The organism is Wenyingzhuangia sp. IMCC45533 (genome assembly GCF_054111225.1).
Genome location: NZ_CM134197.1, coordinates 1,615,687 through 1,673,357, shown reverse-complemented (window position 1 = coordinate 1,673,357; position 57,671 = coordinate 1,615,687). Strand labels below are relative to the sequence as shown.

Genomic DNA, 57,671 nt, shown 5'->3' with positions numbered 1-57,671 from the left:
CCAATCAACTCAATTAATTACTTAAGCAGCTCCTTTGGATTGAGTAACTTAGATGCTGACTTTGTATTGAGAAACAACATTGTAGCTGCTAAAGAGGTAGCAGCTGTTGTTGCCGAACAAAAAAAATCTTACGGAAAGTATATTGCCGCAGCTGCCATTGTTATTGGTGGATTCTTGATTGGAGGAAATATTTATGTTAACAATTTAGCCAATCAGCAAGAAATTGCCGCACAGCAAGAAATCACTCAGCAAATTCAACAAGCATCTTTCAATATTTTAAATCCGTTACCTGCTATCACCTTAAAGGTAGAAAAAGAGGTTGTTGAAGAGGTTACTGAAATTATTGAAGAAGAAATTACTTATAAATACCATATTATAGCTGGAGCTTTTAAAGAGGCAGACAATGCTGTCAAAAAAGTAAATATGCTAACCAATAAAGGCTATGATGCTAAAATCATGGGCTTAAACAAATGGGGGTTAACTCAGGTAAGTTATGCCTCTTTTAATGATAAAAGAGAGGCCATCAACAAGCTAAATGCTATCCGTAAAAAAGATAACAAACATGCTTGGCTGTATATCAACGAATAAACATTAAAAGTTTATCTTTAACCGTAGAGACTTTTACTGTTAACATTATGAATTCCAAAACTTCATCTGCATCTCTAGCCATTGCTACAGATATTATTTTACCCAGTGATACCAATGCTTTAAACGGACTGTTTGGTGGAGAATTACTAGCAAGGGTGGATAGAATTTGCTGTATCGCAGCTCAGAGACATTCAAACTCTATATGTGTAACTGTTTCTGTTAATAACGTTTCTTTCGAGAAGGTGATCCCGCTGGGCAGTATGATGACTATTGAGGCTAAAGTTTCAAGGTCGTTCTCCTCTTCTATGGAGGTTATTGCTGACGTTTATCTAGAGGATTTAAACTCTGGAGAACGCACTAAAGTTAACGAGGCTATTTATACTTTTGTTGCTGTAGACAATAACGGAAAACCTAAAAAAGTTCCTCAAATAATTGCTGAAACCGAGTTAGAAAAAAGACGTTTTGCTAATGCATTACGAAGAAGACAATTGAGCTTGGTTGTTGCAGGTAAATTAAAACCCAACGACGCTACCGAATTAAAAGCATTGTTTAACTAAGTTGTTGCCTTAGAACTTATTTTGTCTAACGCACTTGCTATTTTAGCAATAACCTCATCAACTCCTTTTAATTGGTGTCTTTCTTTTAAATATACAGGATCGTTGTAACTCACTGAGACCTGTCCTTTACCGTCTTCTGTTACTAATATTTTTTGCGGTAAATCCAAACCTGCTAATTGATTAGCCTGCATCAATAGAGTTCCCAATTTGGGGTTACCAAACATAATAATTCTAGTAGCTTGTAAAGATAAGTAGTTCTTCTCAGCATTCTTTTGATGGTCAAGTTCCAATAAGATTTTTAGATTACTATTATTCTCAATTAATGATTTTAACTGATGGTAAGTTTCCTCAAAATTATGTATACTCTCTTTGGTGATGATTCCGTTTGTCTTCATATCAAATATTAGTTGTTGATAGATAGGACGAAATAAAATAGAATCCTTGCTAAAAGCTTAGACTAATTTACATTCTAGCCAACCAATAAGTTGGATTTTGTCTTTGGGTATCTTTCCAAATCTGGAACTTTAGAGTAGTTTTCCCAGTTAATTTGTCTTTAAAAACAGTCCCTAAAGATTGCTTTAATACCACCTCTTGTCCTTTAGTAACATACACTTTATCTAAGTTGTTATAAAGAGAAATATAGTTACCGTGCTGTACATAAACAGCGTGTCGACCGCTTACCGATTGTATTGCCAAAACTTTTCCTTTAAAAACTGCCCTAGCTGATGCGTTGTTCTTAGTAGTAATGTGTATTCCTTTACTATCAATCTTTATTCCTCCGAGAGTTGGATGCGGAATTACTCCGTATTTTCTAGTCACCACACCTTCGTAAACAGGCCAAGGTAGTTTTCCTCTATTTTGCTCAAATCTATTGGCGAGCGCTTTTCCTTCCGGCGTTAAAACAAAACCAGAACTTTTGACGTTTGCATCCACTTTTTTAGTGGTTTTTTTCGACTTATTTGCTGCGGCAATGGCTTCTCTTACTACGCGCTCTATCTCTTTTTCTATTTCCCTTTCTTCCTTTTGTTTTTTCTTTATCTGAGAAATATAAGTTCTTTCTTTAGATTTTATTTTTTTTACTAAATCTTCTTGCCCCTTCTTTTCTTGCTCTATTTTTAAAGCCTCTTGCTTGTTTTTTCTAACTAGTGATTCTTTTTGCCTTTTTTGAATTTCCAGCTTTCTTTTTAAATCTGCTACTTTTTCAGCTTTAACTACAATGGAATCTCCTTGTTTTTTTCTAAAGTTGGCATACTGTTTCATATATCTAAAACGTTTGTATGCTTGAAAAAAATCGTTGGAAGACAAGAGAAACATCAATTTATTTTGTTCAGATTTACTCTTGTAAGACTTCAAAATCATTTGAGCGTAATCCTCTTTTAATGCCTCTAGCTCTTTATTTAACTCATCTAATTTAGCTTGATTTTTAGCCACTAATACTTCTAAGTAGTTAGCTTCTTCGCTAATGGCCGCAATCAAGTCCGAACGAACTTGAATCTTTTTATTCAGGTCTTCTAAAGTCTGTAATACATCCTTGCTTTGCTTTTGCGTACTGAAAAGGAGCTCATTTACTCTAACAATCTCTCTTTGTAATTGAGCCCTTTTTTTTTCTAGTTCTTTTTGCTTTGCACTTTGACTAAAACAAAAAGATGTAAATAAGATAACACTAAGAAAAAGATAAATCTTTTTACTCATTTGTTTTTTCTTTAGCCTTAGTGGTTTTTAGCACAATTTCTTTGTCGCAATCCTCAGGAATTTCAAACGGGAATCGCAAATCTTCGTCAAATTTAACAGAAGTATATGATAGAGATATTAACGAAGATTTTTCGTTATTTAAACCACGGATTTCAAAATCTTTTGGAAACACAAAGCTATCTACTTCCTTATATTCTTTATAGAAAGCTGCTAAAAAGTTTTTGCCAGAATAATTGGTGATGGATTGAGATTTTACTTTGTAAGTAGTTGGGTAAAGCTCTACTCTAGTTTCGTAATCGCTAAAATTAGAATTTTTAAAGTAGTAATCAGACTCGCCTCTAAACATTCTGTAGCTTCCGTTTTTTAAATTAATCGCCAAATCACCCGTGAACAAACTCTCTAAAATTTCATAAGAAAAATTTAAACCTGTCAACTCTTTAAGCAACTCAAAAGAACCCTCAAAATAAGTTTTATCAATTTTATTGTAATAGTGCACACTATCTTTTTCAACCAATAACTTAGCTACGGGAATTCCTAAGAAGTCAGCACTCATCCAAAGTTTTTGTCCTTTGGCTATTCTAATTTTTAATCCTAATTTTTGCGATGTATCTCCTATCTTGTAAGATAGTTTAGAATTTACTTTAACTGTATTAAACTTTGCGTTGGCAAATGAATTTGCATCGTATAGCTTAATTAACTTAGACTTTTTTATTTTAGGAATATCTACCTGTTGCGTTAGCGAATTGCTTGATCCGCATGAAGCCAACACAAAAAGAAACAACAATGCTAAATATCTAAACTGCATACTTTTATTTTTTTTGCAATATACAATTTATTAGTTTCTAAATAAAGGATCAAACTCCTTTGGGAATTGCGTTGATTAAGTCTTTGGTATAATCCTTTTCTGGCTTGTGATAGATGACATCAGCATCCCCAATTTCCTCTATTTTACCTTGATTTAATACAATTAATTGGTCAGACATAAACTTAACAACCGATAGATCATGTGAGATAAAAATATAAGTAAAACCAAACTCCTTTTTTAAATCATTTAACAAATTTAGTACTTGCGCTTGTACGGAAACATCTAAAGCGGATACGGACTCATCGCATATAATTAGTTGAGGCTGTAAGGCCAAAGCCCTTGCAATTCCTATTCTCTGTCTTTGTCCTCCAGAAAATTCATGAGGATATCTGTCATAAAATTCCGAGGACAGTCCTACTTTATTTAAAAGATTTTCAATGTATCTTTTTCTTTCTCGATCATTGTTAAGAATACCGTGGAATTTCATAGGCTCTAAAATAGCTTTCCCTACCCTTAGCGTAGGATTTAGCGAAGAATAGGGATCTTGGAAGATTAACTGAATTTCTCTTCTGTATTTTTTTCGTTGAGAATTTGATAAAGCATTTAAATCTACTCCGTTATAAAACACGTGTCCCTCGGTTGCTTTTTCTAGCCCCAGTATGGTTCTTCCTATAGTGGATTTTCCGCTACCAGACTCTCCAACCAATCCAATAGTTTCTCCTTTAAAAACGTTAAAACTAACCCCATCAACCGCTTTAGTTACTTTGGCTTTTTGAAACCAATTATTTTTGGATACGTAGTGCGTTTTTAAGTTTTTTACCTCTAGTAGAGGAGGTTTGGCATATATTTTTTGGTGAAATTCTTTGCGCTCAGCATCAGTAAAAACAACTTCTCTAAAATCACTTTTTAAATAGCTAGTTACTGAAGGCAACTCTTTTAATCTTACATTTAGCTTTGGTTTGGCATTAATCAAAGCCTTTGTATAAACTTCTTTAGGATTTAAAAAAACATCCCTTACAAGACCTTGTTCCACAATTCTACCTCTTTGCATTACAATAACGCTGCTGGCTATTTCTCCTATCAAAGCCAAATCGTGAGTAATAAAAACAACGCTCATTTGCGTTTCTTTTTGCAACTCTTTTAAAAGTAAAATAATATCATTTTGCACTCGAACATCTAAAGCAGTTGTGGGTTCATCTGCAATTAAAATTTTAGGTTTACAGGCAATAGCCATGGCAATCATAACTCTTTGTTTTTGCCCTCCAGACAGCTCATGAGGATATTGATTAACCATTTCATCAGCTCTAGGTAATTTTACCTTTTTAAAAAGATTTAACACCTCTTTGTCTATTTGTGTATTGGATAGATGCGTGTGCAGCGCTAACACCTCAGCCACTTGTTCCCCACAAGTTATGCTCGGATTTAACGAAGTCATTGGTTCTTGAAAAATCATACTAATTTCTTTTCCAACTACCTGCCTTAGTGCTTTTTGCTCTAGAGTTAGTAAATTTTTACCTTCATAATTGACTACTCCATCAATCACCGTATTTTTTTTGGATAGCAAGCCCATCATTGCCATAGAGGTTACTGATTTTCCACTTCCAGATTCCCCAACAATTCCTAGAATTTCATTTGATCTTATTTCAAAACTAATTTGATGAACCACTTGGTTCATTTCCATTTGATTTTTAAATGAAATACTTAAATCTTTTACTTGTAAAACTGACTCCATATGAGTAAATATACCAAATGAATTAGGTAAAGACATCATTCCTTTTCTAAAAATTGGTTTTTACCAATAGAGGAATAAAATCATCAGTATTGATACCTGATTTAGAGGTGTCAATTTCTTTTTTATTTTTCTACTATCTTTGCTCTTCCAAAAATCAATAATGAAAAAAAGCATATTTCATTTCCTTATCAGTCTGTCGTTTATGGTTTTAGTGTTGCCTTGTACTGCACAAGCACCATTACAGTTAGCCATGGCTACAAAGAAAACAAGCATCTACAAGTATCGAAAATACAATCACGTAAAAGAATTGTACGGTAGAATTTCAGCTCCTGTAATTCAAATGTGTATAGAATATAAGATTCCCCCTGCGGCTGTTCTAAGTATTATTTCTCTGGAGTCTGGCTGGGGACAGGGTTATATTGGGAGAATTACTGGTAATTTTTTAAGCTTGAATGCTGTGGGTACGGAAGCTGAACTTCCTGCGTTAAGAATGCCCAAATCCATTAAAACTAAGAATGTTATTTTAGGAAAAAAAGCGTTAGCCAAAACTCTTAAAACCGATATTATATGGGAAATTAGACCTGCATCACTCAAAAAAGATTACAGACCTAGCCCTATGGCTGGAACTATTGAAAATTTGGACTATTTTATAGATCATCCTTACGAGCTAACCAAAGCCAACTTAGAAAACGTAAGAGATTTTGCAACGCGCTTTATATCTTACACTTCAAGAATAAGAGCTTACAATCAGGCTCGAGAATTATTGGACAACAAAATAGCAACTCATGGTATCAATATTTTGTTTGATGAAAATTTGAACATACAGTTTATCAACACCATTGGCGGAAAACCCAACTCGTTTAACTATCGAAAAACATGGTCCAAAAAAGCCATTAATATTTTAAAGAACGTAGGGGCTGTGGAACTTTCTAAAGATTTATACCTCTACCACAAGACTTTTAAAGAAGCTTGGTAGTATTTATAAGCTAGTATCAATATAAACCTGTATTTTTACGCAAAATATTTTTGTGTGAATTACTTATCTATAGAAAACGTTTCTAAAGCCTTTGGCGAGCGTGTATTGTTTGAAAATTTATCTTTTGGAATTAACAAAGATCAAAAGATTGCTTTTGTTGCCAAAAACGGAACGGGTAAAACTCGTTTGCTAGAAATTATTGCAGGTAACGACACCCCCGATACAGGACAAGTTGTTAGGCGGAAAGAGTTACACGTTGCCTACCTTTCTCAAGAAGATGCATTTGATGAAAATCAAACCATTGAAGAAGTAATTTTTGCTTCGGACAGCAAGGTTTTGCAAGTAGTTAAGGAATACGAAAAAGCTATTGAAAATCCAGAAAACTCAGATGCTTATCAATTGGCATTTGATATGATGGATCAGTACAACGCTTGGGATTTTGAAACACAGTACAAACAAATACTCTCTAAACTTAAGCTAGATAATTTACAACTAAAAGTAAAAGGATTATCTGGAGGCCAGAGAAAACGTTTGGCTTTAGCTACTGTGCTTATTAGCAAACCCGATTTGTTGATTTTAGATGAACCTACCAACCATTTAGATTTAGAAATGATTGAATGGCTAGAATCCTTTTTTGCTAAAGAAAAAATTACATTGTTTATGGTGACACACGATCGCTACTTTTTGGAACGTGTGTGTAACGAAATTATAGAAATGGACAATGGCCAATTGTATAGTTACAAGGGAAACTACTCTTATTATTTAGAAAAAAAAGAAGAGCGTATGGCTTTGGAACAAACCGTACAGGCCAAAGCAAAAAACTTGTTTAAAAAGGAATTGGATTGGATGCGTAGACAGCCCAAAGCACGAACTACCAAATCTAAATCTAGACAAGACGATTTTTACGTTATCAAAGAAAAAGCCCAAAATAGACGAAAAGAACACAAAGTTCAGTTAGAAATAAACATGGAGCGTTTGGGTAATAAAATTGTTGAATTACACAGTATTTCCAAAGCTTGGGAAGAAATGGTGATGTTAGACAAATTTGAATACAATTTTAAACGAGGAGAAAGAATTGGAATTATTGGAAAAAACGGAACTGGTAAATCATCTTTCTTAAACGTTTTAACAGGTAATACCGAGGTAGATGCTGGTAAAGTAATTGTAGGAGAAACGGTTAAGTTTGGATATTATCATCAGTCAGGTATAAAAATTAAAGAAGGTCAAAAAGTAATAGAAGTTATTAAGGAATTTGGGGAATTTATCCCTCTTGCCAAAGGACACAAAATATCTGCTAGTCAGCTTTTAGAGCGATTTTTGTTTGATAAAAAGAAGCAATATGATTTTGTAGAGAAATTAAGTGGTGGGGAACGTAAACGTTTGTATTTGTGTACAGTTCTAATACAAAATCCCAACTTTTTAATTTTAGATGAACCTACGAACGATTTAGACATTGTAACCTTAAATGTCTTAGAAAGCTTTTTATTGGATTACCCAGGGAACTTGGTAGTGGTTTCTCACGATCGCTATTTTATGGATAAAATTGTAGATTCTCTTTTTGTGTTTAGAGGTAGTGGATTGATTGAAAACTTCCCTGGAAATTATTCTGATTTTAGAGCGTATGAGAACTCGGATGCTGGTGAAGAACAAACTATAGTACCCACAAAAATAGAAGCTCCAAAGGAAAAGCAAAAAACAGGAGTTAAGTTGAGTTATAGTGAAAATAAAGAGTATGTTAACCTAGAAAGCGATATTGCCAAGTTAAACAGAAAAAAAGAAGCCATTGAAACTGAATTTGCCGAAGGCAAAATAGAAGGTGATGATATCGATAAAAAATCAAATGAACTCCAAAAAATTATAGATGATATTGAATATAAAGAGATGCGTTGGTTTGAGCTGAGTGAAAAACTGGAGGGGTAAAACCCAAAAGAAAGCGTTCATGAGAAGATTTCTCATGAACGCTTTTTTTTACTGATTTTTATGATGATTTAACTCACATCTATCACACTTTCTATTTGAGGTGCATGTTTTTTAACGGTGGCCTCTACTCCATTTTTTAACGTCATTTGATTCACATTACACCCTACGCAAGCTCCTTCTAACTTTACCTTAACAATATTATCCTCTATAGAAATTAAAGAAATATTACCACCATCCGACAATAAAAAAGGACGGATTTCTTCTAAAGCATTTTCTACATTTTGTTGTAACTCTTCTGGGTTCATCATCGTATTATTTAATCAAATTCTAATATAAATATTATTATTTTGTTGAACAACCACTCATGGTTGTTATTTTAACAACTTCTGTTGGAGGCAAATCATTGTTACGTTTTAGTAACTCCCCCGCCATATTTTTCGTAATCTCTTTAAAAGCAATTTCTTGCGGTGTTCCTTCTTGCAATGCTACAGGATGCCCAACATCACCAGCTTCTCTAATACTTTGCACCAATGGTACTTCACCCAAAAATGCAGTTTCAATATCCTCTGCTAAATGCTTGGCTCCATTCTCACCAAAAATGTAGTACTTGTTATTTGGTAATTCTGCAGGCGTAAAATAACTCATATTCTCAATAATTCCCAATACTGGTACTTTGATGTTTTTCTGCTGAAACATGGCTACCCCTTTTTTGGCATCGGCCAAAGCAATGTTTTGTGGAGTACTTACTACAACAGCTCCTGTAATTGGCAAAGCTTGTACAATTGATAAATGAATGTCACCTGTTCCTGGAGGTAAGTCAATCAATAAAAAATCTAATTCTCCCCAATCTGCATCAAAAATCATCTGGTTTAAAGCTTTGGATGCCATAGGTCCCCTCCAAATAACAGCCTCGTTAGGATTAGTAAAAAAACCTAAAGACAATAATTTGACACCGTAATTCTCAACAGGTTTCATTTTAGAACGTCCGTCAACATCTACAGAAATAGGCTTTGCCTTAGCAACATCAAACATAATGTGCATGGAAGGTCCGTATACGTCTGCATCTAAAACTCCTACTTTAAAGCCCATTTTTTGTAAAGTAACCGCCATATTAGCCGTTACTGTAGATTTACCTACTCCTCCCTTACCAGAAGCAATGGCTATGATGTTTTGAATTCCAGGTATCTTTTCTCCCTTAATTAAATTCGGATTGGCTTTAGGTTCTTCTTTAACTTTAGTTTCTACTGTTAAGTTTACTTTCACCTTAGCTTGAGGATATTTCGCAACTATTGCTCTTTCAATTTCAGACTCTGTTTTCTTTTTTGCTTGCAAAGTAGGGTTGCTAATTTTAACATCGACAATAATCTCGTCACCAAAAACAACAACGTTAGAAATATTTTTATTTTCCATCAAACTTTTTCCCTCTCCTGGAGCAGTAATTGTTTCTAAAACTGATTGTATATCTGATTTTGTAATGGCCATTTTACTCTAATTTTTGGTTTGTAAAGATACGCTATTTAGTCCTATTTATAATAAGATACTCATCTATTGTCTTATGTAAAATAAAAACTTACAAATACCCCATGCCATTCATATATTCTTATTACATTTCTAAGATATTTTTTAATTGATGAGTTTATGGATGTAGATGCTTTGGTAAAAAAGTTCCAAGAAGAAAAAGATGTTACTGCTTATGAAAAACTTTACACAATGTATTATAAAAGTATGTTGGGGGTGATAGATAGCATTATTAATGATGAAGATCTATCAAAAGATATTTTGCAAGAAGTTTTTTTAAAAGTTTGGAATCATATTGAAAGTTACAACGTAAAACGAGGAAGATTTTTTACTTGGCTTTTAAACATTTCTAGAAACGCAGCAATAGATAGAACAAGATCTAAAGAATATAAAACACAGAAAAGAAACCAAAGCATAGATATATTCGTAAATATATCGAATTTGGAAGATGATGAGTGCGATGACGAACAAATAAAACTTATTCAGCAAATTCAAAAACTGTCTGATAAATGTAAAAAAATGATAGACTTACTTTTTTACAAAGGCTATACTCAAAGGGAAACATCAGAAGAACTTGAACTACCTTTAGGTACCGTAAAAACCAGAAGTAGAAGCTGTTTGAATAAATTAAAAACAAGTATCATTAATTAAGGCTATGATAGATATAGAAGAATATATAAATTCTGGAATTTTAGAACTTTACGTTGCTGGAACTCTAAATAGAGAGGACAGTTACGAAGTGTATGCAAATATTCAAAAATACCCAGAACTAAAAGAATACGTTAATAACATAGAACAAACCGTTATAAACATTGCGGAGCTTAGTACTGGAAACAACGTACAAATAAGACCTTTTGAAAATTTGATGAGTCTTATCAATAAAAGACCTCGTAAGTTAGCTGTAATTAATTGGTATCAACATATAGGTTGGGCTGCGTGTATTCTATTAACTTTCGGTATCATCAATATTTATTTAAATAAAAATCAGTTAAAAAATAGCCTGACTAAACAAATTGCTGCTAACGAAGTTTTAGACCACCAAAGGGCAACCTTGCAAAGTGATTTAATTGATAAAAAGTTTCAGTTAAATCGTCAGAACGATGTCATCGCTTTTATTGCTCTTGAAAAAACTGAAAAAATAAATTTGGCTGGACAAAAAATAGCTCCTAACAGTTTTGCAAACATTTATTGGAACCAAGAAAAAAATGAAATGTATGTGGATTTAGAGGGATTACCTCCTGCTCCAGAAGGTAAAGTTTATCAACTTTGGTCTTTAACATTAAATCCTTTAAGCCCAACAAGTTTAGGTACTTTAGATGATTACAACAACGGAAAACGTTTTGTAAAAGTCGGTAACCAAAATAAATCCGAGGCATTTGGAATTACGTTAGAGCCTAAAGGAGGAAGTAAATCTCCGACACTAGAACAATTGTACACACTAGGATTAACAAAAAATTCTTAAATGCCGTTAGTTCTGTAAAGACTATAGTTTAGTGAGAATCTTGACATAAAGAATTCTATTTTTTGATGTAAAATTTGATTTTCTAGATATAATTTTCTTGTGAAAATTACTTTTAAATAAAAAACGCTACCCAACAAGGTAGCGTTTTTACATGAAGCTGGGCCGTTTCCCCAAACGACCCAACTTCTCTAAACAAATTGTAACATAAAAACTATGTATCAACCTTAAAACTATCCCTAAACACTGTATTTACGAAATAATTAAAGGTGTGGTTTTATTTTTTTGAAACAAATCTTAAAGTAATCAGCAAATACTAATCAGTTGTTTAGTGTTTGCTCGATTTAAGAAAGATGTATTTACACGAACATAACTAAATGAGTATATTTAATGTGAGCTCGACTTGAAAGAAACATTTTTGTTCAAAGTAGTTTACACAAGATTTTTATGCTACAAATTGACAGTATCCAATATTTTGTGTAAACAAAAATTCTACGGGGTTTAACTTTTTTAAAGTTGAACCCTTTTTTCAAATATAGTTAAGAACTGGTTAAGAATTAGTCCCCAATTGTGAATTGGCTGGGTCCATTTCTTAGTAATTTGCATCAAAGATAAATAAACTGATTTTTTCAAGGCATCGTCTGTTGGGAAGCTCATTTTGTTTTTAGTGTATTTTCTAATTTTGCCATTAAGATTTTCAATTAGATTGGTAGTGTAAATTATTTTTCTGATTTCTAAAGGGAAATCAAAGAACACGGTAAGTTCCTCCCAATTGTTACGCCAAGATTGTACTGCATAAGGATATTTATCATTCCATTTTTCAGCAAACTGGTCTAATTCGGCTTTAGCCATTTCTTTATTAGGAGCATTGTAAATATGCTTCATATCTCCTGTAAAAGCTTTTTTGTCTTTCCAAACCACATAACGTGCACTATTACGAATTTGATGAACCACACAGATTTGAGTATCTGCTGTTGGAAACACATTTTTAATGGATTGTGTAAATCCGTTGAGATTATCGGTAACAGTTACCAAAATATCTTCAACCCCTCTAGCCTTTAAATCAGTAAGTACTCCTTGCCAAAAAGCGGCAGATTCATTCATTCCTAACCACATTCCTAATAGTTCTTTGTGGCCTTCTCTGTTGAGCCCTACGGCTAAGTAAATAGTTTTGTTAACAACCTTTCCTCCTTGACGAACTTTAAATACAATTCCATCCATCCAAACTACGCAATAAACAGACTCTAAAGGCTTGTTTTGCCATTCTAATACTTCTTGATTGATTCTGTCTGTGATGATAGATATAGATGATGTGGAGAGCTTATAGCCATAAATTTGATAAAGTTCATCTTCAATATCAGAAACACTCATACCTTTTGCATAAAGCGAGATTACGATATTTTCTATAGACAGTGAAGTGCTTTTGTGTTTAGGAACCACAACAGGTTCAAAATCACTATTGCGATCACGTGGAACTTTAATCTCGCTTTGACCGAGGCGGTTCTTTACTTTTTTTGTAGTGCTACCATTGCGAGCATTAGTGTTGCTGCGTTTACCATTTTTGGGATAGCCTAAATGAGCATCCATCTCTCCTTGAAGCATAGCTTCTAAAGCGGCACTGTGTAATTCATTCAATAAATTACTTAAATCGTCTTCTGTTTTTAGGCCTTTTAATAGACCACTTTGTAAAAATTGATTTTTTAAATCATCCATAATAAAACTGTGTGTTATAAAATTAATCAAAAAATTAGGCGGGGTTTTAAAACCCCGCCTAATTTCTGTTTACACAGTTTTTTGGACACTACCTACAAATTACATTTTTGTTTCAAAGATTGACTTTCTCGATACAGTTTTCTATCGAAAACTACTCGAAATAAAAACTTTAAAACTTTGCGCTAAGTATATCGAACTTACGTTATTTAGTGTTGTCGACTATTGTTTGGAGTTTAATAGACTTTCTTCATACAAATTCCTGTTGAAAATTACCCGAAATGACAATTTAAAACCTAATATCAATCATATCAGATTCATCCTATTTACTCAAACTTATCTATGACCGTTTGTTGTCCTCAATAGAAAGGTCGTCAACTTCTATTTTCAGATTTTAAAGGTTGTGCTTGGGTAAAATTTGCGTAGGATTCCAGAAAAGTTCTTTGAAGTTTACCACTTTGTTTTCTTTAACCTCTACTCCTTCACTTTCTAAGAGCTGCTGCATTAGATTGGTTCCTTCAAAATGATGTTTACCGCTTAAAAGCCCTACTCTATTAACCACTCTGTGTGCAGGTATGGACAAATCTCCATGAGCCGCATTCATTGCCCAACCAACAACTCTTGCAGAGGATTTGACTCCTAGATATTGAGCAATAGCTCCGTAAGTAGAGACTCGTCCGGATGGAATTAGTTTGGCTACTTGATGTACTTTCTTAAAAAAATCTTGCTTTTCTGTTTCCAAAATTAATGTTCTAAATAATGATGAAAATAAGAAACGCATCAGATATCTGATGCGTTTTATATTAAAATTTTAATCTAAACTTGGTGTAAGTAATTGCTTTGCCTTTTTCTAAATACTGACTTTCGTAATAGGTTTGAACTTTCATTACTTCATCTGGAGCTCCTTCTTGTCTATACACATCGTGATTTGCATACAAAACTTCGTGACCCTGTCCATGTAGCAACCCTAAAGTATATCCATGCATAAACTCACTGTCCGTTTTTAAATGCATGATACCTTCTGAGTTAAGTACCTTGTGATATCTCTTTAAAAAGGCATCACCAGTCATTCTATGCTTGGTGCGCTTGTATTTAATTTGTGGGTCTGGGAATGTAATCCAAATTTCACTTACTTCATTTTCAGCAAAAATAAAATCTACCAACTCTATTTGAGTTCTTATGAAAGCTACATTGGGCATCTCATCTTCGATAGCTGTTTTAGCACCACGCCAAAAACGAGCTCCTTTGATATCAATACCTATGTAATTGATACTTGGATTTCTTTTTGCCAAAGCAACGGTATATTCTCCTTTTCCACATCCCAATTCCAATACAATAGGATGGTCATTTTTAAAGAATTCGTTCCACTTACCTTGGTACTTAAATCCAGATACTACTTCTTCTCTTGTAGGCTGTATTACATTATCAAACGTTTCGTTTTCGTTAAAACGTTTTAATTTGTTCTTGCTCCCCAATACAATGTCTTATTTTGGTAAATCTTCGGTTCCTTGGTCTTTAAACTTTTTGGACTCTTTCATCCAATAAGCAAAATACAACAAACCTACAATTACAAACAAAAAGTTGATAGCATTTGATAGCCACCAAGAACCACTAAAACGAAGTGCTTTAAAAGGAAGGAACAAACCGTTTGTAAATAAATTGTCTATAGCATGAAATATTTCAGTCATAATACTTAATTTTTATTAGCGTTGCAAAAGTAATCAGTTTAAAAATCTGACACAAGTAATTAGTTTAATTTCTACCTTTTTCGTTTGGATATAAGCTCGGTAAAGAATCACTCTGCCAAAACTTTTTAGTATCTATATCCATTATAGTTAACGAATTGGTAAAAGCAGCTCCAGTATCGACATTCCAAACTCCAGAGGCATTCATTGGCTCATCTCTATCAATTCTAGATAGCGGTGTATGCCCAATATAAATTTCTTTATAATTTTTTAATCTTTCTGGATAAAATTCGTCTTCTTTAGATAAATTTCTTGAGGCCAATGCTAATTCCCATAAAGACCGATCCCAGTAAAACATCTTAGAAAAATGTTCGTGGTCTACTCCTCTAATATTGGTATAACCAGCGTGTAGGAACAACCTATTGTTGGTATCCAAATAGTAATTCTCTAAATTTTCTAAAAAATGCGTATGTATTCGTATAAAATTAAAAGGTCTGTCTTTGTAGGAATCTAGGGTTGCCTGCCCTCCGTGTTGTAACCAATTGGGATTGTCTTTGGAATGTTTTAACCAGTCACAAAATAATTGATCGTGATTTCCTCTTAAAAAAACACAATTGTGAGAGGATTTTAATGTTATCAATTTATTAATCACCTCAAAGGACTGGCTCCAACCATCTACATAGTCACCCAAAAAAATTAAAGTGTCTTCTGTAGTTACATTAGCTCTTTCCAAAACTTGTTCTAAAGCTCTGAATCCTCCATGAATATCTCCTACAACTAATGTTCTACCCATAAAAATAATTTTAAGCAAATGTAATTAAATTGATTAAAAAACAAGTTTTCATTTTGAGCTTTGGCAGTATTCAAAGTAACTCTAAAGAACTTATGAGAATGTTTCTAAACAAAACAACACCCAAAATAAATAATTATTTTGAGTGTTGTTTTTATAAATTAAATTCTCCTTCTATTTGCTCTGAATTTGAATCACTACCCTTCTGTTCCTTTGTCTCCCTATTTCTGTTTCGTTGGTGGCTATTGGTCTTTCCTCCCCATAACTAATAATTTTTAATCTAGTTTTACTAATACCATTTTCAATCAAATAATCAGAAACAGTTTGTGCTCTAAGCTGCCCTATAGCAATGTTAAACTCATCAGTCCCGATACTATCAGCATTTCCTTCTATTCTAAATTGGAGATTGGGATTTGTTTTCATCATCGTTGCAATTCTCATTAGCTTAGATTTTGCGTTAGAGGTCAATTGATAACTATCATAATCAAAAAGAATCGTGTTATCAATTCCTGTTTCTCTTCTTTCTTGAGTTGATTTTTTGGCAGCTTCTCCAGTCTCTGGGCAACCTTTATTTTCTTTAAGCCCTTTTTGGTTAATGCACTTATCATCTTTGTCCAAAATACCATCTCCATCTGTGTCTGGGCAACCTTTATTCGTTATAGAACCTACTTCGTTAGGACACTTGTCAAGACTGTCCTTGACACCATCTCCATCTATATCTGGACAACCTTTGTTGGCAACCGTACCTGCTCGATTTGGACACTCGTCCACAGCATCTTTAACGCCGTCTCCATCCGCATCTGGACAGCCTTTAGTGTCCATAGTTCCAGCAACAGTAGGACAATCGTCTTTGCTATCTTCAATTCCATCACTATCTGTATCCGGACATCCGCTAAATTCAGATAAACCGAACACCTCTGGACATAAATCTTCTTTATCTACAACGCCATCTTTGTCTTTATCCCTTGCTCCGAATTTAAAAATTACTGATATTGAATGTTGAAAGTGTGTATCACTTGGGTGATTGTTTACCTCAGTAAATCCATATTTGAATCCCGATTCAAAATTAACACCTACCTTTTCATTCATCCACAAGTTAAAACCCGCTACAGGATTCACGTGTGAACTATTTTCTCCATCTAACCAAAACATTCCCCCATTAACTCCAATGTAAGGGTTAAAAAAACCTGTTTTCCCAATTAGAGAATTAATATCATATTTTAATCCCAAGTCTACGGACTGGTATTCAATTCTTTCAATATCGCCTACAGGAACTTTTTCTATAGAATTTAGGCTTCCTCCTAAACTGGCTATTAACCCATAATTTAAATATCTCGACAACGAAATTTTAGTGGGGAGCGGAATCATATTCCAATCGCTTGTTCCTAAAAAATCTTTAAAATCATTATCTCCCCCTAAAATATCTACGATATTGACTCCTGTTGTTAATGCCCAAGGGGTGGTTTTATTTTGTGCAAAATGTATTTGAGTTATTAAAAAAGCAAATACGATTGTTATTTTTTTTAACATAATTTATAATTGAATTCTTATAAAAATTTATACTTCGCTAAAAACTCTAAAGAGTAGTTTTCGTTGGACTGAATAAACTGAGATGTTGTAAAGTCGTACCCAATACCAAAAGAAAGTTTTTCTGTAGCGTCAAACATTGTGTAAAATCCTACGTTTTCTTCTATTCTCCAGTTAATTCCAGCATGTATTTTTTCTATAATTTGATAGTTCATAGCAACGTTATAAGAAGTTGGAGCTCCTTGTACGGTTCTTATGATAAACTCTGGAGTTACTACAACATCTGGAGTTAATTTAATTGAATAACCTGCCCCAAAATAGTAGTGAGCTTTGGTAGTTACTGCCGATGGTGCTCCCCCTTCTCTAACAAATTTATCGGATCTTAAAAAATTGGGAGTAGACAAATTCACGTACCAGTTATCGTGTTTTAAATAAAACCCTGCACCAAAAATGGGAGCAACGTAACTTTCGTTTCTCTCAAAAAACGGATCTGAAACACCATCTTGACCTGCTTTGGTTAAATCTATATTGGTGAAATTTGCTCCTGGCTTTACTCCAAAAAACAAACTCGTGGAGTTGCTTATTTTAAGCTTATACGATACATCAACAGCTACATTAGTTTGTCCTAAAATAAAAATTTGATCATTGTTTACCGTAACTCCTAACCCTAAGTTATTCTTTAACGGTGTACTAAAAAAAGCTGTTTGAGTTTCTGGTGCCCCTTCTAAGCCCAACCATTGACTTTTATGCATAATTTGTACCTCGGCAACATCGGAAGCACCTGCATACGCAGGGTTAATAATGTTCATATTAAACCGATACATGTTAAAGTTAGGATCTTGTTGACTAAATACTGATACCGTGTTTAACAACAGTACTAATGCAATTAATTGTAGTATATTTTTCATAGTTGATTGTATACAATATTTTTGAAAATGATAACATCCCCAGTAGAATTACTGAGGATTTTGATTAGTTTAATAGTTAATGTATAACCATCCTTCAATTGTTCTTGTTCCACTCGGTAGCTCAACGGTTATTTTATACCTATATGGCCCCACTGGTAGTCTACCAGAACTAGAAATTTGATTAGAAACTCCTGACCAAGGATTTATATTGTTGTCATAGTTCTTCTTTTTGTACACCAAATTACCTGAACGATTGTAAACTTCAACACTGTTAGCTATGGAGCCTTTGATCTCCATAATCTGCCAAGTGTCGTTGATACCGTCTCCTGATGGAGAAAATCCGTATTGTCTTTCTTTTTCTAAGATGGTAAACGTTCCATTTGTGAAATTTATAGTGTAATTATTACTATTTAAAGTTCCTTGATTTATTTGATAGTTCCCAGCAATAAATCCTTCTTCTCTTTCCAACTCTCCATCTAACAACTCACCGGGCACCAATCCAGTTGCCGTGTAATCTCCATCTGAGAAAACATATTCAGAATCTTGAAATGATACAGTAATATCGTTTGCTATTACATTAATATTTTTTGGAAGAATTTCTAAAGTTCCCGAAATCCCTACAATTTCGTAGTTGTTATCTGTTTCATCACTTATGGTAATTACTTCGTTTCCTACTCCCGTATTTGTTGTTGCTGTGGTGCTCGCTATTGGTGTGCTGTCTAAATCTGACTCCGTATCTGCATTTACAAAACCTCGATAAGTAATTGTAAAACTTGGATTTGCTTCTCCAAAAATTTTAGACTTGTCATCTGCTGTAGCTGTAAGCGTTGCTTTAGTGACATCTAGGCTACCTGATATTTCCACCAAATTATAGTTATCGTCAATTTCCTCGCTTAACATAATGTTATATGTTCCCACAGGACTTGTAATCGTTGTTGTGGTACTTACTGATGGTTGAGTATCTAAATCAGCTACTGTATCTCCGTTGACAAAGCCAGCGTAATCAATATCCAATACTGGATTGCTGTCTCCATACACTTTGGTTTTATCTTTGGCTGTTACCGTAAGAATGGCTTTGGTTACCACTAAGTCTCCAGCCACCGTTACCAAATCATAATTGTTATCAATTTCATCACTTACAACAATACTATAAGTTCCTACAGGACTTGCTGCGGTTGCAGTAGTACTCGCTAGTGGTAAAGTATCTAAATTTAACTCAGTATCTCCGTTCACAAAACCTGTATAACTAATATCTAAAGTAGGGTTGTTTGCTCCGTAACTCTTAGTCTTGTCGTTAGCAGTTACGGTTAAGGTAGCTTTGGTTACTGTTAAATTCCCGGCTACTGTTACTATGTTGTAGTTGTTATCTGTTTCATCGCTTACCACAATATTATAAACTCCTACAGGGCTTAAAATAGTTGCTGCGCTACTTGCTGTAGGTTTAGTATCTAAATCTGAATCCGTATCTGTATTTACAAAACCTCGATAGTTGATTGTAAAACTTGGATTCACCTCTCCATAAACTTTAGACATATCATCTGCTGTGACTGTAAGGGTCGCTTTAGTAATAGTTAAGCTACCTAATACTTCCAATAAATTATAATTGTTATCCATTTCCTCGCTCAATGCAATATTATAAGTTCCCACAGGACTTGTTACCGTTGCTGTGGTACTAGCTGTTGGTTGAGTGTCTAGAACAGCTTCCGTATCTCCATTTACAAAGCCTGCGTAATCAATTTCCAATACCGGATTGCTATCTCCATATACTTTGGTTTTGTCTTTGGCTGTTACCATTAAATCAGCTTTATTAATTGTTAGCGTAATATCACTAGTTCCTCCTGTATAAATGCCATTAGCTACTTGAGTGGCTCTTATGGTTATCGCAGAAGCATTTCCGATATTAACTGTTTGATTATTAGACCCCGACAAAGTTGTTCCCTCATTGGCTCCAATAATGCTATAAGTTATATTCCCTGTAGAATTGGAAGTTGCTGACAAACTAAAATCAGCTTCTCCATATGTTTTAGAAATATTATCGAAAGTGATGGTTGGTGCTATCAAAGCCAAAGTGCTAAAGTTTTTAACGGTTCCATAAGAAGTTCCCGAACCATTGATAGCATAACTGTTATACGAATAGTCAGTATTTGCAGACAGTCCCGAGATGGTACTGTTAAAAATACCAGTTCCATCTCCTATTTGCACTTTAACTACGTTTGCTCCTCCTATTTCTGGGTTTGAATTATCGGTTGTCACAGCATAAACAATTCCTCTTTCTGTTACAGTAGTACCTCCTTGGTTGGTTACAATTCCTCCTAAGGTTGATGAGAATTGCTGTGTGTTAATGGCATCTGAAGTTGTTACCGTTGGTACTGTTCCATCGATATCTAAATTCTTATTAGCACTTAATGATCCTACCGAACTTCCTATTGGCACTATTAAACTTGCGTTCCCTCCAATTCTATCGTTAATAGTTCCTCCATTTAACGATAAAGCATTGGTACTTAACAAATCCAAATCAGTACTTCTATCTCCTGCTTGGACATTATAAACAAATCTCAGTCTAGTTGATGATAGGCTGTTAGCGTAATTTGCTGTTCTATCTACCGTCCCTGTTTCTAAAGTTAATTGAGGGGTTCCCGTTACAGTTACAGCATCAGTATAATCAACAAAAATGTTGATGTTTTCTCCTACACTGTACGTTCCGTCTGTTGTGTCAGAAGTAATATTTGTAACGGTAGCACTATCGTTATCGTTAATATTTATCTGCGCAGTGTCCGTAATTGTTATGGATAATGTAGTTCCTGCCAAATTGCTCTGACTGACTTGAAAATTCTCGGTATTTTCAACCTCATTATCATCCGTAATGTTTATTGAAAAACTTTGAACTTCTCCGGAGTTTCCAGCAAAAGTTAGTGTGTTTCCTGTTAGCGCTCCATAGTCTACACCAGAAGTTGCTGAACCACTTGATGTATTTATATCTACTATAAATCCTCCTTGAACAGCATTATCCAAGATTGCGCTAACAGTTGCAGTACCATCCATTTCATCTACACTAAACCCAGCAATCGTTACTGCTGCACTATCATCATTATTGATCGTTGCAATGGCTCCGTCTGTGATATCTATATCCCCAATTAAGACTGTCCCTGGCACAACATTGCTCATGTTGATGTTTACTGTTTCGTCTGGTTCTGCCTTGGTATCTGCGTTAGGGGTTATGGTGAAATTCTGTGTTTCTCCTGCGTTTCCTGTAAAGGTTAACGTTTGATTGACTACTGCTATATAATCACTATCTGCAACGGTTGCTGTACCATCTGCTGTAGAAACATCTACAGTAAAACCTCCGTCTACCGCGTTGTTTAACGTTGCTATAAATGCGATAGAGCCATCGTCTTCGTTTCCTCCGTTACCTGCAATGGTAACTGTAGAGGTGTCATCGTTTAATATAGTATAAATAGCAGTATCGCTAATATTGATGTTAGCGGTATTTACAGAGGTGAACCCTACATTTCTCATTGAGATGATAAAGTTTTCATCTGCTTCTACTTTTGTATCTCCCAATCCACTCAAGTTCAAACTCTGCGTTTCCCCCACTGTTCCAACAAAGTTTAAAGTTGATCCCGCTGTTGAACTATAATCACTGTCCGCAACAGTGGCTGTACCATCAGTAGTAAACACTTCTAAAGCAAACCCTCCCTGTACTGGGTTACTCAGCGTAGCCATTACAGCTTGGACCCCTGCGTTTTCTCTGGCATCAATATCTCTAATTGTCACTACAGTTGTATCATCATTATTAATAGTTCCTGTTCCTGTCGCATCGGCAATAATTACTGATGTTCCTGTGGGATTTGATAATGTTAATGTTAGCGTTTCGTTAGTTTCTACTGTGTTGTCTCCTGCAACGGCTACATCTACTGTTTTACTGGTTTCTCCTGCTAAAAATGATAAAGTACTGGTTGCAATAGCTGTATAATCACTCCCTGCTGTAGCCGTTCCATTGCTGGTGACATAATCTACCGTAGCTCCTCCTATAGGTGCAGGTGCACTTAAACTTACCGTAAACTGCAAAATGGTACCTCCTGAATTACCTTCTGTAACAGGTGGGTCGTTTACAGCTATTGAGATACTATCGTCATTATTGATTGTTGCAATAGCTCCATCTGTAATATCAATATCCCCAGTTGAAACTGTACTTGGCGATAAACCACTCATACTGATGTTTACCGTTTCGTCTGGTTCTGCCTTAGTATCGGCAGTAGGGGTTATAGTGAAAGTCTCCGTTTCTCCTGCAGTTCCTGCAAAACTTAACGTTTGATTGACTATTGCTGTATAATCACTATCTGCAATGGTTGCTGTACCATCTGCTGTAGAAACGTCCACATCAAAACCTCCGTCTACCGCGTTGTTTAACGTTGCTATAAATGTAATAGATCCATCGTCTTCGTTTCCTCCGTTATCCGCAATGGTAACTGTAGCGGTGTCATCGTTTAAGATGGTATAAATAGCAGTATCGCTAATATTGATGTTAGCGGTATTTACAGAGGTGAACCCTACATTTCTCATTGAGATGATAAAGTTTTCATCTGCTTCTACTTTTGTATCTCCCAATCCACTCAAGTTCAAACTCTGCGTTTCCCCCACTGTTCCAACAAAGTTTAAAGTTGATCCCGCTGTTGAACTATAATCACTGTCCGCAACAGTGGCTGTACCATCAGTAGTAAACACTTCTAAAGCAAACCCTCCCTGTACTGGGTTACTCAGCGTAGCCATTACAGCTTGGACCCCTGCGTTTTCTCTGGCATCAATATCTCTAATTGTCACTACAGTTGTATCGTCATTATTAATAGTTCCCGTTCCTGTAGCATCGGCAATAATTACTGATGTTCCTGTGGGATTTGATAATGTTAATGTTAGCGTTTCGTTGTTTTCTACTGTGTTGTCTCCTGCAACGGTTATATCTACTGTTTTACTGGTTTCTCCTGCTAAAAATGATAAAGTACTGGCTGCAATAGCTGTATAATCACTTCCTGCTGTTGCCGTTCCATTGCTGGTGGTATAATCTACCGTAGCTCCTCCTGTAGGTGCGGGTGCACTTAAACTTACCGTAAATTGTAAAATAGTACCTCCTGAATTACCTTCGGTAACAGTTGGGTCGTTTACAGCTATTGAGATACTATCGTCATTATTGATTGTTGCAATAGCTCCGTCTGTAATATCAATATCCCCAGTTGAAACTGTACTTGGCGATAAACCACTCATACTGATGTTTACCGTTTCATCTGGTTCTGCCTTAGTATCGGCAGTAGGGGTTATAGTTAAAGTCTCCGTTTCTCCTGCAGTTCCTGCAAAACTTAACATTTGGTTGACTATTGCTGTATAATCGCTATCTGCAATGGTTGCTGTACCATCTGCTGTAGAAACATCCACATCAAAACCTCCGTCTACCGCATTGTTTAACGTTGCTGTAAATGTAATAGATCCATCGTCTTCGTTTCCTCCGTTATCTGCAATGGTAACTGTAGCGGTGTCATCGTTCTCTAAAGTTAAAGTAGCACTACCTGTAATATCAATGGTTCCTACTGGAACAGTTACTGGTACCAAATTACTCATACTAATAGAGACTGTTTCATCTGCTTCTACTTTAGTGTCTCCTCCTAAAGTAACAACTACTGTTTCTTGTTCTGATGCTGTTCCTGCAAAGGTGATGGTTTGAGAAGTAACAGCTGCGTAATCTCCATCGGCTGTGCTAGCGGTTCCATCGGCTGTACTTACATCTACATCCAACCCACCATCTACCGCATTGCTCAATGTAAAGGTTAATGTTGCTGTTCCACTATTCTCATTAACATCAACATCGGCAACAGTAACAGTTGTTGTATCATCATTATTAATAGCTCCCGTTCCTGTTGCATCGGCAATAATTACTGATGTTCCTGTGGGATTTGATAATGTTAATGTTAGCGTTTCGTTAGTTTCTACTGTGTTGTCTCCTGCAACGGTTACATCCACTGTTTTACTGGTTTCTCCTGCTAAAAATGATAAAGTACTGGTTGCAATAGCTGTATAATCACTTCCTGCTGTAGCCGTTCCATTGCTGGTGACATAATCTACCGTAGCTCCTCCTATAGGTGCGGGTGCACTTAAACTTACCGTAAACTGCAAAGTAGTACCCCCTGAATTACCTTCGGTAACAGTTGAGTCGTTTACAGCTATTGAGATACTATCGTCATTATTGATTGTTGCAATAGCTCCATCTGTAATATCAATATCCCCAGTTGAAACTGTACTTGGCGATAAACCACTCATACTGATGTTTACCGTTTCGTCTGGTTCTGCCTTAGTATCGGCAGTAGGGGTTATAGTGAAAGTCTCCGTTTCTCCTGCAGTTCCTGCAAAACTTAACGTTTGGTTGACTATTGCTGTATAATCGCTATCTGCAATGGTTGCTGTACCATCTGCTGTAGAAACATCCACATCAAAACCTCCGTCTACCGCATTGTTTAACGTTGCTGTAAATGTAATAGATCCATCGTCTTCGTTTCCTCCGTTATCTGCAATGGTAACTGTAGCGGTGTCATTATCAGTAATAGTTACTGTTGCATCATCTACAGTTCCAACGATAACAGCAGAATTGTTGGTACTCAACAAAGTTACAATTACTGTTTCATCCGCTTCCACAACATTATCTCCAATAATGGGTACACTTATATTTAATGAGTTCGTATTTGCAGGAAAAATGAAAGAGGTTCCTAAACTAGTATAATCTGTACCAGCAGTAGCCGTACCTGACACACTAAAATTGACCTGTGTAGCCGTTGGAAATTGTGAAGAAGTACTAACCCTAAACTGACCATTTGTGGCATCTTCTGCTGCCTGAGTAATCGCAGCAATAGAGAGAACAGCTCTATCATCTACCACCGCAATGCTAAATATTTTGGCAAAATTATTAGTTCCATCGTTGGTATTTATACGAATACTGTAATTTCCCGATGCCAATGTACTATTTGTTCTTAAGGTATTTCCGCTGATATTGAAACTGCTGTTATTTGTACTACCTGTACCACTTACCAAAGAATAAGTATGAGAATCTCCAGTATCTGCATCTGTAGTAGAAAGTGTTCCTACTGTTGCATTGGTACCTGTAGTAGTTAGATTAATAGAATTATTACTTAGTAAAATATCTGTTGGAGCATTATTGGCAATAGTAACGCTTCTATTTTCTGTTCCAGAGCACAATCCTGGGGTTGTGTAGGTTACTGTATAGCTGCTAGGCGTACTAGCTGACACATCTATGATTCCTGAGGATGAATTAATGGCTAAGCCTGCTGGAGACACCGAAAAACTACCGCCAGACACTCCTGTAATGGTAGGTGTAGGGTCAGCATCTGTTGTTGAATAAGATGCTGATGAGTAATTGAAATTTGCATTTTCTCTTGCTGTTGTAGTAATAGTACGAGTCCCACAAGAACCCACCGAGGCTGCTCCACCCTCACCTCTTACAAAATAGGTGGTACTCCCTGTTGGGGGGGTTACAATTAAGCTGCTACCTGTTGTTGTTCCTACTAAGGTACCACCACAAGAACCTGAATAAACACGCCATTGTGCGTTATCGTTTAATGAACCCGACCATGTTAATAAAGCAGAGTTACCGTCACATATAGTTGGTGGTCCATGACTTACCGAAGGTGTATCAGCAGGGCTGGCCGCGGCAACAGTAAGATCTACTTCAAAATTTAAGTCTAATGTTGCTTGAGCTGATCCACCAAAATACAATTGTCCGTTACTATAAGTCGCTGAATTATCGAAAATAAACTGATGATTATCTCCAGTAACGATAAAGGTATAGCGATTTCCTGCTGTTAAAGAAACTCCTTCTGCTGAAAAATCAAAAGTCCTAAAATCCGTTACTGAAGCTGACATAGGAATGGACTGCCCTGTAAGGGTCGCCAATACAGGTCCCCCAGTTCCTTCACCGCCATAGAGGGTCACTGTTAAACTCGATTCTGCCGATAAAGTTACAACTCCGATTGTATTCAACGTTCCTGAACACGTAGGCTCAAAACTCTGTCCGTAACTACCTTCAGTAGTACTATTAGTACCCGCAGCATGGGTGTTTGTACATTGTGAATAGATTGTTTTGTATGAAAAAAAACATAAAAATAGTAAGGTTGAAAAAACAACTTTCTTCATTGTGTTTGGTTATTGGTTAATGACATTCACTTTGGGTGCTAAAAGTAAGAAAAAATCCTTGAGATACTTTAACGTAACATCATGAATTGCAAGAAAATAGACAAAAACAGTTAGAAATACAGACCATAAAAACATACCAGAGATAAAATTTCTGGTATGTTATAATGTAAAAATTTGATTTGATAACTTCTTGAAGTATACGTACCAAATAAAATAATAATTTAATTAATTACGATAAATAGCCTCCTGTTTTCTTGAGATCAACTCCTCCAGTATTTGAAAAGACAGCTCTGCATTACTACTTAACGTTTACCCTGACACAACATTTGTTGGTGATCCAAAAGACGTTACCTCGTCACTACCTCCTAATGCTGGTTTAACTGCTGCTACTAGCATATTTCCTGTTTGGTGTTACACTAACGACGGTATCTTTACTTAGGATCACATGTTGACCTGAACCAGTGTCGTTAGAAGTGAGATGATTATGTGATGGAAGCTGCAGCAAATTTAAAGTAACACTTTAAATTTGTTGTCTTTCTTCTCACACGTAGGTAGACAATTTCGAACCACGTCCTGAATAAACAGTACACTTTTCTCTTAAATCTAGTAAATCAAATGTGGTTCTTCCGTCTACCCCATAAGTTGTTCCCAAAATAGAGAACAAGGCTGTGTTTTGAAAAATTAGTTGTAATCGACCTTGAAAAACACGAAAGCTATAGCCAGAAAATTACCAGTAAAAAGCACTATTTGACCTATAAATGGATTCGTTATAATATTTTGTTTAAAGGTTAGCTCCTAGATGGATAAACACCTTGCATCGCAATAATATAACTGACTGCCAAAAATGGTTGAACGTTTGTATGATACTGGCTTCCTCCATTATTTAGGATAGTTAACCCTGCATTACCACTTAATGTTTGTCCTTGCACTAGATTTGTTGGTGGTCCAAAAGACATCACGTCATCACCCGTTCCTAATGCTGGTTTAACTGCCGCTTTTGCTGGCACATCTCCTGGTTCAGGCGTTACGTTGACAGCGGCATCTCTACTTAGGAGCACATGTTGGTCTGTGGTAGAATTATCAATAGTTGAATGGCTGTGTGAAGGCATTTGGTTTACAGTCAAAGTAACCCTTTCTACCCCTCCTCTTTGCCCTAATTTTCTCGTAGAAAGTCCTGGCCCAGTACCATGGTTCATTGGCACTCTACCCCTTAAATCGGGTAGTGCAAAAGTAGTTCTCCCATCTCCTCCGTATGTTGTTCCTAATATTGAAAATAAGGCTGAATATTGGCTAATAGCTAATAACTGACCTGAGCAAAAAGCCCAACCCCTTGGTGCAAAATTTCCACCGAACATAACGATTTCTGCTATAAATGGATCCATGATATTTTTTTTAGTTGATTTGTAATTCGCTTATTCTCACATTTACCAGTGTTCCATTATCTGTTGTTAAATGACTTGTACCGTATTTATCAATGGTTAATGTTAACTGGCCTGTTCCATCGTAACGGTAGTGTGCTTCGCTTGTTGTAGCCCTTATCAACACTCCCATACTCTCAGTAGGAAAAGTTTCGTGTCCTTCTAGACCCTCGTCCTTAAGATCTATAAAACTAATGTCTCCCATACCAAAGACGATGAACACTACGTTACTCACATCACTGTAAGAAACCGTTAAATTTGAGTTAATAATTCGATCTCCCTCTTTTGTTTTGCCAATGATGTCATGGACATAATTGTTAACTACTTTTAAATTATACATGCTATTTTTTATTTTGTGAAGTGTTAAATATAAAAAAATAACATTACAAATGTTAATATAAAAAAATATTAAACTTATTATGTTTGCTTTTATAGCTATAAACTATAAAAAAGTTATCAAAATTATAGATATCGTCAGTTGACGACTATGCTTTGAAGAGCAAATTGATTACGGCTGGTCCATATCCCAATTACCATTTAATATAAAAGTAAAAATTCCCTTTTAGTATAAATACTTAGAGGGAATTTGATAAAACTCGATATAGTAATTAATGCCTAGGCATATAAGTAAATTTTAGTAATACTAAAAATAATATTCTCAAGACATCTCCTTACATTAATATTCAAACTAATTTTTTCTGTTATAACAATTAGGGCCTTACGTGAATCATAAAAAGATAACCCTCTAAAAAATCAGGATTGAACCTTGCTTTTGTTCTTAGTAAAGTAAAATTATTTACAAATTAATTTCATTAACTTGAGGTTTAACGCTAAACTGTCCCTCTGTAATGGTTTTGGTAGCTGTTCCATCAAAACTTGTCGCAACAAATTCAAATGTTCCTTTTACGGTAGTTCCGTCATCAGACGAAATTATAATTTTTCCTTGTTTAGGATTGGTCTTTTGCCCTAAGTGAGGTTTGTCATCTCCCTTAACGTGATAACTCATAGATAAACCTTCAATATCATAAGTTCCTACTCCTGTGTATTGACTAATAATAAGGGTAAACTTATCTAAATCTTTGTCTTTTGCCGTAACAGAGAAGGAAGCACTACCATTTGAAAATTTGTTACGTTTTGACTCCGTTTTATCTAGTAATGAGACAAATAATTCTCCATCTATTTTTGCCGATAAAGTCCCATCTTTTCCTATTCCTTCAGGGTCATCATCCTCCAATTTTGAAGGATCACTATCTTCTAATTGTGCATCTTGTTCTACTTCGGCAACACTTTCTTTAGATTCGTCACAACTTGTGTAAAATACGGACAAACCTAATATACCCAATACGATTAATTTTTTCTTCATTGTTTTAGTTGTTTTAATTGTTGCTAACAAAATTAACTTACAACTACAACGTATATCAATACGTAAAATACCGTATTTTTAAAACAAAAAGTCCTTTTAGTTGATTCACTAAAAGGACTTCCTATAATTAATTCTTAAATATTTACTATTTACAGCTTTTACTTCGTCTAATTGTTCAATGCTTCTGCTCCACCAACAATTTCTAAAATTTCGCCGGTAATAGCCGCTTGACGTGCCTTATTGTAAGTTAGCAACAATCCGTCTCGCAAATCTTTAGCATTATCTGTTGCTTTATGCATGGCTGTCATACGTGCACCGTGCTCAGCCGCAAAAGAATCGCGAATAGCTTTGTATAATTGTGTTTTTAGAGACTTAGGAATTAAAGCTTCCACAATTTCTTCTTTAGTAGGTTCAAAAATATAATCAGAAGATACGCTTCCTTCTACTTCTACAGGTTTTATTGGTAAAAACTGCTCTAAAGTAGCTATTTGAGTAGCTGCATTTTTAAACACATTATAGATAATTTCAATTTTATCAAAATCTCCATTCGCAAATAACTCCATTAACTCTTCTGCAATTACAGTTACATTATTAAAAGTTAATTCATCATAAATGGCCACGTTGTTGGTTAAAACATCATATTTTTTTGATAAAATATCGTTCGCTTTTTTACCAATTGTATATAGAGAAACTTCTTTACCTTGATATTTTTCAGAAATAACCTGCTCTGTTTTTTTGATGATAGAAGTATTAAAACCACCACACAATCCTCTGTTAGAAGAAATCACAACAAGTAATACTTTAGAAACTTCTCTCTGCTCTGCAAACGTTCCTCCGTTTTCGCTATCTAAAGTAGCACTCAAATTTTGTAATAGTTCCGTTAATTTATCAGCATAAGGTCGCATAGCAGTAATAGCGTCCTGTGCTTTTTTTAACTTTGCAGCAGATACCATCTTCATGGCACTCGTGATTTTCATCGTAGAGCCAATAGAAGTAATTCTGTTTCTAATTTCTTTTAAGTTTGCCATTCTATTTTAGTATTTAGTAACTAGTACAAAGTCCAAAGACTCTCACTAAAAACATATATAAATCAAGTACTGAATACAATGTACTCAGTACTAAAGACTTTTTATTTGTATTTTGATGAAATTTCAGCAGCCGTAGCTTCTAAAACGTCTAAAGAAGATTGCTCTAATTTACCTGACTTTAAAGAATCTAATACGTCTCTGTGCTTAGCATTTAAATACTCAATGTAATCAGCTTCAAATTCTTTTACTTTATTTACAGGCACAGATTTTAGTAAGTTTTTAGAACCTGCGTAAATAATAGCAATTTGATCTTCTACTGTGTAAGGATCGTTTTGCGCTTGCTTTAAAATTTCTACGTTACGTTGTCCTTTTTCAATGACAGACAAAGTAGCAGAATCTAAATCCGAACCAAACTTAGCAAATGCCTCTAATTCGCGGAACTGAGCTTGATCTAACTTTAAAGTACCCGATACTTTCTTCATAGACTTAATCTGAGCAGAACCCCCAACACGAGATACAGAAATACCTACGTTAATAGCTGGACGAACTCCTGAGTTAAATAAATCTCCATCTAAGAAAATTTGCCCATCAGTAATAGAAATTACGTTTGTTGGAATATATGCAGAAACGTCACCTGCTTGAGTCTCAATAATTGGCAATGCTGTGATTGACCCTCCTCCTTTGATCTTACCTACTAAAGAAGTAGGAACATCATTCATTTGAGAAGCAATTTGATCATCTCCAATTACTTTAGCAGCACGCTCTAATAATCTTGAGTGTAAGTAGAAAACATCTCCAGGGTATGCCTCACGTCCCGGTGGTCTTCTTAATAATAAAGATACCTCACGGTAAGCCACTGCTTGTTTAGATAAATCATCATAAACAATTAATGCAGGTCTACCAGTATCACGGAAATATTCTCCAATGGCAGCACCTGCAAACGGAGCGTATACCTGCATTGGAGCAGGATCAGAAGCGTTGGCAGCCACTACTGTTGTATATGCCAAAGCACCTTTTTCTTCTAATAAATTAACAATACCCGCAACTGTTGAAGCTTTTTGCCCAATAGCTACATAAATACAATAAACTGGCTTCCCAGCATCGTAAAATTCTTTTTGATTTAAGATGGTATCTAAAGCAACCGTAGATTTACCCGTTTGACGGTCTCCAATAATCAACTCACGTTGTCCACGTCCCACAGGAATCATGGCATCTACAGATTTAATACCTGTTTGTAATGGCTCAGTTACAGGTTCTCTAAAAATTACCCCAGGAGCTTTACGCTCTAATGGCATTTCAAAAGTTTCTCCAGCTATAGGTCCTTTTCCATCAATAGGAGTTCCTAAAGTATCAACTACACGTCCTACAATACCTTCACCTACGTTGATAGAGGCTATTTTTTCAGTTCTCTTTACCGTTGAACCTTCTTTTACTTCCGAAGAAGAACCTAATAATACAACACCTGCATTATCTTCCTCTAAGTTTAATACAATTCCTTGTAATCCTGATTCAAATTCAACTAGTTCTCCGTACTGCACATTTGCTAATCCGTATACACGTGCAATTCCATCTCCAATTTGTAATACAGTACCAACTTCATTTAAAGAACCTGTTGCTTCAAAATTAGTTAGCTGCTCTTGTAAAATTGCTGAAACTTCAGCTGGTTTTATTGCTGCCATCTTTATTTGTTATTTGATGTAATTTTTAAATTTTTGCTTCGTAATGACTATCGTCAAAACTTTTTTCTAATTCTCTTAAACTTTTTGCCAAACTTGCATCGTACTGAAGGTCTCCAACTCTTAAAATGAATCCCCCAATAATATCAGGATTTACTTCATTTGTTAGAGTAGTCTCGTTACCTGTTAGTTCTTTAACTTTAGCAATTACTTGCTCTTTAATGGCAGGTGTAATAGGAACAGCCGTAGTTACTTTGGCTACGTCAATAGACTTTAAGTGATCGTAAATTACTTGATAATCACTAGCTACTGTTTCTAGAACATTTAACCTTTTATTATTTGCTAAAAGTTTAATTAAACCTAAAGAATAGTTGTTTATCTGTTTTGCAAAAATAGCTTCTAAAGCATTTACTTTGTCTGATAGTTTGATAATTGGACTGTTCAATAAGACCTTTAAATCTTTACTCTCTTGAATAGTAGCTTCAATCAACTGCATATCTTTGTATACTGCCTCTTCGCTATTATCTGTTTTAGCAAGGTTTAAAACTGCTTTGGCATAACGTATTGCTGCTCTTGTGCTCATACTTTATATTAGTTTAAAGTAACTTCTTTTAAAGACTTTTCTACCAATTCTAATTGAGAAGCTTCTGAAGCTAATTCGCTTTTGATAACTTTTTTAGCAATCGCTATAGAAATTCCGGCAACCTGAGATTTTAACTCTGCTAATGCTGCATTCTTTTCTACTTCAATGGCTTTTTTAGCATTTGTAATAATTGTTTCTGCCTGCCCATTTGCTTCTTCTTTAGCATCAGCAACAATCTTATCTTTAATTTCACGAGCTTCTTTTAACATAGTGTCTCTTTCTGCTCTAGCTTCTTTTAAAATTCTTTCGTTATCAGCATTTAATTGCGCTAACTCTTGTTTAGCATTTTCAGCAGCTTTTAACGCGTTAGAAATACCTTCTTCTCTTGCATTTAATGCTTCTAAAATTGGCTTCCAAGCAAACTTACGCATTAATACAATTAAAATAACAAAGATAATTGCTACCCAGAAAAATAGACCAAATGAAAAATCGTTAATTAACTTATCCATCTATGTAAAAAATTTAATATAGTTTCTTTTATTTTTTTGTTTAAAAATACTATCTGTAACCAACCGTTACAGATAGTATTAATTTTTCTTAGTGATTATTTTCCTAAGATTAAAGCACCAAATGCTAAACCTTCTAATAATGCACCAATAATAATCATTGCAGTTTGAATCTTGTTAGCTGCTTCTGGTTGACGTGCGATAGCTTCCATTGCTGATCCACCAATCTTACCTAAACCTAAACCTGCTCCAATAACGATTAAACCTGCTCCTACTAATCCTGGGATTGCCATAATAATTGATTTATATATAATTAAACAAAAAATTTCTTTTTAGTGATGGTCATGTTCTTCTACAGCCATACCAATAAACAATGATGATAACATTGTAAAAATGTACGCTTGTAAAAAAGCAACCAATAACTCTATAACATTGATAAACAATGTTAACAATAACGATACTCCTATACTTCCTCCTGTACCTAATAATGCTTTACCTGTGTAGATTAAAGCTATTAATCCCATTACTACTGTGTGACCTGCGGTAATGTTTGCAAATAAACGGATTAATAAAGAGAAAGGCTTGGTAAACATTCCTAAAACTTCAATAGGTGCTAAAACTATTTTCATAGGAACTGGCACTCCAGGCATCCAAAAAATATGCTTCCAATAACCTTTATTAGCACTAAACTGCACGATAAAGAATGTAAACAATGCTAAACAAACTGTTACTGCAATGTTACCTGTTACATTAATTCCTAAAGGGGTTAACCCTAATAAGTTTGTAATCCAAATAAAGAAAAACACTGTTAATAAAAACCCCATAAACTTACGGTATTTCTTTTCTCCAATATTGGGTCTTGCTATTTCATCTCTTACAAAAAGAACTAGAGGTTCTAAAACTCTTGATACTCCTGTTGGAATTGGTCCTTTTTTATATCCGTTAGCCAAGCTTACGAATAACAAAAACATAATGATTGATATTACCAAAATTGAAAACACATTTTTAGTAATAGAAAGATCTAACGGGTGAACGTGATGTCCGTGTTCGTCTTCAATCAAATTACCTTGCGCATCAGAATTATAAATTTTACCGTGCTCTAAAACATAATGTTTATCACCCTTAGAAACTACTGCTTCTCCGTGGTGAAATTCAGAAGACATAAAAACTTTTAAACCTTCGTCTAACAAAATAACGGGTAAAGAAAAACCGTAATGATGTCCTGTTTTTTCGTCTGAAAAGAAAATAAAATCGTGAGAATCTGCTAAGTGATGTTGAGAGTAAGCTGTAATTTCTTCTTGAGTACTGATTCCGTCATTAGATCCAGCAGCATGATGAGAGTTGTGTTCTACACCAAGGTTTTCACTCGCTTGGTGTGCTACTTCTGTGTGATGACTTTCAGCCTCATGATGCTGATCATCGTTTGCCTGACTTGTAAACGGTATCAATGCTAACATAAATACCACTAAAACCTTTAGATTTAATTTTACTATCATTCTCTCTAGAATATTGATTGTTTTCAAAATTTGTGCAAATGTAAACAATAATTTAAAATAACTATATGTTTCTAACATTGTTTTGTGCAAAAATCTAAATCTTTATTCCTTTTTAAAAGTTTTAGTTAAATCGCTAATCTTCAATAATTTTACAATAAAAAGTTGCTCCATAACCAAATTTATTCCGAACGGAACAAACAGAGATAAAGCATCTTTGGTTTCTACTTCCCCTGAAGCATTTGTGGGATTTAAAACAAAAAATAAAATCAGCATTTTTAAAACACTAAGCCCTAAAAAAATAAAACCTATCTGTGCTTCAAAATTTCTATTTAAAAAAAAGATGGATACGCAAATAGATAACGAAAGTAAAGCGTTAGTTGCATAAGAAATAGGGATACTCACTACCACCCATTGTGTTGATGTTTCCATTCTTAAGTTAGCCCAATAATGCAATGCAAAAGCAATGATGTTGATAGCTATAAAAATTAGAGCGTTTTTAAAATTTGCCATTTAAAGCTTTATTCGTTGTTAAGTTTGTTTAATTGTCTCATTAAATTCCACACGAAAACAATTAATGAAAGAATGATTAATAGAAGGGTTATCCATGGTTTTTCAAAACCATAATACACATCAACTTTGCCTCCTAGTAAGGAAGATAAATACATCATGACTCCTAATTGCACACCAATTCCAGAAAATCTAAGAAACTTCCGAAATGTTTGGGTTTTGGGCTCTTGCTTCTGATTCATTGAATGGTTTTGCGTTTAACTCTTTAACCGAGCTTAACATTCTACAATTGGCATTGAATATAGCCCCTGGTTCTACTGTTAAACTCTCCATAAAAACCTCACCAGACATATTTGCAGTAGGTTTTAAACACAAAGAATTTTTAACCTCTAAATGACCTTCAAAAACACCTTCTACATCAGCATTTACACATTTTACTTTACCTACAATTTTTCCTTCAGGACCTATAATTACTTTTCCTGTAGTAATCAATTCTCCTTCAATAGTTCCATCAATTCTAAAATTCCCTTCGGATTCTATAGTACCCTTAAAAATAGTTTTCTTGGAAATTCTATTTCTTTCCGTGATTGAAGATTCTCGCATGCTACTGTTTTTCTTTTTATCAGAACTAAACATAAAATTAGATGACTTTTTAATAATAACTAGCCCAAAGTTAATTATTTATTCTTTAACATCAGTTCGATGCACGATGATACCGTTTTTAAAATGGTCATTTGTAGATGATTGTTATTATAAAACCGTATCGAAAAACTCAATTTTTCTAACAATTAAATAGCTCCACCGTTATTTAATAATTCTTCTGCCTTTTTAGCTTCTACCGTGTTCGGATATCGTAACTTAATTTCTTTTAGTAACTGGTTAAAAGCTTTTTGCCCCTTGGTTTTCGCTTGCAAATAAGCATTTAACAACGCGTACTTTGCCGCTAAAGGGCTGTCTCCGTAAGATTGTAAGGCTTGTCTCATTTCCTCCTGAGCTGCTGCAATGGAATTTACTGTATACAAATCGTATATGATTTGATAGCACTCTTGATAAGCATCTATATTTTTAGCTTCGGATTCGCTATTGTCATTCGCAACTAAATGCGCAAACGACGAATTTGGAAATTCTGATAATAGCTTTTGTTTATATACGTTGGCATTTGCCACCTCACCAGATTCGTTATAAATTTTAAATAATCTGTAAAAGGCTCCAATTGTTAAGTCTTTTCTGGGGTTAAAATTTACCAAATCTTTTAGTTTTTCAACAGCCAAATCTTTCTCTCCTAATTGGCTGTAGTACGCATTCCCCAATTCATAGTAATTTAAGTTTCTACTCTTAGCAATGCTATCTAAAAACCTAGGACTTCTATCAATTCTATCCAAGTAATAAGCTACTTCGTACTTGTTAGAAATCTCTATTTTTTCTGTTGATAATGTGTCATTTTCAACCTCTTCTAATATTCGTTTTCTATTCAAAGATTTCGCATACCAATTTTTACTTCGAGTAGTTACTTGCCACAATTCTAAGAAAGCATCTTTCCCTTTGGTTCTCTGTGTGTTATTATAAAAATACCAATCGGAATTGTCGTCGAAAGCAATTCTGTTTTGCTTCGCTAGTTCCCTTAACTCTTTTATACGTTGTCTTTTTTCTTCTTCTTTGATTTTTTCTATGTAATCTTCAAAAAATAGTTTAGCCTTATCCTCTGTAAAAGCAGCAATCATCAGCAAACTATCATTAGCTTTTGCTTCGGAAGCTAGCCCTACTACTTTTTCTAAACTTTTGGATTTTCTTTTAATTCTGACAACTGTTTTGGATTTTTTGTTTTGAGCTACATCTACCAAACTATCATAGTATGATTTTGCTACTGGGTATTTTTTTTCGTCGTAAGAAATATCTCCCAATTTTTCATACGATAGCATAATTTGATTGACATCTCGTATGGAACTTTGAATAGATTGTGTAAAAAATTGTTTGGCTTGGGTGATGGAATCTGTAGCCTCGTATATCAATCCCTTTTCGTATAACAAAGCCCCTATGTAAGGTCTGTTTTTAGTTACAAAAATTAGTCTATTGATTTTTTTCAGAAATTCTTCTGTAGACAGTTCATCAAGATGATTATTGATTTTTTCTAATTTGGCTTGAATTTTAAATTTATACAACCCTTTAGGCATTTCTATTGCTCTGTCAAACGCTTTGTCAGAAGCTACCACATCTCCTTGTTCTGCGTAAGCCTGCCCCAAAATAAATGCGACTCTTGAGGCTACAGACCCTCTTTCTAAGGCATTTAATGCGTTTTCCAAATGCTCTATGATAGGCTCTAAGCTATCTTTATTTTTTTCAAGAGCCATCACAACACCTATCTCTGCTTGCTGTCTAGCTTCTGGAGTTAGTTTGGGCGATTTTAACAACCTTTCTAAGGCTTTTTTTCCAAAATTGGTATTTCCTAAATGAATATTGCTTTTGGCTCTCCATATAACCGTTTCGTATATCAAACTTGCGCTCGGATAGTTTCTTATAATATATTCAAAGGCCTCTAACGCTGGACCAAATCTTTTGGTATAATATCTAGATTTACCTAACAATAAATAGGCTTCGTCAATCTGACTGTTTCTTTCTTCACCAGCAATTAGCATGGAATGTTTTTGAATAGCTTTAACGGCTTTTTCTTCAGCACGTTCAAAATCTTCTTGACCAATGGGAGCTACTTCTTCTCCTAAATCTTGCTGGGCATAAAAACTAAAAGGCTCAATAGGTAGTATGTCTCTATAATCGTCTACAAAAGTTTGCTCTACTTTGCCTAACCCTTTGTCATAAGCAACTTTACCGTTGTAATAAACGTTAAATTTAGTAACTAAAGCGTGGTATTTTCTATTTAAAAACCGATCCTTTCTTGTACTACAAGAAACTAAAGAGATTACTAATAATAAATATATAACAAGGTGTTTCACAAAAAACAAACTAGATAATAAGGTTATTTACAGCACAAATATAACGTTCTAACTATAAAGGAATTGTGCTTAGACTATAAATCTATCTATAATTTTGGATACGGGCTGTATTTCTTTGGTAAATTCAATAGTTGGACCAGCTACCCATACATTTTTATAAGTCACTTTTTTTGCGGAGGATATTACGTCTTGAGTTCCTTTTAAATACCTCAACAACTTCACCCATTTTTTTAAAAAGCTATATCTGTACATTATTTTTTCAATCCAAGTTTCATCTAATCCCACTTTTTGAACGTACGGAGTATTTATAACTGTGCAGGGAGTTCCAGATATTTTCTTAGTCATCACAATATCTTTTTCTCCGTAATGAACGCAGGCATTTTTATAAGCCTCAGACACTTGAGATTCTACAGAAGCTATAAAAGGGCTCCCTATAGAGGCACCTGCAGCTCCATAAGACATTACCAAACTCAAATCTCTACTACACCCTATTCCTCCCGCAGAAATTACAGGTAAATTAGTGTTATTTACCAATTCCTTAATTAATTCTTTAGGGCTCAAACTCCCTCGGTGACCTCCTGCCTTATTATTAACGGCGATTAGAGCATCGCAACCCAATGATTCTGCTTTTTTGGCGTGATTCAAATTTACCACATCACAAAAAACTTTAATCCCGGATCTTTTGGCTTTTACAATAACCTCTTTGGGACTACCTAAAGACGTAATGATAAAATCTACTCCCTCCTCGCAACAAATTTTTAATTGCTCCTTGTATTTTAAGTTAGAAGCATTAACAATAATATTAATCCCAAAAGCTCCATTATGAGTTTTATGAGCTTTCATTTCTCTTATTGCAATTCGTAATTCTTTGGGTTTTCTATAGTTTAATGCTGGTATGCAACCTGCTCCACCTTTTTGCATGGCAGCTATTACCATTTGCGTGTTAGATACCAAAAACATGGGAGCTATTAAAAATGGCAGGTCAATACCTAATAGTTGTTGTAACGTTTTTAGTTGAGGCATTAATTTTTATGGAATTATCATGAATAAAAATTTGTTTAAACGGTACAACAAAGTTTGTTTAAGATACTCTTTTAAATTCACTTAGCGTGAATTTGACTTGATTGAAATGGAACTTTAAAATCATCCCTTTAATAACCTTTCATGACAAATAATATTTAAGAAATAAACTTTAAAACAAGAGATACTCTTATTGCAAAATTCTTTCCTAATTTTTATCTAACTGATTAATTTTTCTTGCGTGTAGCGAGCACCAACTTATGTTATTTTCTCTCCCAAACGTTGTTATCTCTATCAACATCAACCATTTTGTTCAACGCATCCACAGTCAATTTTTTAAAAGGTTTTTTCAACTCAAAGGTGTAAGTAGGTTTTGCCCACGCCCAATCTGGTAGAATCTTCGCATTTATTTCTTTTTCACCTCTCATGATATCTAAAGGAATGTATAAAACTTCTTTGCTATTATCTTCATAAACAACTTCAACTTCAATAGGCATAGGCATATCGCCTTTTCTATGTAAAGTAATTGTATTTGTTAATGGGGTGAAAATTTCATAATCTATAGCAGACGTAGTTTGAGTCCAATAATTCAAGTACCAATCTAAGTGCAAACCAGAGATTTTTTCTGCTATCCTTATAAAATCTGATGGTTTGGGGTGCCTAAAAGCATAATCTTTAAAATACTTCTGTAACGTACGTATAACATACTTTTCCCCTATTATGTACTCTAGTTGATGTAAAAAAAGTGCTCCTTTGTTGTAAGATGAAATTCCGTACCCATAACTGTAATGATAAGCATCTCCATGCGTAGTTAAAGGTTGTTCAATTTCGTAAGATCGTAATTTTTTGTAGTTGTCATACATTCTCACAAATCCATCAACTTTCTCCTCAAAAATATGATCTTCAATTTTAGTGGAAATATAGGTGGTAAATCCCTCATCCATCCAAGCGTGTTTAGTTTCATTACTCGCTAACAAAAACTGAAACCACGAATGTGCTAGCTCGTGAGCTACAACACCTACCAAACTCTTATAAGACCTATCTCCTGTAATTAATGTACACATAGCATATTCCATTCCTCCATCGCCTCCCTGAATCACGGTGTACTGTTTGTAAGGGTATTTCCCTACATGCGCATTATAAAACGCAAATAGCTGATCCATAATCAAAGGCAATTTATCCCAAGATTCCTTTTTTTCTTCTGATAATGAATTTTTGTATAAAAAGTGTACTAGGGGTCCGTTGGGAACTTGATGTTTTGTATGATGATAATCATCGTCCGCAGCCCAAGAGAAATCATGAACGTTTGGAGCTTTAAATTTCCAAGTTATCTTACCGTCCTTTATTTTTTGCTTGAAGGGTTTAGCTTGAATTTGATAACCATGCCCAACCTCTCGAGGATTTTGCAAGTATCCAGAACCACCAATCACATAATTTTTATCAATTGTAATATCAACTTCATAATCTCCCCAGTCCGCATAAAATTCAGCCCCTAAATACGGATTCGCATGCCAACCTTCATCATCATAGGCAGCTAGTTTTGGGTACCATTGAGTCATGGACAAAGCCACACCTTCTTTGTTATTTCTTCCGGATCTTCTGACTTGCAAAGGTACTTGACCTTCAAAACTCATTTCCAAACAAGTTTTCCTGCCAGCTTTTATGGGTGTATTCAGTTCTACTTCTAAAATAGTTCCCTCTATATGGTATTTTAATGGTTTTCCTTTCTGCGTTAAGCTCAATATCTTGATGTATCCTTGCTCTTCTGGCTTTAGTAAAGCTATCTTACTTTTGTTTATGGGGTTTTCCTTGGTCCCAATATTTTTTACAACTCTAGAGTCAGGATCTTTCATGTTTTGGATGTTAACGTCCATGGCACTCCCTGGTTGAAAAGCATTATTGTACAAATGATAATATACTTTAGCCAAGTCTTCCTTAGAATTGTTCTTATATTTCACCTCCTGAAATCCTTTGTATTGATAGGTTTCTAACTCCATATCAATCGCCATTTTGTAATCTACTTTCTGTTGCCAGTTTTGTGCATTTACGCAAAATGAGCAGAAAAACAACCCCAAAATTAATCCTTTCACCATCTTTCTTAGGTATAAAAATACCAGCCTGTAAGCAAGCTGGCATCATTAAAAAAATATTTTATTTATTTGATTTGGCTAACGATGGCATCTGCCATTTTAACCGCATTGTAAGCATTCACCAACCTACCGCTCACAGAAATATCTGATAGCTTTACTTTTTCACCATTTCCTCCTGGTAATAACACTTTGTTAGTAACCAAAGTTCCAGAATTCATAATGATGTGTTTCACTTGACTTGCAGACAATTGTGGATAGTAAGAACGTATTAAAGCTGCCACCCCTGCCGTAGCTGGAGAAGCCATTGAAGTTCCACTCAACATTTTGTATTGATTGTCAGGTATGGTGTTATATATATCGTGACCAGGAGCAAATACATCTACACTTTTTTTACCGTAATTGGTAAAATCAGCTAACAAGTTATCATTGTAGTAACGAGTCGTGGCTCCGATGGTAATAAAATTGTCAGCTATTTCCTTAGCATTATCAACATCTTTAGGGAAACTAGGTTTGTCATCAATATTTTGTGCATCATTACCTGCAGCATTTACAATGAGCACATCTTTTTTCTCTGCATATTTAATTGCATCATAAACCCACTTCGCTTTTGGAGAATATCCTTTTCCAAAACTTGTATTAATTACTTTAGCTCCGTTATCCACAGCATATCTAATACCTAAAGCAACGTCTTTATCGTACTCATCTCCGTTAGGCACCACTCTTACAGCCATTAACTTAGCTTTTTCTGCAATTCCATTAACCCCTGTATTGTTATTCCTTTTGGCCAGTATAATTCCTGAAACGTGTGTTCCATGAATTTCATCTTCTGCCTGATCTTTCACGTTATTATCCCCATAAATTTTAGTCTTCATAGAGTAAGCATCGTCATTCAGTCCTGCTCTACCATCAAATTCTAAATTATAATAAGTGTTTACCTTTGAAGTGTAATATGTAATTGCTGGCTCTATTTGCTCTATTTGTTGTTCAACAGTACTTCCAGCTTCTAAAATTTTAACTACAATTTGTTTTTTAGCATTTACGTAATCAAAGTCAGATTTGGTGTTTTTCACTTCTTCCAAAGTATAAGTATCTTTACCTACCAACTTTTTAACCACAGCATCTGCATCTTTTAACATATTTTGATATTGCATGTATTGCTCCTGACCTTTCTTAGCCTCAGACAAACTCGCTTTAAAATCTTCTTCTAAAGCCTTAAAAGCCAAATAATCATCGGCATCTTTCTTTTTAATATCGATAGATGTTTTCCCTTCATACTTTGGTTTTAGCTTTCTGTACAATCTGGTAATTTCTAAAGTTTCGTCATAAGTAGAACCTAAAAAATTCCATCCATGTACATCATCAATAAATCCATTTTTATCGTCGTCTTTCCCGTTACCAGAAATCTCCTTGGGGTTTATCCAAAGTTTATCTTTTAAATCTTCATGATCTATATCCGTTCCAGAATCTGTCACAGCTACAATCACCTCAACAGATGGTTTGTTCTTTAAGAATTCGTAGGCCTTTGCCAAGCTAATTCCAGGGATAGAATCTTTTGCCAAATCTAAATGCGACCAATTATTTAATTCATCCTCGTTAAAAACTTGTTTAGCTTGAATGACTACTGGATTATTCTCTCCTTGGGGAATTGCGATGTTTTTAACGCTATTACAACTGACCACAAAAACTCCTAAAGTGATAATTGAGGTGTACTTTGCTAATTTCATTGATTAAATATTTCTTTAAATGTATAGGTTTCTTTTAGTCTAACTCCCTTTTCTGTGTGCTGTACGGTACAAATTTCGTGATTCGCATCGTGTTGCATAAACAACAAATATTCATTTTCAACAGCTTCGTTCAAAAATAATTCTTTTTCAGACATGGTTTGTAGTGGTCTCACATCAAAACTCATGACATATGGCAGTGGAATATGACCCACCGTTGGCAACAAATCTGCTATAAAAACAACTGTTTGTCCTTTGTATTTAATGATAGGAATCATTTGTTTTTCCGTATGACCATCAGCATAAAATATGCCAAAACCTAATTCTGACGTTTTTGTTTGTTTATCTCCTGTAATGGCTACAAATTTTAACTGGCCTGAATCTTTTATTGGGTTGATATTTTCTGATAAAAAAGATGCTTTTTCTCTGGGATTCGGTTCTGTTGCCCATTGCCAATGATTTGCATTGGACCAGAATACTGCATTTTTAAACGCGGGTTCTAAGTAAGCTCTATCTTTACTCCACTGAATCGCTCCTCCAACATGGTCAAAATGTAAATGTGTTAAAAATACATCTGTGATATCGTCTCTGTGAAAGCCGTATTTTGCCATAGAGATATCTAAACTAAAATCTCCCCATGGACCAAAGTGACTAAAAAATTTATCACTTTGCTTATTGCCTAATCCCGTATCTATTAAAATCAAACGTTCTCCATCTTCTATCAACAAACAACGCATACCAATATCTATTTTATTGGTAGCATCTGCTGGATTTGTTTTTTGCCATATAGCTTTGGGTACTACACCAAACATGGCTCCGCCATCTAATTTAAAGTTTCCAGATTCTATAGGGTATAATGTCACCGTTGCAAATTTACTATGCAATATATAATATTGACCGCGACCGCTCATCATTATTTTAGAAATAATTGTAAAACAAAAAACCATCACTAATTAGTGATGGTTTTTATTTGGAGGCGTCGAGCGGATTCGAACCGCTGTAGACGGTTTTGCAGACCGCTGCCTAGCCACTCGGCCACAACGCCAAATGCGATTGCAAATTTACATAAAAATGTAGTTTACGCAATACTCTTTTAATACTTTTTTTGACTAGTCTCTCTTTTTAGTCATTTCTATAGTTACAGCCTCTACGTCCCCACCAATTGGAGGATTTAGCTTGGATAATGCAACGGTAGCCTTATCAATTAAAGGAATTTCTCTAAACAACCTATCCAAAACTCTATCTACCACGTGCTCTAGCAATTCAGAACGTTGCAACACCTCTTCTTCTACAATTTTATTGATATGTACATAATCTACTGTGTCTGCAAGCTTATCTGATTTTGCGGATTTGCTTAAATCTGCCTCTACTTCTACATCTACTCTGTAGTGTGAACCTATTTTAGCTTCTTCTTGCAAACAACCATGATTGCTATAAATTCTGATATTCTTTACTTTGATAGTTCCCATCTGAAACAAACTTTTTAGTAATTGCAAATCTACATTTAATCGCAAACATATTACATCTATTTTGAATTGTTGATATACTGCTAAAACCAAATCCTAATTGGGGTGTTTTGCTTAACACTACTCATCAAACCTACTCAGTTATCTTGCCTTATAATTCTCAAATAATTTACAGTTCATTAAACAAAGTATATATCTGTATTATATCCTTTAGTAATTCCATAAGATTGTAGAAGTTTTTTAACTTTGTTTTCTTAATTTTTTATTAGAACAGATAATGGCAGACGAAAAAAAATCTTTAAACTTTATAGAACAAATTATAGAAGATGATTTGAAAAATGGTTTATCCCAAGATCAGCTTCGTTTTCGTTTCCCTCCAGAACCCAATGGATATTTGCATATAGGACACGCTGCCTCTATTTGTTTAAATTTTGGTTTGGGAGAAAAATACAACGCTCCTGTTAACTTACGTTTTGACGATACGAATCCTGCCAAAGAAGAACAAGAATACGTAGATGCTATCAAACGTGATGTGAAGTGGCTAGGTTTTGAATGGGACAAAGAATTGTATTCTTCTGACTATTTTCAGCAGTTATATGATTGGACTATTGAAATTATTAAAGCAGGAAATGCTTATGTTGACTTACAATCTTCCGAGGAAATCGCTAAACAAAAAGGAACTCCCACAGAACCTGGAGTTGAGGGACCCTACAGAAATACTTCGGTTGAAGAAAACTTGGCTTTGTTTAAAAAAATGAAGAATGGTGAGTTTGATGAAGGTGAGGCTATTTTGCGTGCCAAAATTGACATGACTCATAACAACATGCATATGCGTGATCCTATCATGTATCGTATTCTTAAAAAAGCACATCATCGAACAGGAAATGACTGGATCATCTACCCAATGTACGACTGGACTCATGGCGAATCTGATTATTTAGAACAGATCACACATTCTTTATGTACACTAGAATTTAAAAGTCATAGAGATTTGTATGAATGGTATTTAGCTCAGGTTGTAGATACCAATAAAATACAGCCTAAACAACGTGAATTTGCTCGTAGAAATATTAGTTATACAGTAATGAGCAAACGTAAATTATTACAATTGGTTCAAGAAAATCACGTTGCAGGGTGGGACGACCCACGTATGCCTACTATTTCTGGATTGAGACGAAGGGGTTACACTCCAAATTCTATCAAAAAATTTAGTGAGATTGCTGGTATTTCTAAAAGAGATAATGTAACGGATGTTGCTTTGTTAGAATTTTGCATTAAAGATGAATTAAACAAAACTGCTCCTAGGGTAATGGCTGTTTTAGACCCTATTAAACTAGTAATTGATAATTACCCCTCTGACAAAGAAGAAATTTTAACGGCTGAAAATAATCCTGAGGACGAAAATGCGGGTACACGTGAAGTTCCTTTTGCTAAGGAATTGTTTATTGAGAGAGAAGATTTTAGGGAGCAAGCTAATAAAAAGTTTTTCCGCTTGAAGTTGGATGGAGAAGTACGTTTAAAAAATGCCTATATCGTAAAAGCAACCTCTGTTGAAAAAGATGAAAATGGAAATATTACCGTAATTCATTGTTTAGCAGATTTGGATTCTAGATCTGGATCTGGAACAGAAGCCAGCCAACGTAGAGTAAAAGGAACCATTCATTGGGCATCTACAAAACATGCTGTTACATCTGAAGTTCGTTTGTACGATAGATTATTTAAAGATGAAGCTCCTGACAGTCACAAAGACATCGATTTTAAAGAATTCATCAATCCAAACTCATTAAAAGTGATTGATGCTTTTGTTGAACCTAGTTTATTAAGTGCTAAGTCTGGTGAAAGATTTCAATTTCAACGTAAAGGATACTTTTGCGTAGATACAGATAGCAATTCTAATCAACTAATTTTTAATAGAACTGTGGGCTTAACAGATTCTTGGGCTAAGCAAGAAAAAAAGCAATCTGCTCCAAAAAACGACCCTTCTTTTGATGTGATTGTTCCTTTAGCAGGGAAATACTTAAAAGCGAGATCTAACGAGGACAGAGCTGCTTTGATAGCCTCTATTCGACCCTTAACTGAGAAAGTTAATAGAGAAGTTTTGTCTGGTAAATTAAAGGAGGCTATTGCCAATAAAGATGTTTTGGCTGGATTATTAGTTTTAAAGTTCATCGGAATTAATACTGATGATGAAAAAGCGTTTTTGCAAAAATCTTTGGCAATGAAAAACGGTGCTATTAAGTTAGAAGCCATCAACATTATAGTTAGCAATCAAAAATTGTTAGACGATCATAAAGAGGCTTTGGAAAATATCTTGGCACAAGAAAAAAGTCCTTACATCAAAGAAATCATAGAAAATGCTATAAAATAAACACCTCTCATTAAAGGATTTAGACAACGAATCATAAGTATTTATTGTCAATTTAATGAAATGTAATATTTCAGTAATTCATACGACTACTTTGGTGAATTATATAAAAGAATACCTAAAATAATTAACATGGTACAAACAATAACAAAACAAGATTTTTTAGATAAAGTATTTAATTTTGAAGCTTCTCAGGAATGGGATTTTGCTGGAGATGTTCCTGCAATTGTAGATTTTTATGCTGATTGGTGTGGACCCTGTAAAGCATTAGCTCCGTTATTAGATGACCTAAGTAAAGAATATGATGGAAAAATAAACATCTACAAAGTAGACACTGAAGCAGAGCAAGAGTTGGCGGGAGCTTTTGGAATTCGTTCTATTCCTTCTTTATTATTCTGCCCTAAAGGGGAAAAACCGCAAATGGCTCAAGGGGCTTTACCTAAGCAACAGTTTGAAGAGTTAATCAAAAATATTTTAAAAGTAGAAAAGTAAAATTTTTGTACGATACCTTATAGTTAGAACGCTGCTTGAATAATTAAGCAGCGTTTTTTTGTTTATGATGTTCTGGCGAGCTCGAGAACAAAACAGTAGATTAAAACTAGTCAACTCAAAAATTTGTAACGTTGATGAGATATCGCATTAAGTGCAGCATGACGATAAAGCGACAACTTAACTTAGTGGTGTTCGAGCGGAGTCGAGAATAAAATTAATAACCCTAATTCATTGAACCTAGTGAGACCTAGAAAACTCTTATCAACTACTTTTTTACAAGTAACACATACGACAAGCCTGTAGACAACATACATTTTATATCTTTACTCTATCTAAAGATCTAAAGGAGATGAATATACATTTTATTGCTATTGGGGGGAGTGCCATGCACAATTTAGCTATTGCGTTGCACAAAAAAGGATATCAAATTACGGGTAGTGATGACACCATTTTTGAACCCTCTAAAACTAGATTAGCAAAACACAATTTGCTCCCTTTAACTTTTGGGTGGTACCCAGAAAAAATAAACAAAAATTTAGATGCCATCATTCTAGGTATGCATGCCAAACCAGACAACCCAGAGTTGTTAAAAGCACAAGAACTTGGACTTAAAATATACTCTTATCCAGAATTTTTATACGAACAATCAAAGAACAAAACTAGAGTTGTAATTGGTGGGTCTCATGGGAAAACGACCATTACTTCTATGATTTTACACGTATTAAACTATCACGATGTTAAGGTTGATTACATGGTAGGAGCGCAATTAGAAGGTTTTGATACCATGGTGCACCTTACAGAAGAAAACGAATTTATGGTTTTAGAAGGTGACGAATACTTATCTAGCCCCATAGACATGAGACCCAAATTTCATTTATATAAACCTAATATAGCCTTGCTAAGCGGAATTGCATGGGACCATATCAACGTATTTCCAACCTTTGATAACTATCTTGAACAGTTCTCTATTTTTACAGATAGTTTAACTCCTGGTGGAATTATGGTGTATAACGAAGAAGATATTGAGGTAAAAAAAATAGTGGAATCATCTAATCACCCTATCAAAAAATACCCTTACGCAACTCCCGATTATCAGATAGAAAATGGCATTACACTACTCGATACTCCCGAAGGTGATATGCCTCTAGAAATTTTTGGAAAACATAATCTACAAAATTTGGCTGGAGCCAAGTGGATTTGCCAGCACATGGGAGTTGGAGAAGAAGATTTTTATGAAGCTATTGAGAGTTTTAAGGGGGCTAGTAAACGACTAGAAAAGATAACTGAAAGTAAAAATTCTGTTATTTTTAAAGACTTTGCGCACTCTCCCAGTAAAGTGGCAGCTACTACAACTGCCGTAAAAAATCAATATAATGACAGAACTGTTTTGGCATGTTTGGAATTACATACTTACAGCAGTTTAAATGCTGAGTTTTTAAATGAATATGAAGGTGCTTTAGACAAAGCAGACAAAGCGGTTGTATTTTATTCTCCAAAAGCAGTCGCTATTAAGCAGCTTAATGAAGTTACTCAGCAGCAAATTAAGGAGGCTTTTAAAAGAGATGACTTAATTATCTTTACCAATCCTACGGAGTTTAAATCGTTCTTATTTTCTGAGAACTTAAATAACACAGCAACTTTATTGATGAGTTCTGGTAACTATGGAGGTTTAGATTTTGAAGAAGTTAAAAAATTAGTGTAGAAACAAATTCGTACGAATTATTCTTGGATTACTCCATTAGTGCTTTTTCTTCAACCAAAAATTTTCTTTCTCAGCATCGTAATTCAAATTTTCAGTTGGATGTTGTGCTTTAACTTTGAGTTTCCAGTTATTTAAGTCATTTAATAATTCCTTGGTTTTATCTGGATATTGATTTGCCAAATTTTCAGTTTCTCCAATATCATTTTTCAAATGGTATAGTTGTGGCTGAGCTTCTTCATATACTTGAATTAACTTCCAATCTCCTTTTCTAATGGCACTGTAAGGTTTTGCTCCTTCTGGGTGATAATGTGGATAATGCCAATATATCGCATCTCTCTCTAAAGCTTTGTCTTGCAGCAATAGGGGCTGTAAATTAGCTCCATCAATATCACTATTTGGTGTGTAATCGTTATCTACCATACTTAACAAGGTAGGATAGATATCTGTAGAAATTACGGGGGTTTCGTTTATTACTCCTGCTTTAATTTTAGAAGTCCATTTGAATATCATCGGTACTCTTACACCTCCTTCGTACATATCTCCTTTACCTGAACGCAACGGAAAGTTATCAGTAATTAGTTTGTTCTTACTATTCCCAATAATTCCTCCATTATCACTATGAAAAACAATAATGGTATTATCGTAGATTCCTGCTTTCTCTAAAGATTTAATAACACCTCCCAAAGCATCATCCATGTGGGCAACCATAGCCGCATAAGTAGTGTTTTTATGACGTGCATTTTTCGAAACTCTAGTATTAAAATAATTAATTTTATCTTTTTTAGCTTGTAACGGTAAGTGAACGTTATACAGCCAAAAGTTCATAAAGAAAGGACTTTCACAATGATTTTTTATATAAGCAGCTGCTTCTTGGGTTAATCTTTCGGTTAGATACTCACCCTTAACACCGTCTTTCATTCTAGGATTTTTATAGGGACTAAAATACCCTTGCCCCCCTCTTTTCTTTGGAGATCCTGCACTATGTCCCCCAACATTCATATCAAAACCCTGGTGTTCTGGCCAGTATTTCTCGTCTTCTCCCAAATGCCATTTACCCAAGTGAATAGTGGAATAACCTCTATTTTTAAATGCTTCTGCAAGTGTGATTTCTTCTAAATCCAGTTTCTGATTCCAATCTGGAATTTTCATTTTTGCGTAAGGTTTCTTGTGTCCCTCAATCCAATCTGTTACACGCAATTTTGCAGGGTATTTACCAGTCATGATACTTGCTCTTGTAGGAGAACAAACAGTACAAGAGGCATAAGCATTGTTGAATAAGGTTCCTTCGGATATTAATCGATCTAAGTTTGGAGTTTCATACAAGTCACTTCCTAAGGCTCCACCATCTTTCCAGTCTAAATCATCAACTAAAAACAAAATTACGTTCGGTTGTTTATTTTTTTGAGCGTTTGTTACCAAACAAAAAAACATCAATAAAATATAGGAAACATTTTTTAACACTGAAATCATTCTTTTAGCTTCAAAATTCAGTTCAAGATAGGATAAAAAACACAACTAGTTCAGAGTTATTATTACTACGAAGTTGCTCGCTAAAAACTTTTTCCAATCCCAATTCCAATGGATACTGCATATCCATCATTCAACTTTTGATCGTAGAATACATTGGGAGCTACATCCCAGTGATGCCCTAAGGTTAAATCGTATTCTATTCCTAGTCTTATAATATTTTCGGTCTTGCGTTCCTCAAACACAAAACCAGGTCCGACCACGAACTCAATATGCTCTATCGGATTCCATACTACATCAAAGGTGAGTACTATGGGATACTCCCTTTCTACCCTAACATCATCAACCGTTGGTGTTAGCTCGTTGGTAATGAGTTCGATATCGCTAAAGACACCAATGCCCCAATGATTGTTTAGCCAATATTCATAATCTAAACCAAACGTGGGAATTGATAGTATTTCGTTGTTATCCAATGAAACATAGGAATGACCCAGTACTAATGCTACTCTATGCTTAGCTTCTTCGTGCTCTTGAGCCCAAGATGTTTTAAACAAAAAAACAACTACAATTAACAATATAATTTTACACTTTGCCATACAAAACTATTTGATGTTTTAAATTTACGAACACATAATACTCTTGAATTTGAAAAGGAGGTGGATTTACGAAAACGTGTGAAAATTAGGTTAACATTTTGAATATCTTAACAATTCGGTTCTAAAATTAGACTTTATTCAGTCGAAATATTATATTTGCGGACTTACATAAAATTTAGTTGAGAAAACACACATAAAAAAATGCAAAACAAGGGACTTATCAGATTATTTGCCATCCTTTTCGGATTGGTTAGTTTGTACTCTTTATCTTTTACTTTTTTCGCAAATAAAGTAGAAAAAGAGGCCAAAACTTATGCTAAAGCTAACGCAGAAGAAAACAATGGTAGAGAAATTGCTAGACTAGAAAAAGCATATTTAGATTCTGTTGCCAATGTACCAGGTGTATTAGGGTTTGGAGAATTTACTTACAACGACATTAAAGACAAAGAAATTAACTTGGGGTTAGATTTAAAAGGAGGTATTAACGCCACTTTACAGGTATCTGTAAAAGATATTTTAATTGGTTTGACCAACGAATCTAAAAACCCAATTTTTAACCAAGCTTTAGAGGCTGCTACCGAAGATCAGAAAAACTCTTCTAAAAGCTATTTTGAGTTATTTTACGAAGCTTTTGAAGAGCTGGCTGGAGATACTAAATTGAGTGACCCTAGCATTTTTGGAACTAAAAATTTAAGAGAAAAAATAACCTCTGAAACTTCTAATTCAGAAGTTAAAGAGATTATTGCTGGTGAAATCGATGCTTCTATCTCTACTGCGTTTCAAGTATTACGTTCTCGTATTGATAAGTTTGGGGTAACGCAACCTAACATTCAAAGAATTGGGACTTCTGGTAGAATTTTAATCGAATTACCGGGAGCTAAAGATGTTGAGCGTGTAAAAAAATTACTACAATCTACAGCGGAATTACAGTTTTGGGAAGTATATACAGGTCAAGAATTAGTTCAATTCTTAGTATCCGCTAATCAGCAAGTAGCAGAAACAGTTGAGGTTGAAGAAACTCCTGAAGCTGATGCGAAAGGTGATAATGATATTGATGAGTTATTAGGTGATGTAGAAAATGATTCTATCAAAGCTGCCAACTCTAAAACGGTTAGTTTATTTACGTATTTACAACCTACAGGACAACCATCTTCTGTAATTGGGTATGCCAAAGTTAAAGATACGGCCAAAGTAAACGCTTACCTTAATAAAAAAGAAGTTAGAAATCTTTTAACTGGTGATTTTAAATACACTAAGTTTTTATGGGATGCCAAATCTACTGATGATGTTTTACCATTATACGCTATTAAATCTAATAGAAAAGACGAAGCTCCTATTGAAGGAGATGTCATTTCTGATGCAAGCCAACAGTTTGACCAATTAGGAGCAAATCCTGAGGTAAGCATGACAATGAACGGAAATGGTACTAAGTTATGGGCTAAAATGACAGGTAACAACGTAGGTAAGTTTGTAGCTGTAGTTTTAGATGATTACGTATATACTGCTCCTAGAGTAAACGATGCAATTACAGGAGGAAGAACTTCTATCTCTGGAAACTTTACCATTGAAGAAGCTACCGATTTAGCCAATGTTTTAAAAGCTGGTAAATTACCTGCTGCTGCTCATATTATCCAATCTGAGGTGGTAGGACCTTCGTTAGGTCAAGAAGCCATTAACGCTTCTATGATTTCTTTTGCCATTGCTATCTTATTGGTTTTAGCATGGATGATTTTGTACTACGGAAAAGCTGGATGGTATGCCAATGTAGCTTTATTGGTTAACATTTTATTCATCTTTGGAGTATTAACCTCTTTTGGTGCTGTGTTAACATTGCCAGGTATTGCAGGTATTATTTTAACCATTGGTATGTCTGTAGATGCGAACGTAATTATTTTCGAAAGAATTAAAGAAAACCTAAAATCTGGGCAAGGAATTGGATTAGCCATTGATAACGGGTTTAGCATCAAAGGAGCTTTATCTGCTATTATTGATGCCAACATTACTACCTTATTAACGGGTGGTATTTTATATGTATTTGGAACAGGACCTATTCAAGGTTTTGCCTTTACTTTAATTGTAGGTATTTTAACTTCTTTATTTACAGCCATCTTTATCACAAGAATGTTGTTGGATGGAGCTACTACCAAAGGAAAGACATTGGCATTTACTACACCAACTACTAAAAATTGGTTTACGAACATCAACATAGAATTTTTACAGAAGCGTAAGTTAGCTTACATCATTTCTGGAGCCGTAATTGTAATTGGGTTGATTTCTCTATTTACAAACGGATTAAACTATGGTGTAGACTTTGTTGGAGGTAGAACCTATACAGTTCGCTTTGAGCAGGCTGTTAATCCTTCTGATGCTGCAGCTTCGTTAAAAGAAATTTTTGGATCGGCACCAGAAGTTAAAACTTATGGTAGCGATAACCAATTAAAAGTAACAACCAAATACTTAATTGAAGAAGAAGGTGTTGAGGTTGATACTAAAGTTTTAACTGCTTTGTACAACGGAGTAAAACAATACTTACCAGAAGGAACTACTCTAACAGATTTTAGCGGAGGTTTTGATGGACAAACTATTGGAGTTTTCTCTTATGCCAAAGTAGAACCAACCATTGCTGATGATATTAAAGAATCTGCTGGATGGGCAATTATAGGATCTTTGATCGGGGTGTTCTTATACATTTTATTAAGATTCAAAAAAATGGAATTCTCTTTAGGTGCTGTAGTAGCCGTTTTCCATGATGTTTTAGTAGTATTAGCAGTGTTCTCTATCACTTATAAATTAATGCCATTTGATATGGAAATTGGGCAATCTTTTATTGCTGCTATCTTAACCGTAGTAGGTTATTCTTTAAATGATACCGTGGTTATTTTTGATAGAATCCGTGAGTATACTGCCGAACACTCTAAGTGGTCTAAATTGGATATTGTGAACAAAGGATTGAGTTCTACTTTAGGACGTACAATCAACACTTCTATCACTACCTTGGTGGTACTAATCGCCATTTTCTTATTTGGAGGAGATAGCATTAAAGGATTTATGTTTGCCTTAATTGTTGGGGTATTGGTGGGTACTTATTCATCTTTATTTATTGCCTCTCCAATTATGTACGATTTCGCAAAAAAGAAAGAAAACAAAGAAGCTTAGGCTTTTCAAAATTCTAAATATATCAAACGCTTCATCTTAGGATGGAGCGTTTTTTGTTCATCACAGAATCACTTTACCAAGATTTTACACATCTTTGTTCTTTAACAACATCAACAATGGAAAGGATACAACTACATGATCAATTTTTTAAATCTTATATCTCCAAGCAAGAAATACAAAATGCCGTTAGCAAAATTGCGAACGCTATTGAGAAAGATTACCCAAACGAAACACCCTTGTTTTTAGGAGTACTCAACGGCTCTTTTATGTTTTGTGCAGATTTGCTCAAACACTATAAAAAACCATGTGAAATCAGCTTTATAAAGCTTGCTTCTTATGAAAAAACCAACGCTACAGGAGTTGTGAATGAGCTGATTGGGTTGAATGAAAACTTAACCGATAGATGTGTCATTGTACTTGAAGATATTGTGGACACTGGAAATACCTTAGAAAAGGTCATTGAACTTTTAAAAGAGCAGCCTATTAAACAATTTAAAGTGGCTAGTTTATTTTTAAAACCATCTGTATACAACAAAAAAATTCCTTTAGATTATATTGGAATAGAAATTCCCAATCATTTTATTGTGGGCTATGGTCTAGATTATGATGGATTGGGAAGAAATTTGGATAGTATATATCAACTAGTCTAAATTTTAATTCACTAAGGTTCAGGCAAATCATTAGTTTTTTAAATGAATAATCTTAATATTTGTAACATGAAAAAATTAGTTATTCTCTTTGCGCTTTTTACCTGTCTTTCACATGCCCAAAAATCTAACTACAAACTTGTGGTGTTCGAAGGTTCTGATTGGTGTGTAAACTGTTTAAAACTAGATAAAAAAGTTTTGAAAAACGATGAGTTTACAGCCTTTGTACATCAAAAAAATATTATAGTTACCAAGGTAGACTTTCCGCAAAAAACCAAACTAAGCAAAGAACAGAAAAAACGAAATAAAGAGCTAGCAAAAAAATATCAATTTAAAGGAGCTTTCCCTACGCTCATTTTAGTAAACAGCACTACCCAAAATTATGTTGAACTAAAAGCGCATCGCAAACGTTTGTTGATTCAAGAAATCAACCAACAATTAAAAACTCTGTGATGGAAATTTTTAAAATTTCTAAAAAATTAATGGGTTCAGCTTTTGAGCTTGGCATTGTTGCCAATAATAAAATTCAAGCCGATCATCTTTTAAAAATTGGAATTGATGAGATTGAGAGACTAGAAGAAAAACTGTCTGAATTTTTACCTAATTCTGAAGTGTCTAAAATTAATAACTCAGACCAATTACAAACTGTTAGCAGCGAGTGTTTTGATTTGATTGTTAGAGCCAATCAAATTTCTAAACTCACCCACGGAGATTTTGATATTACCACCAAGCCCCTAAAAAGTTTGTACAACTTTAAAAATTGTGAATTTACTCCTCCTGATAAAAGAGAGATTAAAAAGACTTTGAAAAGTGTGGGTTTCCAAAAACTACAATTAAATAGGGTCGATAAAAGTATACGATGTTCACAGAAAAATATGCAAATTAGCTTTGCTGCTATTGGTAAAGGATATGCCTCGGACAGGGTTAAAAAGATTTGGCTAGATCACCATGTTAAAGCAGGTTATATCAATGCAAGCGGAGACTTAAATGCCTTTGGTTTAAAACCCGATAATCAGCCTTGGAAAGTAACTATTGCAAACCCAGAAAATCCTAAACAAAATCTGTTTAAAATACCCGTTACAGACATGGCTGTAGCCACCTCAGGAAACTATTTTCAATACTTTACCCACAACAATAAAAAGTATTCTCATAACCTAGACCCAAAAACTGGAATTCCTCTTACTAAAATTAAAAGTGTTACTATTTTTTCCCCTAGTGCAGAGCTTTCTGATGCTTTGGCTACAGCAGTTACCGTTAAAGGTGTTAAAAACGGATTGAATTTTATAAATTCGCTACCCAACACACATGGTATCATTATCGATGATAAAGACCAAACTCATTTTTCTAACCACATCAATTTTCATCAGTATGAAATATAAATTGCCCATTGCATTCGCTATTTGTGCGCTTTATGGATGTGCCAATTTAGAACCCTACGAGCGTGTTTACGTCAACGATCCTGAAATGCAAATTGCAGATGATAGTGGACAGAGTTTTCAAAAATATGTGTCTGCCGTTAGAGAGGGAGCTACGCCAGCAACATCAGCCAAAAGCAGCGGAGGTTGTGGTTGTAATTAACGATTTATCATGAGAAAAAAAGTTCTTTACGCTTCTATTCTAAGCTTCTGGTATTTTTCTGGTTTTGGTCAAAAGGAGAAAAAAAATGTTTATCAAACGGATATAGAAACCGTTTATAGGCAATACAATCAGAACGGTAACAATTCTGCCATTACGGGTGGAATTGGAACAGAGAAATTAGATGTTTATGGACTTCAAACTACGCTGAATCAAACAGTCTACAGTCATACCTTAACCGTACAAATTGGAACGGATATTATTTCTTCTGCCTCTACGGATAATATTGATGACATTAAGTCTTCTGCTTCTATTTTAGACCCTAGATACTACGGAGGAATTACCTTGCTAAAAAAATATAAGAATAATTTAAGCGTGTATGCAGGTGGTGGGTTTTCTTTAGAAAGCGACTATTATTCTGATAATTACAAACTTGGTTTTAAAAAAATAAATCCTAATTATCAATATGCTGCAAGTTTTCAATTTTTTAATGATGATTTGCGTTGGGGAAGAGGAAATAGTCAGGTTGGTAGAAAACCTGTAAGACTTATTTACCCAAGTGAATTGCGCTTTAGGGAATGGTACGATACCTACAAAAGGCAATCTTTTAATTTAAACCTAGGCTACCAGCAGGTCATCAATCAAAAGGCAATTGGAGGAATCTACCCTGCCATCACTTATCAAAAAGGGTTGTTAGAAACTCCTTTTCACCGAATTTTCTTTACAGATGGCTCTGGGGCAGTAGAACAACTCCCTGAAACTAGACTGAAACTTGCGTTGGCTGTTAAAATAAATTATTTTTTACTTGGGAAATACATTTTAAAAAATACCCTAAACAATTACACTGATAGCTTTGGAATTACTGCTTTTTCTTTAGAAAATGAAACCAGTATAAAGTTAAAACGAAATTTAATTTTATTACCTAACGTTAGATTTTATACGCAAACCAAGGCAGATGCTTATAAAGGTTTTGGAGAGCATTTAACATCAGACAAATACTATACTTCTGACCCAGATTTGAGTGATTATAACACCTATGCTATTGGGATAGGTCTCAAGTTCAAGCCCATCAATCTCAATAATAAAAAAAGAGGATTTAACAATTACATTCTCCGCTATAGGTTTTATCACAGAGATAACAATTTAAACGGTCATATGATAAGTTTTGTTATTAATTATTCCAATCATTTACTCGACAGCACTCATTAAGTAGCCATACCTACACCCTATTGATTTTTTGGTTAGATAAAATTAAAGACTTGGGGTAATCGTGGTAAAATTCAGCAATCATTTTGTGTAAAACCCTATTTTTTAGCTCCTTAATTCAATTCCCTAATGCTGTTTTCTTTAAACAATCATCTTTAATTAACATTCAAAACCTCTTGATTTTACATCAAACTCTTGTTATCAAAGTAAACAACTTGATATTTTATCAATCCATCGCTTATATGTACATTTGTAGTCTTGTAAATTCATCATATTATTCCCTGACAAACAGGAATTAAACATACTTAAATGAAAAATATAGTTTTATTTGGCCCTCCGGGAGCAGGAAAAGGAACGCAAGCAGACGTATTAAAAGACAAATACAATTTGGTGCACATTTCTACAGGTGACGTATTTCGTTACAACATAAAAAATGAGACAGAATTAGGTTTGTTAGCAAAATCTTACATTGACAACGGAAACTTAGTTCCCGATGAAGTGACGATTAATATGTTAGAAGCAGAAGTTGAAAAGAACCCACAAGCAAAAGGGTTTATTTTTGATGGATTTCCTAGAACTGAATCGC

At 34.7% G+C, this 57,671-nt stretch carries 50 protein-coding genes, 1 tRNA gene and 1 pseudogene (2 of these 52 only partly in view); 16 read left to right on the top strand and 36 right to left on the bottom strand.

The genetic code is table 11. The features are described from left to right. A protein-coding gene (locus ACXGQW_RS07285; RefSeq protein ID WP_457821499.1) for an HU domain-containing protein crosses the window boundary here: on the top strand, positions 1-588 show its 3' portion. Its footprint begins 339 nt before the window's first position; 588 of the gene's 927 nt are visible here — the last part of the coding sequence; its start codon lies beyond the left edge, outside the window; it ends in the stop codon at positions 586-588. A 47-nt stretch (positions 589-635) separates the two neighbouring features. Then, the gene (locus tag ACXGQW_RS07280; protein WP_457821497.1) at positions 636-1,145 is read left to right on the top strand and encodes an acyl-CoA thioesterase; all 510 of its coding nucleotides are present in this window, start codon (positions 636-638) and stop codon (positions 1,143-1,145) included. On the opposite strand, the gene ACXGQW_RS07275 is transcribed toward ACXGQW_RS07280, so the two are convergent. From ACXGQW_RS07275 to ACXGQW_RS07260, 4 genes are all read right to left on the bottom strand, one after another. Then, a complete protein-coding gene (locus ACXGQW_RS07275; RefSeq protein ID WP_457821495.1) occupies positions 1,142-1,540 on the bottom strand; it encodes a DUF302 domain-containing protein in 399 nt (132 codons plus the stop codon). The two genes, ACXGQW_RS07280 and ACXGQW_RS07275, sit on opposite strands and share 4 nt — an antisense overlap. Before the next feature lie 67 nt (positions 1,541-1,607). Continuing rightward, a complete protein-coding gene (locus ACXGQW_RS07270) occupies positions 1,608-2,837 on the bottom strand; it encodes a murein hydrolase activator EnvC family protein (protein WP_457821493.1) in 1,230 nt (409 codons plus the stop codon). Then, positions 2,830-3,642 (bottom strand): DUF4292 domain-containing protein, encoded by an 813-nt coding sequence (locus ACXGQW_RS07265; RefSeq protein ID WP_457821491.1) that lies wholly within the window; start codon positions 3,640-3,642, stop codon positions 2,830-2,832. The genes ACXGQW_RS07270 and ACXGQW_RS07265 overlap by 8 nt, the downstream gene beginning before the upstream one ends. 49 nt (positions 3,643-3,691) lie before the next feature. After that, positions 3,692-5,374 carry an ABC transporter ATP-binding protein gene (locus ACXGQW_RS07260; protein ID WP_457821489.1) on the bottom strand — a complete coding sequence of 561 codons (1,683 nt, stop codon included), beginning with the start codon at positions 5,372-5,374 and terminating at the stop codon, positions 3,692-3,694. 160 nt (positions 5,375-5,534) lie between these two features. Here ACXGQW_RS07260 and ACXGQW_RS07255 point away from each other — a divergent pair, with 160 nt between their 5' ends. Together ACXGQW_RS07255 and ACXGQW_RS07250 are read left to right on the top strand one after the other, a co-directional pair. Beyond that, complete coding sequence (locus ACXGQW_RS07255; RefSeq protein ID WP_457821487.1) at positions 5,535-6,350, top strand: hypothetical protein; 816 nt, start codon at positions 5,535-5,537, stop codon at positions 6,348-6,350. A gap of 54 nt (positions 6,351-6,404) precedes the next feature. Next, positions 6,405-8,270 carry an ABC-F family ATP-binding cassette domain-containing protein gene (locus ACXGQW_RS07250; RefSeq protein WP_457821485.1) on the top strand — a complete coding sequence of 622 codons (1,866 nt, stop codon included), beginning with the start codon at positions 6,405-6,407 and terminating at the stop codon, positions 8,268-8,270. A 68-nt stretch (positions 8,271-8,338) separates the two neighbouring features. Here ACXGQW_RS07250 and ACXGQW_RS07245 read toward each other — a convergent pair whose 3' ends face one another. Together ACXGQW_RS07245 and ACXGQW_RS07240 are read right to left on the bottom strand one after the other, a co-directional pair. Further along, the gene (locus tag ACXGQW_RS07245) at positions 8,339-8,575 is read right to left on the bottom strand and encodes a NifU family protein (protein ID WP_457824195.1); all 237 of its coding nucleotides are present in this window, start codon (positions 8,573-8,575) and stop codon (positions 8,339-8,341) included. Between the two features lie 37 nt (positions 8,576-8,612). Continuing rightward, positions 8,613-9,752, bottom strand: a complete 1,140-nt coding sequence (locus tag ACXGQW_RS07240) for an Mrp/NBP35 family ATP-binding protein (RefSeq protein WP_457821483.1) — start codon at positions 9,750-9,752, stop codon at positions 8,613-8,615. 156 nt (positions 9,753-9,908) lie between these two features. Between ACXGQW_RS07240 and ACXGQW_RS07235 the strand changes: the two genes are divergently transcribed. Both ACXGQW_RS07235 and ACXGQW_RS07230 read left to right on the top strand, forming a co-directional pair. Beyond that, the gene (locus ACXGQW_RS07235) at positions 9,909-10,439 is read left to right on the top strand and encodes an RNA polymerase sigma factor (protein WP_457821482.1); all 531 of its coding nucleotides are present in this window, start codon (positions 9,909-9,911) and stop codon (positions 10,437-10,439) included. A 4-nt stretch (positions 10,440-10,443) separates the two neighbouring features. Continuing rightward, positions 10,444-11,250, top strand: coding sequence for an anti-sigma factor (locus tag ACXGQW_RS07230; protein ID WP_457821480.1), 807 nt, complete (start codon positions 10,444-10,446; stop codon positions 11,248-11,250). A gap of 507 nt (positions 11,251-11,757) precedes the next feature. Here ACXGQW_RS07230 and ACXGQW_RS07225 read toward each other — a convergent pair. The 28 genes and pseudogenes from ACXGQW_RS07225 to folB all read right to left on the bottom strand — a co-directional run bounded on the left by ACXGQW_RS07225 (position 11,758) and on the right by folB (position 43,882). After that, the gene (locus ACXGQW_RS07225) at positions 11,758-12,960 is read right to left on the bottom strand and encodes an IS256 family transposase (protein WP_457821478.1); all 1,203 of its coding nucleotides are present in this window, start codon (positions 12,958-12,960) and stop codon (positions 11,758-11,760) included. A gap of 391 nt (positions 12,961-13,351) precedes the next feature. Next, the gene (locus tag ACXGQW_RS07220) at positions 13,352-13,738 is read right to left on the bottom strand and encodes an MGMT family protein (protein ID WP_457821476.1); all 387 of its coding nucleotides are present in this window, start codon (positions 13,736-13,738) and stop codon (positions 13,352-13,354) included. Between the two features lie 22 nt (positions 13,739-13,760). Continuing rightward, positions 13,761-14,432 (bottom strand): tRNA (guanosine(46)-N7)-methyltransferase TrmB, encoded by a 672-nt coding sequence (trmB, locus tag ACXGQW_RS07215; protein WP_457821475.1) that lies wholly within the window; start codon positions 14,430-14,432, stop codon positions 13,761-13,763. Between the two features lie 9 nt (positions 14,433-14,441). Continuing rightward, positions 14,442-14,645, bottom strand: coding sequence for a DUF6341 family protein (locus ACXGQW_RS07210; RefSeq protein ID WP_457821473.1), 204 nt, complete (start codon positions 14,643-14,645; stop codon positions 14,442-14,444). Positions 14,646-14,709: 64 nt separating this feature from the next. Continuing rightward, a complete protein-coding gene (locus ACXGQW_RS07205) occupies positions 14,710-15,435 on the bottom strand; it encodes a metallophosphoesterase family protein (RefSeq protein WP_457821471.1) in 726 nt (241 codons plus the stop codon). Positions 15,436-15,606: 171 nt separating this feature from the next. Beyond that, the gene (locus ACXGQW_RS07200) at positions 15,607-16,962 is read right to left on the bottom strand and encodes an OmpA family protein (protein ID WP_457821469.1); all 1,356 of its coding nucleotides are present in this window, start codon (positions 16,960-16,962) and stop codon (positions 15,607-15,609) included. A 17-nt stretch (positions 16,963-16,979) separates the two neighbouring features. Next, a complete protein-coding gene (locus ACXGQW_RS07195; protein ID WP_457821467.1) occupies positions 16,980-17,867 on the bottom strand; it encodes a PorP/SprF family type IX secretion system membrane protein in 888 nt (295 codons plus the stop codon). A gap of 69 nt (positions 17,868-17,936) precedes the next feature. After that, complete coding sequence (locus ACXGQW_RS07190; protein WP_457821465.1) at positions 17,937-26,057, bottom strand: Calx-beta domain-containing protein; 8,121 nt, start codon at positions 26,055-26,057, stop codon at positions 17,937-17,939. Positions 26,058-26,598: 541 nt separating this feature from the next. Beyond that, positions 26,599-26,751 (bottom strand): annotated as a pseudogene (locus ACXGQW_RS07185) (tail fiber protein); the annotation flags it as partial. A gap of 94 nt (positions 26,752-26,845) precedes the next feature. Continuing rightward, on the bottom strand, positions 26,846-27,439 hold the full coding sequence (locus ACXGQW_RS07180; protein WP_457821463.1) for a phage tail protein: 594 nt from the start codon (positions 27,437-27,439) through the stop codon (positions 26,846-26,848). A gap of 10 nt (positions 27,440-27,449) precedes the next feature. Further along, a complete protein-coding gene (locus ACXGQW_RS07175; protein WP_457821462.1) occupies positions 27,450-27,815 on the bottom strand; it encodes a hypothetical protein in 366 nt (121 codons plus the stop codon). A gap of 456 nt (positions 27,816-28,271) precedes the next feature. Next, complete coding sequence (locus ACXGQW_RS07170) at positions 28,272-28,838, bottom strand: DUF6252 family protein (protein WP_457821460.1); 567 nt, start codon at positions 28,836-28,838, stop codon at positions 28,272-28,274. A 167-nt stretch (positions 28,839-29,005) separates the two neighbouring features. After that, positions 29,006-29,866 (bottom strand): ATP synthase F1 subunit gamma, encoded by an 861-nt coding sequence (gene atpG / locus ACXGQW_RS07165; protein WP_457821458.1) that lies wholly within the window; start codon positions 29,864-29,866, stop codon positions 29,006-29,008. Between the two features lie 101 nt (positions 29,867-29,967). Then, positions 29,968-31,545: a F0F1 ATP synthase subunit alpha gene (gene atpA / locus ACXGQW_RS07160; protein ID WP_457821456.1), complete on the bottom strand. Its 1,578-nt coding sequence runs from the start codon at positions 31,543-31,545 to the stop codon at positions 29,968-29,970. A 25-nt stretch (positions 31,546-31,570) separates the two neighbouring features. Then, positions 31,571-32,125 carry an ATP synthase F1 subunit delta gene (gene atpH, locus ACXGQW_RS07155; RefSeq protein WP_457821454.1) on the bottom strand — a complete coding sequence of 185 codons (555 nt, stop codon included), beginning with the start codon at positions 32,123-32,125 and terminating at the stop codon, positions 31,571-31,573. 8 nt (positions 32,126-32,133) lie between these two features. Further along, positions 32,134-32,634, bottom strand: coding sequence for a F0F1 ATP synthase subunit B (locus ACXGQW_RS07150; protein WP_457821452.1), 501 nt, complete (start codon positions 32,632-32,634; stop codon positions 32,134-32,136). Between the two features lie 95 nt (positions 32,635-32,729). Beyond that, complete coding sequence (gene atpE / locus ACXGQW_RS07145) at positions 32,730-32,924, bottom strand: ATP synthase F0 subunit C (RefSeq protein ID WP_457821450.1); 195 nt, start codon at positions 32,922-32,924, stop codon at positions 32,730-32,732. A 39-nt stretch (positions 32,925-32,963) separates the two neighbouring features. After that, positions 32,964-34,127: a F0F1 ATP synthase subunit A gene (atpB, locus tag ACXGQW_RS07140; protein WP_457821448.1), complete on the bottom strand. Its 1,164-nt coding sequence runs from the start codon at positions 34,125-34,127 to the stop codon at positions 32,964-32,966. A 102-nt stretch (positions 34,128-34,229) separates the two neighbouring features. Continuing rightward, positions 34,230-34,637 carry a DUF6168 family protein gene (locus ACXGQW_RS07135; protein WP_457821446.1) on the bottom strand — a complete coding sequence of 136 codons (408 nt, stop codon included), beginning with the start codon at positions 34,635-34,637 and terminating at the stop codon, positions 34,230-34,232. 8 nt (positions 34,638-34,645) lie between these two features. Further along, positions 34,646-34,792 carry a hypothetical protein gene (locus tag ACXGQW_RS07130; protein WP_457824194.1) on the bottom strand — a complete coding sequence of 49 codons (147 nt, stop codon included), beginning with the start codon at positions 34,790-34,792 and terminating at the stop codon, positions 34,646-34,648. A 34-nt stretch (positions 34,793-34,826) separates the two neighbouring features. After that, a complete protein-coding gene (locus ACXGQW_RS07125; RefSeq protein WP_457821444.1) occupies positions 34,827-35,237 on the bottom strand; it encodes a bactofilin family protein in 411 nt (136 codons plus the stop codon). Positions 35,238-35,422: 185 nt separating this feature from the next. Further along, the gene (gene porW / locus ACXGQW_RS07120; RefSeq protein WP_457821442.1) at positions 35,423-37,582 is read right to left on the bottom strand and encodes a type IX secretion system periplasmic lipoprotein PorW/SprE; all 2,160 of its coding nucleotides are present in this window, start codon (positions 37,580-37,582) and stop codon (positions 35,423-35,425) included. Between the two features lie 69 nt (positions 37,583-37,651). Further along, positions 37,652-38,605 (bottom strand): NAD(P)H-dependent flavin oxidoreductase, encoded by a 954-nt coding sequence (locus tag ACXGQW_RS07115; protein WP_457821440.1) that lies wholly within the window; start codon positions 38,603-38,605, stop codon positions 37,652-37,654. Between the two features lie 260 nt (positions 38,606-38,865). Continuing rightward, positions 38,866-40,695 (bottom strand): M1 family metallopeptidase, encoded by a 1,830-nt coding sequence (locus ACXGQW_RS07110; protein ID WP_457821438.1) that lies wholly within the window; start codon positions 40,693-40,695, stop codon positions 38,866-38,868. Between the two features lie 62 nt (positions 40,696-40,757). Beyond that, complete coding sequence (locus ACXGQW_RS07105) at positions 40,758-42,416, bottom strand: S8 family peptidase (RefSeq protein WP_457821436.1); 1,659 nt, start codon at positions 42,414-42,416, stop codon at positions 40,758-40,760. Further along, on the bottom strand, positions 42,413-43,276 hold the full coding sequence (locus ACXGQW_RS07100; RefSeq protein ID WP_457821434.1) for an MBL fold metallo-hydrolase: 864 nt from the start codon (positions 43,274-43,276) through the stop codon (positions 42,413-42,415). The genes ACXGQW_RS07105 and ACXGQW_RS07100 overlap by 4 nt, the downstream gene beginning before the upstream one ends. Positions 43,277-43,384: 108 nt before the next feature. Continuing rightward, positions 43,385-43,458: transfer RNA gene (locus tag ACXGQW_RS07095), tRNA-Cys, on the bottom strand. 64 nt (positions 43,459-43,522) lie between these two features. Continuing rightward, the gene (folB, locus tag ACXGQW_RS07090; protein ID WP_457821432.1) at positions 43,523-43,882 is read right to left on the bottom strand and encodes a dihydroneopterin aldolase; all 360 of its coding nucleotides are present in this window, start codon (positions 43,880-43,882) and stop codon (positions 43,523-43,525) included. Positions 43,883-44,156: 274 nt separating this feature from the next. On the opposite strand from folB, the gene ACXGQW_RS07085 reads away from it, so the two are divergent. From ACXGQW_RS07085 to ACXGQW_RS07075, 3 genes are all read left to right on the top strand, one after another. Continuing rightward, positions 44,157-46,247 (top strand): glutamine--tRNA ligase/YqeY domain fusion protein, encoded by a 2,091-nt coding sequence (locus tag ACXGQW_RS07085; protein WP_457821430.1) that lies wholly within the window; start codon positions 44,157-44,159, stop codon positions 46,245-46,247. A gap of 129 nt (positions 46,248-46,376) precedes the next feature. Next, positions 46,377-46,736, top strand: coding sequence for a thioredoxin (gene trxA, locus ACXGQW_RS07080; protein WP_457821428.1), 360 nt, complete (start codon positions 46,377-46,379; stop codon positions 46,734-46,736). 349 nt (positions 46,737-47,085) lie between these two features. Beyond that, on the top strand, positions 47,086-48,438 hold the full coding sequence (locus tag ACXGQW_RS07075) for a UDP-N-acetylmuramate--L-alanine ligase (RefSeq protein ID WP_457821426.1): 1,353 nt from the start codon (positions 47,086-47,088) through the stop codon (positions 48,436-48,438). A gap of 36 nt (positions 48,439-48,474) precedes the next feature. Here the strand turns inward: ACXGQW_RS07075 and ACXGQW_RS07070 are convergent, their stop codons facing one another. Further along, on the bottom strand, positions 48,475-49,908 hold the full coding sequence (locus ACXGQW_RS07070; protein ID WP_457821424.1) for a sulfatase: 1,434 nt from the start codon (positions 49,906-49,908) through the stop codon (positions 48,475-48,477). Positions 49,909-49,988: 80 nt separating this feature from the next. Continuing rightward, positions 49,989-50,501: a hypothetical protein gene (locus ACXGQW_RS07065; protein WP_457821423.1), complete on the bottom strand. Its 513-nt coding sequence runs from the start codon at positions 50,499-50,501 to the stop codon at positions 49,989-49,991. A gap of 201 nt (positions 50,502-50,702) precedes the next feature. Between ACXGQW_RS07065 and secDF the strand changes: the two genes are divergently transcribed. The 7 genes from secDF to ACXGQW_RS07030 form a co-directional block, all read left to right on the top strand. Beyond that, entirely contained in the window at positions 50,703-53,657 is a 2,955-nt protein-coding gene (secDF, locus tag ACXGQW_RS07060) for a protein translocase subunit SecDF (RefSeq protein WP_457821421.1), read from the top strand. A gap of 116 nt (positions 53,658-53,773) precedes the next feature. Further along, entirely contained in the window at positions 53,774-54,307 is a 534-nt protein-coding gene (gene hpt, locus ACXGQW_RS07055; RefSeq protein ID WP_457821420.1) for a hypoxanthine phosphoribosyltransferase, read from the top strand. A 66-nt stretch (positions 54,308-54,373) separates the two neighbouring features. Continuing rightward, on the top strand, positions 54,374-54,757 hold the full coding sequence (locus ACXGQW_RS07050) for a thioredoxin fold domain-containing protein (RefSeq protein WP_457821418.1): 384 nt from the start codon (positions 54,374-54,376) through the stop codon (positions 54,755-54,757). Next, on the top strand, positions 54,757-55,683 hold the full coding sequence (locus ACXGQW_RS07045; protein ID WP_457821416.1) for an FAD:protein FMN transferase: 927 nt from the start codon (positions 54,757-54,759) through the stop codon (positions 55,681-55,683). Before ACXGQW_RS07050 ends, ACXGQW_RS07045 begins: the two co-directional genes overlap by 1 nt. Further along, positions 55,673-55,882, top strand: a complete 210-nt coding sequence (locus ACXGQW_RS07040) for a DUF4266 domain-containing protein (protein ID WP_457821414.1) — start codon at positions 55,673-55,675, stop codon at positions 55,880-55,882. The genes ACXGQW_RS07045 and ACXGQW_RS07040 overlap by 11 nt, the downstream gene beginning before the upstream one ends. Before the next feature lie 9 nt (positions 55,883-55,891). Further along, positions 55,892-57,088, top strand: a complete 1,197-nt coding sequence (locus tag ACXGQW_RS07035) for a DUF3570 domain-containing protein (RefSeq protein ID WP_457821413.1) — start codon at positions 55,892-55,894, stop codon at positions 57,086-57,088. Positions 57,089-57,394: 306 nt separating this feature from the next. Continuing rightward, a protein-coding gene (locus ACXGQW_RS07030; protein WP_457821411.1) for an adenylate kinase crosses the window boundary here: on the top strand, positions 57,395-57,671 show its beginning. Its footprint extends 296 nt past the window's final position; the window shows 277 of its 573 coding nt (coding positions 1-277); it begins with the start codon at positions 57,395-57,397; the stop codon falls past the right edge of the window.

What these genes read in the sequence shown, in the direction of transcription:
- ACXGQW_RS07280 (WP_457821497.1), top strand. Translation starts at nt 636, where the DNA reads ATGAATTCCAAAACTTCATCTGCATCTCTAGCCATTGCTACAGATATT.
- ACXGQW_RS07275 (WP_457821495.1), bottom strand. Translation starts at nt 1,540, where the DNA reads ATGAAGACAAACGGAATCATCACCAAAGAGAGTATACATAATTTTGAG.
- ACXGQW_RS07270 (WP_457821493.1), bottom strand. Translation starts at nt 2,837, where the DNA reads ATGAGTAAAAAGATTTATCTTTTTCTTAGTGTTATCTTATTTACATCT.
- ACXGQW_RS07265 (WP_457821491.1), bottom strand. Translation starts at nt 3,642, where the DNA reads ATGCAGTTTAGATATTTAGCATTGTTGTTTCTTTTTGTGTTGGCTTCA.
- ACXGQW_RS07260 (WP_457821489.1), bottom strand. Translation starts at nt 5,374, where the DNA reads ATGGAGTCAGTTTTACAAGTAAAAGATTTAAGTATTTCATTTAAAAAT.
- ACXGQW_RS07255 (WP_457821487.1), top strand. Translation starts at nt 5,535, where the DNA reads ATGAAAAAAAGCATATTTCATTTCCTTATCAGTCTGTCGTTTATGGTT.
- ACXGQW_RS07245 (WP_457824195.1), bottom strand. Translation starts at nt 8,575, where the DNA reads ATGAACCCAGAAGAGTTACAACAAAATGTAGAAAATGCTTTAGAAGAA.
- ACXGQW_RS07240 (WP_457821483.1), bottom strand. Translation starts at nt 9,752, where the DNA reads ATGGCCATTACAAAATCAGATATACAATCAGTTTTAGAAACAATTACT.
- ACXGQW_RS07235 (WP_457821482.1), top strand. Translation starts at nt 9,909, where the DNA reads ATGGATGTAGATGCTTTGGTAAAAAAGTTCCAAGAAGAAAAAGATGTT.
- ACXGQW_RS07230 (WP_457821480.1), top strand. Translation starts at nt 10,444, where the DNA reads ATGATAGATATAGAAGAATATATAAATTCTGGAATTTTAGAACTTTAC.
- ACXGQW_RS07225 (WP_457821478.1), bottom strand. Translation starts at nt 12,960, where the DNA reads ATGGATGATTTAAAAAATCAATTTTTACAAAGTGGTCTATTAAAAGGC.
- ACXGQW_RS07220 (WP_457821476.1), bottom strand. Translation starts at nt 13,738, where the DNA reads ATGCGTTTCTTATTTTCATCATTATTTAGAACATTAATTTTGGAAACA.
- ACXGQW_RS07210 (WP_457821473.1), bottom strand. Translation starts at nt 14,645, where the DNA reads ATGACTGAAATATTTCATGCTATAGACAATTTATTTACAAACGGTTTG.
- ACXGQW_RS07205 (WP_457821471.1), bottom strand. Translation starts at nt 15,435, where the DNA reads ATGGGTAGAACATTAGTTGTAGGAGATATTCATGGAGGATTCAGAGCT.
- ACXGQW_RS07200 (WP_457821469.1), bottom strand. Translation starts at nt 16,962, where the DNA reads ATGTTAAAAAAAATAACAATCGTATTTGCTTTTTTAATAACTCAAATA.
- ACXGQW_RS07195 (WP_457821467.1), bottom strand. Translation starts at nt 17,867, where the DNA reads ATGAAAAATATACTACAATTAATTGCATTAGTACTGTTGTTAAACACG.
- ACXGQW_RS07190 (WP_457821465.1), bottom strand. Translation starts at nt 26,057, where the DNA reads ATGAAGAAAGTTGTTTTTTCAACCTTACTATTTTTATGTTTTTTTTCA.
- ACXGQW_RS07180 (WP_457821463.1), bottom strand. Translation starts at nt 27,439, where the DNA reads ATGGATCCATTTATAGCAGAAATCGTTATGTTCGGTGGAAATTTTGCA.
- ACXGQW_RS07175 (WP_457821462.1), bottom strand. Translation starts at nt 27,815, where the DNA reads ATGTATAATTTAAAAGTAGTTAACAATTATGTCCATGACATCATTGGC.
- ACXGQW_RS07170 (WP_457821460.1), bottom strand. Translation starts at nt 28,838, where the DNA reads ATGAAGAAAAAATTAATCGTATTGGGTATATTAGGTTTGTCCGTATTT.
- atpG (WP_457821458.1), bottom strand. Translation starts at nt 29,866, where the DNA reads ATGGCAAACTTAAAAGAAATTAGAAACAGAATTACTTCTATTGGCTCT.
- atpA (WP_457821456.1), bottom strand. Translation starts at nt 31,545, where the DNA reads ATGGCAGCAATAAAACCAGCTGAAGTTTCAGCAATTTTACAAGAGCAG.
- atpH (WP_457821454.1), bottom strand. Translation starts at nt 32,125, where the DNA reads ATGAGCACAAGAGCAGCAATACGTTATGCCAAAGCAGTTTTAAACCTT.
- ACXGQW_RS07150 (WP_457821452.1), bottom strand. Translation starts at nt 32,634, where the DNA reads ATGGATAAGTTAATTAACGATTTTTCATTTGGTCTATTTTTCTGGGTA.
- atpE (WP_457821450.1), bottom strand. Translation starts at nt 32,924, where the DNA reads ATGGCAATCCCAGGATTAGTAGGAGCAGGTTTAATCGTTATTGGAGCA.
- atpB (WP_457821448.1), bottom strand. Translation starts at nt 34,127, where the DNA reads ATGATAGTAAAATTAAATCTAAAGGTTTTAGTGGTATTTATGTTAGCA.
- ACXGQW_RS07135 (WP_457821446.1), bottom strand. Translation starts at nt 34,637, where the DNA reads ATGGCAAATTTTAAAAACGCTCTAATTTTTATAGCTATCAACATCATT.
- ACXGQW_RS07130 (WP_457824194.1), bottom strand. Translation starts at nt 34,792, where the DNA reads ATGTATTTATCTTCCTTACTAGGAGGCAAAGTTGATGTGTATTATGGT.
- ACXGQW_RS07125 (WP_457821444.1), bottom strand. Translation starts at nt 35,237, where the DNA reads ATGCGAGAATCTTCAATCACGGAAAGAAATAGAATTTCCAAGAAAACT.
- ACXGQW_RS07115 (WP_457821440.1), bottom strand. Translation starts at nt 38,605, where the DNA reads ATGCCTCAACTAAAAACGTTACAACAACTATTAGGTATTGACCTGCCA.
- ACXGQW_RS07110 (WP_457821438.1), bottom strand. Translation starts at nt 40,695, where the DNA reads ATGGTGAAAGGATTAATTTTGGGGTTGTTTTTCTGCTCATTTTGCGTA.
- ACXGQW_RS07105 (WP_457821436.1), bottom strand. Translation starts at nt 42,416, where the DNA reads ATGAAATTAGCAAAGTACACCTCAATTATCACTTTAGGAGTTTTTGTG.
- folB (WP_457821432.1), bottom strand. Translation starts at nt 43,882, where the DNA reads ATGGGAACTATCAAAGTAAAGAATATCAGAATTTATAGCAATCATGGT.
- ACXGQW_RS07085 (WP_457821430.1), top strand. Translation starts at nt 44,157, where the DNA reads ATGGCAGACGAAAAAAAATCTTTAAACTTTATAGAACAAATTATAGAA.
- trxA (WP_457821428.1), top strand. Translation starts at nt 46,377, where the DNA reads ATGGTACAAACAATAACAAAACAAGATTTTTTAGATAAAGTATTTAAT.
- ACXGQW_RS07075 (WP_457821426.1), top strand. Translation starts at nt 47,086, where the DNA reads ATGAATATACATTTTATTGCTATTGGGGGGAGTGCCATGCACAATTTA.
- ACXGQW_RS07070 (WP_457821424.1), bottom strand. Translation starts at nt 49,908, where the DNA reads ATGATTTCAGTGTTAAAAAATGTTTCCTATATTTTATTGATGTTTTTT.
- ACXGQW_RS07065 (WP_457821423.1), bottom strand. Translation starts at nt 50,501, where the DNA reads ATGGCAAAGTGTAAAATTATATTGTTAATTGTAGTTGTTTTTTTGTTT.
- secDF (WP_457821421.1), top strand. Translation starts at nt 50,703, where the DNA reads ATGCAAAACAAGGGACTTATCAGATTATTTGCCATCCTTTTCGGATTG.
- hpt (WP_457821420.1), top strand. Translation starts at nt 53,774, where the DNA reads ATGGAAAGGATACAACTACATGATCAATTTTTTAAATCTTATATCTCC.
- ACXGQW_RS07050 (WP_457821418.1), top strand. Translation starts at nt 54,374, where the DNA reads ATGAAAAAATTAGTTATTCTCTTTGCGCTTTTTACCTGTCTTTCACAT.
- ACXGQW_RS07045 (WP_457821416.1), top strand. Translation starts at nt 54,757, where the DNA reads ATGGAAATTTTTAAAATTTCTAAAAAATTAATGGGTTCAGCTTTTGAG.
- ACXGQW_RS07040 (WP_457821414.1), top strand. Translation starts at nt 55,673, where the DNA reads ATGAAATATAAATTGCCCATTGCATTCGCTATTTGTGCGCTTTATGGA.
- ACXGQW_RS07035 (WP_457821413.1), top strand. Translation starts at nt 55,892, where the DNA reads ATGAGAAAAAAAGTTCTTTACGCTTCTATTCTAAGCTTCTGGTATTTT.